Source organism: Actinomyces sp. B33 (assembly GCF_028437565.1).
In the GTDB taxonomy this organism is placed as follows: domain Bacteria; phylum Actinomycetota; class Actinomycetes; order Actinomycetales; family Actinomycetaceae; genus Pauljensenia.
The window spans coordinates 346029-403699 of sequence record NZ_JAMRYR010000003.1; the positions used below are offsets into that span (position 1 = coordinate 346029).

The 57671-nt window shown below is 71.3% G+C and carries 53 protein-coding genes, 1 tRNA gene and 1 riboswitch (1 of these 55 only partly in view); of the genes, 17 read left to right on the plus strand and 37 right to left on the minus strand.

What is annotated here, in order from left to right; all coding sequences use genetic code 11:
• Together zwf and tkt are read right to left on the minus strand one after the other, a co-directional pair.
• Nucleotides 1-831 carry the 5' portion of a glucose-6-phosphate dehydrogenase gene (gene zwf, locus M3T53_RS06095; protein WP_272433583.1) on the minus strand. Its footprint begins 696 nt before the window's first position, so the window shows 831 of its 1527 coding nt (coding positions 1-831); the start codon lies at nt 829-831; its stop codon lies off the left edge, out of view.
• Between the two features lie 74 nt (nt 832-905).
• Nucleotides 906-2990, minus strand: a complete 2085-nt coding sequence (gene tkt / locus M3T53_RS06100) for a transketolase (RefSeq protein WP_272433584.1) — start codon at nt 2988-2990, stop codon at nt 906-908.
• A gap of 178 nt (nt 2991-3168) precedes the next feature.
• Between tkt and M3T53_RS06105 the strand changes: the two genes are divergently transcribed.
• From M3T53_RS06105 to cmk, 7 genes are all read left to right on the plus strand, one after another.
• Complete coding sequence (locus tag M3T53_RS06105; RefSeq protein WP_272433585.1) at nt 3169-4137, plus strand: tyrosine recombinase; 969 nt, start codon at nt 3169-3171, stop codon at nt 4135-4137.
• The gene (locus tag M3T53_RS06110) at nt 4134-4997 is read left to right on the plus strand and encodes a ParA family protein (protein WP_272433586.1); all 864 of its coding nucleotides are present in this window, start codon (nt 4134-4136) and stop codon (nt 4995-4997) included. Before M3T53_RS06105 ends, M3T53_RS06110 begins: the two co-directional genes overlap by 4 nt.
• Complete coding sequence (locus M3T53_RS06115) at nt 4981-5829, plus strand: segregation and condensation protein A (protein ID WP_272433587.1); 849 nt, start codon at nt 4981-4983, stop codon at nt 5827-5829. Before M3T53_RS06110 ends, M3T53_RS06115 begins: the two co-directional genes overlap by 17 nt.
• Nucleotides 5810-6397 carry an SMC-Scp complex subunit ScpB gene (gene scpB / locus M3T53_RS06120; RefSeq protein WP_272433588.1) on the plus strand — a complete coding sequence of 196 codons (588 nt, stop codon included), beginning with the start codon at nt 5810-5812 and terminating at the stop codon, nt 6395-6397. The genes M3T53_RS06115 and scpB overlap by 20 nt, the downstream gene beginning before the upstream one ends.
• Nucleotides 6394-7143 (plus strand): pseudouridine synthase, encoded by a 750-nt coding sequence (locus tag M3T53_RS06125; RefSeq protein ID WP_272433589.1) that lies wholly within the window; start codon nt 6394-6396, stop codon nt 7141-7143. The genes scpB and M3T53_RS06125 overlap by 4 nt, the downstream gene beginning before the upstream one ends.
• Before the next feature lie 4 nt (nt 7144-7147).
• On the plus strand, nt 7148-8296 hold the full coding sequence (locus tag M3T53_RS06130; protein WP_272433590.1) for a prephenate dehydrogenase: 1149 nt from the start codon (nt 7148-7150) through the stop codon (nt 8294-8296).
• 66 nt (nt 8297-8362) lie between these two features.
• A complete protein-coding gene (cmk, locus tag M3T53_RS06135; RefSeq protein ID WP_272433591.1) occupies nt 8363-9088 on the plus strand; it encodes a (d)CMP kinase in 726 nt (241 codons plus the stop codon).
• Between the two features lie 10 nt (nt 9089-9098).
• Here cmk and M3T53_RS06140 read toward each other — a convergent pair whose 3' ends face one another.
• Nucleotides 9099-10943 (minus strand): glycoside hydrolase family 2 protein, encoded by a 1845-nt coding sequence (locus tag M3T53_RS06140; protein WP_272433592.1) that lies wholly within the window; start codon nt 10941-10943, stop codon nt 9099-9101.
• A 122-nt stretch (nt 10944-11065) separates the two neighbouring features.
• On the opposite strand from M3T53_RS06140, the gene M3T53_RS06145 reads away from it, so the two are divergent.
• Nucleotides 11066-11139 (plus strand) — tRNA-Pro (locus M3T53_RS06145).
• 206 nt (nt 11140-11345) lie between these two features.
• A complete protein-coding gene (locus M3T53_RS06150; protein WP_272433593.1) occupies nt 11346-11843 on the plus strand; it encodes a GNAT family N-acetyltransferase in 498 nt (165 codons plus the stop codon).
• A gap of 386 nt (nt 11844-12229) precedes the next feature.
• Here the strand turns inward: M3T53_RS06150 and der are convergent, their stop codons facing one another.
• Together der and M3T53_RS06160 are read right to left on the minus strand one after the other, a co-directional pair.
• Nucleotides 12230-13699 (minus strand): ribosome biogenesis GTPase Der, encoded by a 1470-nt coding sequence (gene der, locus M3T53_RS06155; RefSeq protein ID WP_272433715.1) that lies wholly within the window; start codon nt 13697-13699, stop codon nt 12230-12232.
• An 81-nt stretch (nt 13700-13780) separates the two neighbouring features.
• On the minus strand, nt 13781-15361 hold the full coding sequence (locus tag M3T53_RS06160) for a UDP-N-acetylmuramoyl-L-alanyl-D-glutamate--2,6-diaminopimelate ligase (protein WP_272433594.1): 1581 nt from the start codon (nt 15359-15361) through the stop codon (nt 13781-13783).
• A gap of 84 nt (nt 15362-15445) precedes the next feature.
• On the opposite strand from M3T53_RS06160, the gene pepN reads away from it, so the two are divergent.
• The 7 genes from pepN to M3T53_RS06195 all read left to right on the plus strand — a co-directional run bounded on the left by pepN (nt 15446) and on the right by M3T53_RS06195 (nt 21920).
• Complete coding sequence (gene pepN / locus M3T53_RS06165) at nt 15446-18010, plus strand: aminopeptidase N (protein WP_272433595.1); 2565 nt, start codon at nt 15446-15448, stop codon at nt 18008-18010.
• Nucleotides 18007-18864 carry a DUF881 domain-containing protein gene (locus tag M3T53_RS06170; RefSeq protein ID WP_272433596.1) on the plus strand — a complete coding sequence of 286 codons (858 nt, stop codon included), beginning with the start codon at nt 18007-18009 and terminating at the stop codon, nt 18862-18864. The genes pepN and M3T53_RS06170 overlap by 4 nt, the downstream gene beginning before the upstream one ends.
• A gap of 1 nt (nt 18865) precedes the next feature.
• Entirely contained in the window at nt 18866-19198 is a 333-nt protein-coding gene (locus M3T53_RS06175; protein WP_272433597.1) for a small basic family protein, read from the plus strand.
• A 3-nt stretch (nt 19199-19201) separates the two neighbouring features.
• The gene (locus M3T53_RS06180) at nt 19202-19957 is read left to right on the plus strand and encodes a DUF881 domain-containing protein (protein WP_442866930.1); all 756 of its coding nucleotides are present in this window, start codon (nt 19202-19204) and stop codon (nt 19955-19957) included.
• Between the two features lie 112 nt (nt 19958-20069).
• Nucleotides 20070-20498, plus strand: coding sequence for an FHA domain-containing protein (locus M3T53_RS06185; RefSeq protein ID WP_272433598.1), 429 nt, complete (start codon nt 20070-20072; stop codon nt 20496-20498).
• Nucleotides 20495-21256 carry a transcriptional regulator FtsR gene (gene ftsR / locus M3T53_RS06190; protein ID WP_272433599.1) on the plus strand — a complete coding sequence of 254 codons (762 nt, stop codon included), beginning with the start codon at nt 20495-20497 and terminating at the stop codon, nt 21254-21256. Before M3T53_RS06185 ends, ftsR begins: the two co-directional genes overlap by 4 nt.
• Before the next feature lie 106 nt (nt 21257-21362).
• Nucleotides 21363-21920 (plus strand): MerR family transcriptional regulator, encoded by a 558-nt coding sequence (locus tag M3T53_RS06195; RefSeq protein ID WP_442866931.1) that lies wholly within the window; start codon nt 21363-21365, stop codon nt 21918-21920.
• Between the two features lie 118 nt (nt 21921-22038).
• Here the strand turns inward: M3T53_RS06195 and M3T53_RS06200 are convergent, their stop codons facing one another.
• Nucleotides 22039-22860, minus strand: coding sequence for a phosphatase PAP2 family protein (locus tag M3T53_RS06200; protein WP_272433600.1), 822 nt, complete (start codon nt 22858-22860; stop codon nt 22039-22041).
• A gap of 209 nt (nt 22861-23069) precedes the next feature.
• Here M3T53_RS06200 and M3T53_RS06205 point away from each other — a divergent pair, with 209 nt between their 5' ends.
• Complete coding sequence (locus tag M3T53_RS06205; protein WP_272433601.1) at nt 23070-23435, plus strand: RNA polymerase-binding protein RbpA; 366 nt, start codon at nt 23070-23072, stop codon at nt 23433-23435.
• 57 nt (nt 23436-23492) lie between these two features.
• On the opposite strand, the gene lnt is transcribed toward M3T53_RS06205, so the two are convergent.
• The 31 genes from lnt to M3T53_RS06360 all read right to left on the minus strand — a co-directional run bounded on the left by lnt (nt 23493) and on the right by M3T53_RS06360 (nt 57406).
• Entirely contained in the window at nt 23493-25088 is a 1596-nt protein-coding gene (lnt, locus tag M3T53_RS06210; RefSeq protein WP_272433602.1) for an apolipoprotein N-acyltransferase, read from the minus strand.
• Nucleotides 25073-27850 (minus strand): DEAD/DEAH box helicase, encoded by a 2778-nt coding sequence (locus tag M3T53_RS06215; protein WP_272433603.1) that lies wholly within the window; start codon nt 27848-27850, stop codon nt 25073-25075. The genes lnt and M3T53_RS06215 overlap by 16 nt, the downstream gene beginning before the upstream one ends.
• The gene (locus tag M3T53_RS06220; protein WP_272433604.1) at nt 27847-28788 is read right to left on the minus strand and encodes a helix-turn-helix transcriptional regulator; all 942 of its coding nucleotides are present in this window, start codon (nt 28786-28788) and stop codon (nt 27847-27849) included. The genes M3T53_RS06215 and M3T53_RS06220 overlap by 4 nt, the downstream gene beginning before the upstream one ends.
• Nucleotides 28781-29731, minus strand: a complete 951-nt coding sequence (locus M3T53_RS06225) for a helix-turn-helix transcriptional regulator (RefSeq protein ID WP_272433605.1) — start codon at nt 29729-29731, stop codon at nt 28781-28783. The genes M3T53_RS06220 and M3T53_RS06225 overlap by 8 nt, the downstream gene beginning before the upstream one ends.
• A 37-nt stretch (nt 29732-29768) precedes the next feature.
• A complete protein-coding gene (gene hisG, locus M3T53_RS06230) occupies nt 29769-30614 on the minus strand; it encodes an ATP phosphoribosyltransferase (RefSeq protein ID WP_272433606.1) in 846 nt (281 codons plus the stop codon).
• A gap of 8 nt (nt 30615-30622) precedes the next feature.
• Nucleotides 30623-30886 carry a phosphoribosyl-ATP diphosphatase gene (locus M3T53_RS06235; protein ID WP_272433607.1) on the minus strand — a complete coding sequence of 88 codons (264 nt, stop codon included), beginning with the start codon at nt 30884-30886 and terminating at the stop codon, nt 30623-30625.
• Between the two features lie 78 nt (nt 30887-30964).
• Nucleotides 30965-32023: an ABC transporter substrate-binding protein gene (locus M3T53_RS06240; RefSeq protein WP_272433608.1), complete on the minus strand. Its 1059-nt coding sequence runs from the start codon at nt 32021-32023 to the stop codon at nt 30965-30967.
• A 16-nt stretch (nt 32024-32039) separates the two neighbouring features.
• On the minus strand, nt 32040-32810 hold the full coding sequence (locus M3T53_RS06245; protein ID WP_272433609.1) for an ABC transporter permease: 771 nt from the start codon (nt 32808-32810) through the stop codon (nt 32040-32042).
• A gap of 58 nt (nt 32811-32868) precedes the next feature.
• Nucleotides 32869-32993, minus strand: a riboswitch (FMN riboswitch).
• 73 nt (nt 32994-33066) lie between these two features.
• Nucleotides 33067-33729, minus strand: coding sequence for a ribulose-phosphate 3-epimerase (rpe, locus tag M3T53_RS06250; RefSeq protein WP_272433610.1), 663 nt, complete (start codon nt 33727-33729; stop codon nt 33067-33069).
• Nucleotides 33730-33773: 44 nt separating this feature from the next.
• Entirely contained in the window at nt 33774-35246 is a 1473-nt protein-coding gene (locus M3T53_RS06255; protein WP_272433611.1) for a transcription antitermination factor NusB, read from the minus strand.
• A gap of 1 nt (nt 35247) precedes the next feature.
• Nucleotides 35248-36192, minus strand: coding sequence for a methionyl-tRNA formyltransferase (locus M3T53_RS06260; protein ID WP_272433612.1), 945 nt, complete (start codon nt 36190-36192; stop codon nt 35248-35250).
• Between the two features lie 28 nt (nt 36193-36220).
• Entirely contained in the window at nt 36221-38179 is a 1959-nt protein-coding gene (locus tag M3T53_RS06265; RefSeq protein WP_272433613.1) for a primosomal protein N', read from the minus strand.
• Nucleotides 38180-38218: 39 nt separating this feature from the next.
• Entirely contained in the window at nt 38219-38827 is a 609-nt protein-coding gene (locus M3T53_RS06270) for a vitamin K epoxide reductase family protein (RefSeq protein ID WP_272433614.1), read from the minus strand.
• Nucleotides 38824-40011 carry a methionine adenosyltransferase gene (gene metK, locus M3T53_RS06275; protein ID WP_272433615.1) on the minus strand — a complete coding sequence of 396 codons (1188 nt, stop codon included), beginning with the start codon at nt 40009-40011 and terminating at the stop codon, nt 38824-38826. Before metK ends, M3T53_RS06270 begins: the two co-directional genes overlap by 4 nt.
• On the minus strand, nt 40008-41234 hold the full coding sequence (gene coaBC / locus M3T53_RS06280; protein WP_272433616.1) for a bifunctional phosphopantothenoylcysteine decarboxylase/phosphopantothenate--cysteine ligase CoaBC: 1227 nt from the start codon (nt 41232-41234) through the stop codon (nt 40008-40010). The genes metK and coaBC overlap by 4 nt, the downstream gene beginning before the upstream one ends.
• A 5-nt stretch (nt 41235-41239) precedes the next feature.
• Nucleotides 41240-41503 (minus strand): DNA-directed RNA polymerase subunit omega, encoded by a 264-nt coding sequence (rpoZ, locus tag M3T53_RS06285; RefSeq protein WP_272433617.1) that lies wholly within the window; start codon nt 41501-41503, stop codon nt 41240-41242.
• 45 nt (nt 41504-41548) lie between these two features.
• Complete coding sequence (gmk, locus tag M3T53_RS06290; protein WP_272433618.1) at nt 41549-42106, minus strand: guanylate kinase; 558 nt, start codon at nt 42104-42106, stop codon at nt 41549-41551.
• A 27-nt stretch (nt 42107-42133) separates the two neighbouring features.
• Nucleotides 42134-42445, minus strand: a complete 312-nt coding sequence (mihF, locus tag M3T53_RS06295) for an integration host factor, actinobacterial type (protein WP_272433619.1) — start codon at nt 42443-42445, stop codon at nt 42134-42136.
• 95 nt (nt 42446-42540) lie between these two features.
• Complete coding sequence (gene pyrF / locus M3T53_RS06300; RefSeq protein ID WP_272433620.1) at nt 42541-43383, minus strand: orotidine-5'-phosphate decarboxylase; 843 nt, start codon at nt 43381-43383, stop codon at nt 42541-42543.
• Nucleotides 43380-46679 (minus strand): carbamoyl-phosphate synthase large subunit, encoded by a 3300-nt coding sequence (carB, locus tag M3T53_RS06305; RefSeq protein WP_272433621.1) that lies wholly within the window; start codon nt 46677-46679, stop codon nt 43380-43382. The genes pyrF and carB overlap by 4 nt, the downstream gene beginning before the upstream one ends.
• Nucleotides 46679-47875, minus strand: coding sequence for a glutamine-hydrolyzing carbamoyl-phosphate synthase small subunit (carA, locus tag M3T53_RS06310; RefSeq protein ID WP_272433622.1), 1197 nt, complete (start codon nt 47873-47875; stop codon nt 46679-46681). The genes carB and carA overlap by 1 nt, the downstream gene beginning before the upstream one ends.
• Nucleotides 47875-49191, minus strand: a complete 1317-nt coding sequence (locus tag M3T53_RS06315; protein ID WP_272433623.1) for a dihydroorotase — start codon at nt 49189-49191, stop codon at nt 47875-47877. The genes carA and M3T53_RS06315 overlap by 1 nt, the downstream gene beginning before the upstream one ends.
• The gene (locus M3T53_RS06320) at nt 49184-50176 is read right to left on the minus strand and encodes an aspartate carbamoyltransferase catalytic subunit (RefSeq protein WP_272433624.1); all 993 of its coding nucleotides are present in this window, start codon (nt 50174-50176) and stop codon (nt 49184-49186) included. The genes M3T53_RS06315 and M3T53_RS06320 overlap by 8 nt, the downstream gene beginning before the upstream one ends.
• Before the next feature lies 1 nt (nt 50177).
• Nucleotides 50178-50747, minus strand: a complete 570-nt coding sequence (gene pyrR / locus M3T53_RS06325; RefSeq protein ID WP_272433625.1) for a bifunctional pyr operon transcriptional regulator/uracil phosphoribosyltransferase PyrR — start codon at nt 50745-50747, stop codon at nt 50178-50180.
• Nucleotides 50748-50946: 199 nt separating this feature from the next.
• On the minus strand, nt 50947-51894 hold the full coding sequence (locus M3T53_RS06330) for a transketolase family protein (protein WP_272433626.1): 948 nt from the start codon (nt 51892-51894) through the stop codon (nt 50947-50949).
• Complete coding sequence (locus M3T53_RS06335; protein WP_272433627.1) at nt 51891-52730, minus strand: transketolase; 840 nt, start codon at nt 52728-52730, stop codon at nt 51891-51893. Before M3T53_RS06335 ends, M3T53_RS06330 begins: the two co-directional genes overlap by 4 nt.
• 80 nt (nt 52731-52810) lie before the next feature.
• On the minus strand, nt 52811-54088 hold the full coding sequence (locus tag M3T53_RS06340) for a TRAP transporter large permease (protein WP_272433628.1): 1278 nt from the start codon (nt 54086-54088) through the stop codon (nt 52811-52813).
• Nucleotides 54081-54707 (minus strand): TRAP transporter small permease, encoded by a 627-nt coding sequence (locus tag M3T53_RS06345; protein WP_272433629.1) that lies wholly within the window; start codon nt 54705-54707, stop codon nt 54081-54083. Before M3T53_RS06345 ends, M3T53_RS06340 begins: the two co-directional genes overlap by 8 nt.
• A gap of 3 nt (nt 54708-54710) precedes the next feature.
• A complete protein-coding gene (locus M3T53_RS06350; protein ID WP_272433630.1) occupies nt 54711-55745 on the minus strand; it encodes a TRAP transporter substrate-binding protein in 1035 nt (344 codons plus the stop codon).
• Nucleotides 55746-55792: 47 nt separating this feature from the next.
• Nucleotides 55793-56569, minus strand: a complete 777-nt coding sequence (locus tag M3T53_RS06355; protein ID WP_272433631.1) for an SDR family NAD(P)-dependent oxidoreductase — start codon at nt 56567-56569, stop codon at nt 55793-55795.
• Between the two features lie 177 nt (nt 56570-56746).
• On the minus strand, nt 56747-57406 hold the full coding sequence (locus tag M3T53_RS06360; protein ID WP_272433632.1) for a GntR family transcriptional regulator: 660 nt from the start codon (nt 57404-57406) through the stop codon (nt 56747-56749).
• Nucleotides 57407-57671 lie beyond the last annotated feature (265 nt).

Genomic DNA, 57671 nt, shown 5'->3' on the forward strand with positions numbered 1-57671 from the left:
ACGCACGGGCTCCTCCATGGCCGTCAGGGCGAGGAGCTGGAGGAGGTGGTTCTGGATGACGTCCCGGGCCGCCCCGATGCCGTCGTAGTACCCGGCGCGCGTGCCTATCCCGATGTCCTCGGCCATGGTGATCTGGACGTGGTCGACGTAGTTGGCCTTCCACAGGGGCTCGAACATCGTGTTGGCGAAGCGCATCGCCATGATGTTCTGCACCGTCTCCTTGCCGAGGTAGTGGTCGATGCGGAACACGTCGGACTCGTCGAAAACCCGGGAGACGACGTCGGACAGCTCGCGGGCCGACGCCAGGTCGTGGCCGAAGGGCTTCTCGATGATGACGCGGCGCCATTCGCGCCCTCGGCGGCGGTTGAGCCCGGTGTCGGCCAGGCGCTGGCAGACGACCGGGAACCACGACGGCGGGATCGACAGGTAGAACGCGTGGTTGCCGCCGGTGCCGCGGGACCGGTCGAGGTCGGCGACCGTCCGGGCGAGCGCCTCGTAGGCGTCGGGGTCGTCGAAGGTTCCCGATACGAAGCGCAGCCCCGCGCGCAGCTGCTCCCAGGTCCGTTCGTCGAACCCGGTGCGCGTGCCCTTCTCGATGGCGTCGCGCACGTAGGACTCGAAGTCCTCGGGCCCCCAGTCGCGGCGGGCGAACCCGGTCAGGGCGAACGCGGGGTTGAGCAGCCCCCGGTTCGCCAGGTCGTAGACGGCCGGGAGGAGCTTCGTGCGGGCGAGGTCGCCGGTGACGCCGAAGATCACGAGGCCGCAGGGCGGGGCGATTCGCGGGAGCCGGCGATCGAGGGGGTCGCGCACGTCGACGGGCAGTCGTGCCACGGGGTGTCCTTCAGGGTCGATGTGAGGGGGCCGCAGGGACGGGCAGTCCCTGCGGCCCCGGGGCGGGAGGGCGCTCAGGCCCGGACGGCGGCCAGGGACTCCTTGGCCGCCTCGACGACGGCGGCCGCGTGGATGCCGTACTCCTCAAAGAGGAGCTCGCCGGCGGCGGACGCGCCGAAGTGCTCGATGGACACGGCGCGGCCGGCCTCGCCGATCCAGCGGTACCAGGGGGCGGCCAGGCCGGCCTCCACGGAGACGCGGGCCCTGACGGACGAGGGGAGGACCTCCTCGCGGTAGTCCTCGTCCTGCTGCTCGAACCAGTCGAGGCAGGGCACGGACACGACGCGAGCCGCGATGCCGTCGGAGGCGAGGGCCTCGCGGGCCTGAAGAGCGACGCTCACCTCGGAGCCGGACGCCATGAGGATGACGTCGGGCGCGCCCTCGGTGTCGGCCAGGACGTAGGCGCCGCGCACGAGGCCGTCGGCGCAGGCCAGGCCCGTGCCCTCCCCGCGCGCCGGGTTGGGCAGGTTCTGGCGCGACAGGACGAGGGCGGCCGGGTGGGACTGCTCGAGGACGGCCTTCCACGCGGCGACGGTCTCGGTGGCGTCGGCCGGACGGATCAGCGCGAGGTTCGGGATCGCCCGGTAGGCGGTCAGGTGCTCGATGGGCTGGTGGGTGGGGCCGTCCTCGCCGACGCCGATGGAGTCGTGGGTCCACACGTAGGTGACCGGCAGGTCCATGAGGGCGGCCAGGCGCACGGCGCCGCGCATGAAGTCGGAGAACACGAAGAACGTCCCGCCGTAGGGGCGGGTCGGGCCGTCGGCGGCGATGCCGTTGAGGATCGCGCCCATGGCGAACTCGCGGACGCCGAAGTGGAGGTTGCGGCCGAACTCGTTGCCCTGGAAGGCGGTGGAGGAGGCCCCCTCGGGCAGGAACGACGGATGGTTCTTCATGTACGTGTTGTTCGACCCGGCCAGGTCGGCGCTGCCGCCCCAGAGCTCGGGGAGGACGTCGGCGATGGCGTTGAGGACCATACCGGAGGCGGCGCGGGTGGCGACGGGTGTGCCGTCCTCGAAGACCGGCAGCGACTCCTCCCAGCCATCGGGCAGGGCGCCGGACTCGAGGCGGGCCAGGAGGGCGGCGCGCTCGGGGTTGGCGGTCTTCCACGCCTCGAAGCGGGCGTCCCAGTCGGCGCGGTAGGCGGCGCAGCGCTCGGCGACGTTGCGGCGGGCGGCCTCGACGGCCTCCAGGTCGGCGTCGAACATCGCGTCCTCGTTGAGGCCCAGTTCCCGCTTGAGGCCCTTGAGGGCCTCGTCTCCGAGCTTGGCGCCGTGGATGCCGCCCGTGTTCTGCTTGACGGGGGTGGGCCAGCCGATGATCGTGCGCACGGCGATGAGCGAGGGGCGGGCGGTCTCGGCCTTGGCGGCCTCCAGGGCGGCGTCGAGGGCGGCGACGTCCTCGCAGTAGGACCCGTCCTCGCTCAGCCAGTCGACGCGCTGGACGTGCCAGCCGTAGGCCTCGTAGCGGGCGAGGACGTCCTCGGTGAAGGCGATCTTCGTGTCGTCCTCGATGGAGATGTGGTTGTCGTCCCAGATCACCGTCAGGTTGCCGAGGCGCTGGGTGCCCGCCAGGGACGAGGCCTCGGAGGAGACGCCCTCCTGGAAGCAGCCGTCGCCGGCGATGACGTAGACGTTGTGGTCGAAGACCGACTGGCCGACGGGGGTGTCGGGGTCGAGGAGGCCGTGGAGGCGCCGGGCGTTCATCGCGAAGCCGACGGCGGAGGCGATACCGGTGCCCAGCGGGCCGGTCGTGATCTCCACGCCCTTGGTGTGCCCGTACTCGGGGTGGCCGGGGGTCAGGGACCCCGCGGTGCGCAGGCCCTTGATGTCGTCGAGTTCGAGGCCCATCCCGGCCAGGTAGAGCTGGATGTACTGGGTGAGGGAGGAGTGGCCGGCGGACAGGATGAAGCGGTCGCGGCCGATCCACCGGTCATCGGACGGATCGATGTTCATGTGCCGCTGGTAGAGGAGGTAGGCGGCGGGGGCGATGGAAATCGCCGTGCCCGGGTGGCCGCTGCCGGTCTGCTCGACGGCGTCGGCGGCGAGGATCTTCGCGGTGGCGACGGCACGGTCGTCGATCGGGTCCCATGTCAATGTCACGTCTAGGCCTCCAGCCTGTCAGGGCCCCGTCGTCGGGGCCGGTGTGGGTATCCGCGACCAGTTTAGCCGGGTCCGCCCCCGACATCGGGACCGGGGCCGCGAACTCATGTCCACCGCGCTGGAACGATTCTTCGAGGCATGGGGGAGCGGGGCGCGGGAGCGGCGATAGGGTGGGCGCGTGAACGAGATCGAGGAGGCCGCCGCCGACTGGCTCGACCAGTTGCGCGTCGAACGCGGGGCCTCGCCCCACACCGTCTCCAACTACCGGCGCGACATCGACCGCTACATCGCCGACCTGGAATCCCATGGGATCACCGCGCTCGCCGGGGTGTCCCCCGTCGACGTCGAGCGCCACCTCGCCGACCTGTCCGCCGGCCGGCTGACGGGCCGCCCGGCCGCGGCCTCGTCCGTGGCCCGGGCCAGCGCCTCGATCCGCGGCCTCCACCGTTTCGCCGTCGTCGAGGGCCTGACCGCCGACGACCCCGCCGCGAGCGTCCGCCCGCCCCGCCAGGGCGATCACCTGCCCAAGGCCCTGGGGGTGGACGAGGTCGCCCGCCTCCTCGACGCGGCCCGCGCCGGCGAGGGGCCTGCGGGCCTGCGCGACTGGGCGCTCCTCGAAGTGCTGTACGCGACCGGGGCCCGCGTGAGCGAGGCGGTCGCCCTGTGCGTCGACGACGTCGACCTCGACGACGAGCTGCCCGTCGTCCGGCTGCTCGGCAAGGGGCGCAAGGAGCGCCTCGTGCCCCTCGGGCACGTCGCCAAGGAGGCCCTCGGCGCCTACCTCGTGCGCGCCCGCCCGGGGCTCGCCGCCCGGGGCAGGGGAGGGGCGAGGATCTTCCTCAACGCCCGCGGGGCGCCCCTGTCGCGCCAGAGCGCCTGGGAGGCCATTCAACGGTGCGCCGAGCGGGCCGGCCTCGACCGCCGGGTATCGCCGCACACGCTGCGCCACTCCTTCGCCACGCACCTCCTCGAGGGCGGGGCGTCGGTGCGCGACGTCCAGGAGCTCCTCGGCCACGCCTCCGTCCAGACCACGCAGATCTACACGCGGGTGACGGCCACGACGCTGCGCGAGATCTACCGGTCGAGCCACCCGCGCGCCCGCGCAGGGGCCGCGACGGGGGCCGATGGCCTAGAATCGGGGACGTGACGACCCCAGCGCAGCCCACCCTGACCGGCGAGATCCCCACCGATCCCGAGGACTTCCCCGTTCCCGCGCCGTTGAGCGGGCACGGACCGGCCCGCGTCATCGCCATGTGCAATCAGAAGGGCGGCGTCGGGAAGACGACGACGACGATCAACCTGGGGGCCTCCCTCGCCGAGTACGGCAGGCGCGTCCTCATCGTCGACTTCGACCCGCAGGGCGCCGCCTCCGTGGGCCTGGGCGTCAACACCCTCGACATGGACCAGACGGTCTACACACTCTTGACGAACCCGAAGGCCGACGTGCGGGCCACCGTGTGCCCCACATCCGTCGAGGGGCTGGACATCATCCCCGCGAATATCGACCTGTCGGCCGCCGAGGTCCAGCTCGTCAACGAGGTGGCCCGCGAGTCGGCGCTCGCCCGCGTCCTGCGCCACGTCGAGGACGACTACGACGTGATCCTCATCGATTGCCAGCCCTCCCTCGGTCTCCTGGCCATCAACGCGCTGACCGCCGCCCACGGCGTCATCGTCCCCGTCGAGGCCGAGTTCTTCGCCCTGCGCGGCGTCGCCCTCCTCGTCGAGACCATCGAGACGGTCCGCGACCGCATCAACCCCCGCCTGAAGATCGACGGGATCGTCGCAACGATGGTCGACCAGCGGACCCTCCACTCGCGCGAGGTCCTCGACCGGCTCGGGGACGCCTTCGGCGACCTGGTGTTCACGACGAGGATCGGCAGGACCATCAAGTTCCCCGACGCATCGGTCGCCACCGAGCCGATCACCACCTATGCGCCCAACCACCCCGGGGCGCGCGCCTACCGGAGACTGGCGCGCGAACTCATCGCCCGTGGCGACGCCGCCTGACGCCGGGGTCGCCGCCCAGGTCCCGATCGACGAGTTCCAGGTCGCCCTCGACGTCTTCGAAGGGCCCTTCGACCTGCTCCTCCAGCTCATCGCCCGCAAGAAGCTCGATATCACCGAGGTCGCCCTGTCCGAGGTGACCGACGAGTTCATCGCCCACATGAGGCTCTTCCCGGACCTGTCGCGCACGACGGAGTTCCTCGTCGTCGCCGCGACCCTCCTCGATATGAAGGCCGCGCAGCTCCTGCCCTCGCCCGAGGGGGCCGACGACCTGAGAGCCGAGGACCTCGAGGCCCGCGACCTCCTGTTCTCCCGGCTCCTGCAGTACCGGGCCTTCAAGATGGCGGCCGCCCGCATCGAGCAGGCCCTCGACTCGACCTCTCGCGCCCACCCGCGCCACGTCCCCCTCGAACCCCACTTCGCCCAGCTCCTGCCCGAACTCGTGTGGGTCGCCTCGCCCGAGGACCTGGCGCGGGTCGCGGCCGAGGCGCTGAGCTCCCAGCCGCCGACCGTGGCGGTCGCCCACCTGCACGACCCGGTCGTCCCCGTGCGCGAGCAGGCGCTCATCGTCTCGCGCAGGCTGAGGGCGGCCGGCCGGGCGACCTTCCACGATCTCGTCGCCGACGCGGCTTCGACCGCCGTCGTCGTCTCCCGTTTCCTCGCCCTCCTCGAGCTCTTCAGGCGCGGCGCCGTCGAGTTCATCCAGGAGGAGGCGCTGGGGAAGCTGACGATCTCATGGACCGGCGGCGACGAGGACGTGGACGTAGACGTGGATGACGACTACGGCGCGCACGCGCCCGGGAAGGAGACGCGCGATGGACGCGCAGACGACTGACGACCGCGACGCCCTCGCCTCGCTGGCGGTGCCGATCGAGGCGATCCTCATGATCGCGGCCGAACCCGTGGACGCCGGTCAGATCGCCGAGGCCCTCGACGTCGAGGCCGGCCTCGTCGAGGAGGCCCTCGAGGCCCTCGCCGACGAGTACCGGGGCGCCCGCGGCGGCCGGCCCCGGGGCTTCGAGCTGCGGCGGGCCGCCGGCGGATGGAGGATCTACTCGAGCCCCCGGTGGGCCGACGTCGTCGGGCGGTTCGTCGTGGGCTCCGGTCAGTCGCGCCTGTCCCAGGCAGCGTTGGAGACGCTGGCGGTCGTCGCCTACCGCCAGCCGGTGTCGAGGTCGCGCATCTCGCACATCCGCGGCGTGAATGTCGACGCCGTGGTGCGTACCCTGGTCACCAGAGGCCTGATCGAAGAGGTCGGGGAGTCCGAATCCGGCGCGCGCCTGTACGCGACGACGCGCGTCTTCCTCGAGAGGATGGGATTCGATTCCCTCGACGACCTGGCGCCGCTGGCGCCGTTCTTACCCGCCAGCGACGAGCTGGACGAACTGGAGGAGCAGCTGTGAGGAACGACCCCTACGTCGAGGGCGGCGTGCGCCTGCAGAAGGTGCTGTCGCAGGCCGGCGTCGCCTCGCGGCGCGCGGCCGAGCAGATGATCGCCGACGGGCGGGTGACGGTCGACGGCCGGGTCGTGCGCTCCCAGGGGGTGCGCGTCGACCCCCAGTCGCAGGCGATCCACGTCGACGGGGACCGGCTGATCCTCGACGAGGCCAAGCACGTCGTCCTCGCGGTCAACAAACCCGTCGGCGTCGTCTCCACCATGAGCGACCCCGAGGGGCGACCCACCCTGGCGGACATGATCGTCGACTACCCCGAGCGCCTCTACCACGTGGGTCGCCTGGACATCGACACCTCCGGTCTCCTGCTCCTGACGAACGACGGGGAGCTGGCCAACCGCCTGACCCACCCGTCCTACGAGGTCCGCAAGACCTACGTCGCCCGCCTGCACGGCGAGGTCAAGCCCGGCGTCAAGCGCCGGCTGCTGGAGGGCATCGAACTGGAGGACGGGCCGATCGCCGTCGACTCCTTCCGCGTCGTCGACACCTACGGGGACATCACGACCGTGGAGATCGTCGTCCACGAGGGCCGCAACCGCCTGGTCCGGCGGATGATGGACGCGGTCGGGTTCCCCGTGCGCGAGCTCGTGCGCACCGGGTTCGGCCCCATCGGCCTGGATCGGCTTCAGCCGGGCACGACCCGGCGCGTCAAGGGCAACGCCCTCGTCGCCCTGTACTCGTCGGTCGGACTGTGAGCCGATGACGCCGACGCCCGCCCGCCCGATCGCCACAGCCGGCCCCGTCCTCATCATCGGATCGGGGCTGCTCGGCGCCTCCCTCGGACTGTGCCTGCGCGCCAGCGGCGTCGACGTCTACCTCGAGGACGCCTCCCCGACGGCCCTGCGCCTCGCCCAGGACATCGGCGCCGGAACCCCCCTCGTCGACGCGCCCGACGCGCGCCCCCGCCTCGTCGTCGTCGCCACGCCCCCCGACGTCGTCGACGCGTGCGTCGTCCGCGCCCTGGCCGCCCATCCTCAAGCGGTCGTCACCGACGTCGCCTCCGTCAAGGACGCGGTCGTCGAGGGAGTCCTCGACGAAGCCGCGCGCACGGGGGACGCGTCGCTGGCGCGGCGCTACGTCGGGAGTCACCCCATGGCCGGGCGCGAGCGCTCCGGCGCCGGGGCGGCCGACGCCGACCTGTTCTACGGGCGGCCCTGGGTCATCGTCTCCCACGCGCAGTCCTCCCCCGAGGCCGTCCTCGCCGTGCGCGCCCTCGCCGGGGACGTCGGCGGCGTCGCCCTCGAGATGGACGCGCGCACGCACGACCGGTGCGTCGCCCTCGTCTCCCACGCCCCCCAGCTCGTCTCGTCGATGCTCGCCGCGCGCCTCGTCGACGCGCCCGCCGAGGCCCTGGGGCTGGCGGGTCAGGGGCTGCGCGACACCGCCCGCATCGCCGCCTCCGACCCCCGCCTGTGGACGGCGATCCTCGCGGGGAACGCCGGGCCCGTCGCCGAGATCCTCGCTGCCGTGCGCGCCGACCTCGACGACCTCATCGTCCATCTCGAGGCCGCCGCCGAGCGCGGGCCGCTGCGCGGCGGCAGCGTCGGAGCCGTCAACCGGGTGATGGAGGCCGGCAACAGGGGAGTGGCGCGCATCCCCGGCAAGCACGGCGGGGCGCCGAGCCGCTACGCCGAGCTGGAGGTCCTCATCCCCGACGCGCCGGGCGAGCTCGGGCGGCTCTTCACCGAGCTGGGCGAGATCGACGTCAACATCGAGGACCTCGTCCTGGAGCACTCAGCCGGCCAGAGCGTCGGCCTGGCGCGCGTCATGCTCGACCCGGCGCGCCTGGGGGACGCGTCCGCCGAGCTGGAACGGCGCGGGTGGAGGATCATCCCCCATGCCGGCTGACCGCCCGGGCCACGAGCGGCGTCCGGCCGCGCGCACGGCGCCCGGGGAATCTTCGAGGAGGATCATGTGAACGACCAGGAGCGCCGCGAGCGCATCGCCCGCATCGGCATCACCATCGCCATCGACGGCCCCGCCGGATCGGGCAAGTCGACGGTGTCGAAGCTGCTCGCCGAGCGCCTGGGCATCGGCTACCTCGACACGGGGGCGATGTACCGCTCGCTCACCTGGTACGCGCTGGAGTCGGGGATCGACCTGGCCGACGAGGCCGCGGTGGCCGGAGCCGCCGACGAGATGCCCCTGCGCATGGACTCCCACCCGCGCAACCCCCACTACTGGGTCGGGGACGCAGAGGTCACCTCCGACATCCGCGATCCGCGGATCGCCCTGGCGATCCGCCACGTGTCGACGAATCTGCGGGTCCGAGCGTGGATGGCCCGCGAGCAGCGGGCCCGGATGATGGCGGCCCGCGAGCAGGGATCGGGGATGGTCGCCGAGGGCCGCGACATCACGACGGTCGTGTGCCCCGACGCCGACGTGCGGATCCTGCTCCTGGCCGATCAGGAGGCGAGGCTGCGGCGACGGACCCTGGAGCTGTACGGGGACGCCTCCGAGGAGCACATGGCTGCCGTCCGCGAACAGGTCGAGGGTCGCGATCGCGCGGATTCGGCGGTCTCGGAGTTCATGGAGCCCGCGCCGGGGGTCGCGGTGGTCGACTCGACCGGGCTGGATGTCGGGGGCGTCGTCGAGGCGGTCCTCGCCCTCGTCGACGAAGACCTGCTGGCGCGGGGCTGAGGAGCCGAGCTCAGAGCGCCGGGTGGGCCCGGGCGAAGGCCGCGTAGACCTCCTCGTTGAGCCCGCGCATGAACGCCGGATCGACCTTGGTCACCCTCCGGTCGTAGGTCATCAGCCCGTTGGTCTCCTGCTCGACGTCGCTGACCTGCGTGTAGGTCGAGGCGGTCAGCCCCTTGCGGACGAGTCGCAGAAGCTGGGTGCGGTACAGATCGGCGAGGGCCTCGGCCAGCGCGTTCGCATCGGGAAGGAACCTGTAGCCGAACGCCGTTCCGGGGCTCCACAGGTGCCCGTCGACGGCGAGGTTGAAGCCGCCGAACTCGGAGAGGTAGTAGGGGCGGGGGTCGCGCTGCGTCGGCGGTTTGAGCGCGAGGACGTAGCGGTGGCGCGAGCGGAAGTCCCCGCAGTCATGCCCCTGGTCGAACCATCCGGAGGCGGCGTCGACGAGGCGGGTCGGATCGGTCCTGCGGGTCAAGTCGGCGACGCGGCGGGCGTCGAACTGCCCCCACCCCTCGTTGAACGGCACCCACACGAGGATCGACGGGTGCGCCTCGAGGTGGTGGATGGTCGCGATCCAGTCGTGGAGGAACTCGGCGCGATCGGAGGCTTTGGAACGCCCGGTCCTCCACGCGAAGAACCGGGAGCGGTCGGGGCTGGTGATGTCCAGGCCCTGGATGACGCCCGACAGCTTGATGCCCAAGGGGGCCTTCGCCCCCGAGACGGCGTCCTGGACGAGGACCATGCCCATCCGGTCGGCCAGGTGGTAGAAACGGCGGGACTCGACCTTAATGTGGACCCGGACCCCGTTGAACCCCATCTCCTTCATCGTCCTCATGTCGTGGACGAGGGCGTCCTCGTGGGGCGCGGTCATCCCCGATTCGGGCCAGTAGCCCTGTTGGAGGGGCGCGTTGACGAGGAGGGGGCGCCCGTTGAGGAGGATGTGGCGGCCCTGGCCGGACTTGCGCCGACGGATGCCGGGGCGGCGAGGGTCGGGGTCGGAGATCGCGACGGTGCGCACGGCGATGTAGGAAGAGGTCTCGTCGTCGGCGGTGGTGACGGTGACGGGGTAGAGGTGGGGATCGTCGGGGCTCCACGTCCTCGCGCCGGGGATGACGACATCAGCGGGGCGGCCGGTGCGCACGACGGCGACGACGTCGTCGTGGGATCTGCGGTGGATGCGCACGGTCGCGTCGGCGGGCGGCCCGTCGGAGGAGACGAGGAGGGTGAGGGTCTCGAGGTCGTCGTGGGCGCGCGCGGCGACGCGGGTGAGGGCGGCGGCGGGCAGGGGCTCCATCCATACGCTCTGCCAGATGCCCGAGGTGGGCGTGTACCAGATGGTCTCGGAGGACAGCGCCTGCTTGCCGCGCTGCTGCATCCCCGTGTCCGTGGGGTCGGTGACCTCGACGCGCAGGCGCACCCGGTCGCGGCGGGTGTCGGGGATCTCCGCGGTGAAGGGGAGGTAGCCGCCGGTGTGGGCGACGACGAGGCTTCCATCGATCCAGACGCGCGCGTGATAGTCGACGGCCTCGAAGGTGATGGCGATGCGGCGTCCGCGCCAGTGCCGGGGGAGGGCGACGGTGCGCTCGTAGACGAGGACGTCGGCGGGCGTCAGCGGGCGCTGGACTCCGGAGGCCGCGGTCTCGACGGCGAAGGGGACGAGGATCGTGCCGTCCCACTGGTCGATGGGCAGCGGGTCGGGGGAGGCGGCGTCGGCGGCGCCCGGGACGATGGCGTAGTCCCATTGCCCGTTGAGGCTCTCCCACTGGTCGCGTCGGAGCATCGGGCGCGGGTATTCGGCCAGGGGGGTGTCGGTGGGGGAGGGCGCCCATGGGGAGGCCAGTGTCGTCGCCTGGGTCATGGGTCTGATCGTAGCCGGGACGGGCGGCGAGGCATTCGGGGCGTGCTGGTGCCGATTGGTCTTCGAGGGCCCTCGTGGGCTATCATTTCCGAGTCGCCGCGCGATGCGGTGAGAAGTGAATACGGGCTGTGGCGCAGTTTGGTAGCGCACTTGACTGGGGGTCAAGGGGTCGTGGGTTCAAATCCCGCCAGCCCGACAAGCGAAACCCTTGTAAATCAGCGAATACGGGCTTTGGAGTGCTTGCTCTGAGGCCCGTTTCTTCATCGTGGCGCGATGGTGGCGCGGGATAGGACCAGATCATCGACCGGCCCTCACCGGACGCGCCCCGTCACGACGTGAGCGCGCCGCGACGGCTCGGACATTGGTGCCCTGGGCAGTCACCCAGATCCTAGGATGATCTCCATGGTCGACGTCGTGGTCGTGGAACTCGGGCCAGAGCGCTCGGAGCTGCTCCGTCGCGCAACCCTCGGGAACATGAACTGGTGCGCGGAGCGGTTCACCATGCAGGACGTGTTGAGTAACCCGGAGCTCGTGCACTACACCGAGTTTCGGCCCTCCCGTGGCGACTTCGGCGTCGTTGCCAGGACCGGGACCGAGGAGGTGGGCGTCTGCTGGGCGTCGTTCCTTCCGGGAACAGATCCTGGTTATGGCTTCATCGACGGCAACACCCCGGAGGTCAGCCTGTGGGTGGCGGCAGCGTTGCGAGGGCAGGGCGTGGGCCGACGTCTGCTCGTTGCGCTTATCGAGGGGGCGCGTCAGCGAGGCATTGAACAGATCAGCCTGAGCGTCGAGAGCGACAACTACGCGAGGCGTCTCTACTCGTCCTGCGGCTTCGAGGAAGTCGTCGGCCGGGAGGCTGATGGAGTCATGCTGCTCCGCCTTGATCCGACCACCCCCTAGGTATATTTCCCTGTGACGTGGTGAACGTGTTGTGAGGGGTGGCCGTTGAGACTGGTGTGGGATCGATGGTGGTGATTGTCATATAGCGTAGGTGGCAGTGCGTTCGGTTTCGCTAGTGTGAGGCTGAACGCAAGCCCACTAATACCAATAAATCCAAAAATATGCACCAAGATTTCACAAAGTTGGGCTGGTGGGATTTGACCCCACGACCGTGACTCGAAGGCTTCAACCGGATCCGGTGGTCTCTCCATTCGACTTGCGGCTACTCGACTGCCGCTTGACGGACACCGAAATCGCGACGCAGCAGCACGATGCGGCGGTGATGATCGCGGTGGCGCAGCAGAGGGCGAGGGCGGTTGACGAAGTCGAACCCGACCCGGGTCCGCCTACTTGCGGCGGCGCTCGCGCACGCGCACCGAGATCTGGATCGGGGACCCCTCGAAACCGAAATCCTCGCGCAGGCGCCGTTCGATGAAGCGGCGGTACCCCGGGTCGAGGAACCCCGTCGTGAACAGGACGAAGCGCGGGGGACGGCTCGACACCTGGGTGCCGAAGAGAATTCGGGGCTGCTTGCCGCCGCGCAGCGGATGCGGGTGGGCGGCGACCAACTGGCCGAGGAACGCGTTGAAGCGCCCCGTGGGGATGCGCGTGTCCCACCCCGCCAACGCCGTGTCGAGCGCCCGGGCGATCCGGTTCGTGTGCCACGTCGTCTTCGCCGACAGGTTGATCCTCGGCGCCCACTGGACCTGGACGAGTTCGCGCTCCAGCTCCGCTGAGAGCTCCTTCTGGCGCTCCTCGTCGACGAGATCCCACTTGTTGTTGACGATGACGAGGGCGCGCCCGGCGTCCACCGCCTGCTGGACGACGCGCACGTCCTGCTCGGTCAACGGCTCCGACCCGTCGAAGAGGACGAGGGCGACCTCGGCCTTCTCCAGGGCGGCCTGCGTGCGGATCGACGCGTAGTAGTCGGCACCGGTCGTCCGGTGCATCTTGCGCCGCACGCCCGCGGTGTCGACGAACCACCATTGGCGCCCGTCCAGCTCGATGAGCTCGTCGACGGGGTCGCGGGTCGTCCCCGCCAGCTCGTTGACCACGACCCGCTCGGACCCCGCCACGGCGTTGAGCAGCGACGACTTTCCGACGTTGGGCCGACCGATGAGGGCCACGCGGCGCGGGCCCCCCTCGGGCAGGGCGGAGGCGATCGCGGACTCGTCGGGGAGGACCTCCATCACCGCGTCCAGCAGGTCCCCGGTCCCGCGCCCGTGGAGGGCCGACACCGGGTGGGGCTCGCCCATGCCGAGGGCCCACAGGTAGGAGGCGTCGGCCTCCTGCTGAGCCGAATCGACTTTGTTCGCGGCGAGCACGACCGGCTTGCCCTTGGCCCGCAGCATCGTGACGATCCTCTCATCGGAGGCCGTCACCCCTACGGTCGCGTCGAGGACGAGGACGACCGCGTCGGCCAGGTCGACGGCGATCTCCGCCTGGTCGGCCACCGACCGGTCCAGCCCTTTGACGTCGATCTCCCACCCGCCGGTGTCGACGAGCGTGAAGTCGCGCCCGGCCCACTCGGCCCGGTACGACACTCGGTCGCGCGTCACCCCCGGGGTGTCCTGGACGACGGCCTCGCGCCGACCGAGGATTCGGTTGACGAGCGTCGACTTGCCGACATTGGGTCGGCCCAGGACGGCCAGGACCGGCAGGCCCGCCGCGGCCTCGTCCTCGGACGGGTCCTCCATCCGGCCCGACAGGATGGCCAGGTCCTCCTCGTCGAGGTCGAACTGGTCGAGGCTGGCGCGCATCGCGCGGGCCCGCGCCTGGGCGTCCTCGACCGGCTCCTCGACGGGGGCATCGGTCACGCGGGCGTCAAGATCGGCTTCGAAGTCGTTCACCCCGCCATCCTACGGGGTGGCGGGGTCGACGGCCGTCCGGCTCGTCAGTCACATACGCGCCAGCGGCGCGCAGGCGAGGACCTCGCGGGCGACGTCGACGTCGTTGTACGCGTGCTTGACGCCCTCGACCTCCTGATACCACTCGGCGCCCTTGCCGGTGACGATCACCGTGTCCCCGGCCCCGGCGGCCAGGATCGCCTTGCGGACGGCGTCGCGCCTGGACGTGACGATCTCGACGACCCCCTCGAGGCCGGGCCGCTGGCTCGCGACGCCGCGCATGAGCGCGTCCCGGATCCGCTGGGGGTCCTCGGTCCGCGGGTTCTCATCGGTCACCCACAGGACGTCGGCTCCCCGGGCGGCGACCTGCGCCAGGTGCTCGCGCTTGGAGGCGTCCCGGTCCCCGTCGGTGCCGAAGACGATGACGAGGCGCCCGCGGGTCAGCTCCCGGGTCGAGCGCAGCGTCCACTCGAGGGCCTCGGGCGTGTGCGCGTAGTCGACGATGACGAGAGGCTCGTCACCGGGGGAGGGGTTGACCTTCTCCATGCGCCCGGGGATCTGGTCGGCGGCCTCGACGGCGCGGATCGCCTCGTCGACGTCCAATCCGATCTGGACGGCCGAGACGATCGCGAGCGCCGTGTTCTGGACGTTGACGTCGCCGAGGATCGGCATGGCCACCGGTCGGCCCTGCCCCCGCGGGTCGACGAGGGTGAACACGGTCCGGCCGATCGCCGGGTCCGGATGCGTGTCGCGGACCATCCAGTCGGCCGGTTCATCGGTCAGCGCCGAAACGGTCGCCACCGGGATCCGGGACTCGACGGCCAGGCGGCGCCCCCACTCGTCGTCGACGCAGACGACGCCCCTGAGGGCGCGCTCGGGCGTGAACAGGCCCTTCTTCGCCTCGAAGTAGGTCTCCATATCCCCGTAGTAGTCGAGGTGATCGTGCTGGAGGTTGGTGAAGCCGACGACGTCGAGCACCGCCCCATCGATCCGGTGGAGGGACACCGCGTGCGAGGATGCCTCGACGACGGCCGCCCCCAGGCCCTTCTCGTCGGCCAACGCGAGGAAGCGCTGGACGACGGGGGCCTCGGCGGTGGTGCGGGACGAGAGGAAGGACAGGTCGCCGATGCGGGTCTCGATCGTCCCGCACAGCGCGGGGTCGGCGAAGCGGGCCCGCAGGGCCGCGCGCATGAGGTACGAGGTCGTCGTCTTGCCGTTCGTCCCCGTGACGCCCATCGTCGTCAGGCGCGACGCCGGATGCCGGTAGACGTTCGCGGAGATGACGGCCGCCGCCGCGCGCGGGTCGTCGACGACGACGACGGGCAGGCCCCCGGAGGCCGTGTGAGCCTCGCCGGCCCCGGCCTCGTCGGTGACGACGACGTTCGCCCCGGCCCGGCGGGCGGCCCCCGAGAAGCGGGCCCCGTGCCGGACGAGGCCGCCGATGGCGACGAACGCCCACTCGTCGTCGCAGTCCTCGCTGGACACGGTCACGCCGCGGACGCTGACGGCCCCGGGGACCAGGGACTCGTCGGACCCGCTCGCGCCGATGAAACGTCGGACGCCGACGCCGTCGAGCGCGTCGACGAGGTCGATCAGGGGGACGGCTGGGCGGATGTCGACAACGGAAGCCATGGGCCCCACTGTAATGCGCCCGAGTCCGGGACCCGCTGGGGCGGACGGCGGGTGTCGACCACACCCGCTCGTAGACTCGTCGGCATGCAGATCCTCACCCGCGCCGAGGCCCGCGAGCGCCGCGCCGACGTCGACGTCCACTCCGTCGACGTCCACGTCGACCTGAGCGGCGCCGCCGATGTCGACCGGCGCGCCTACCCCGTGACCTCCTCCTTCTCGATGACGTGCCGCTCGGGGAGGACCTTCGTCGACGTCGTCGGGGAGGTCGACTCCGTCCTCCTCGACGGATCCCCCCACGCCTTCGATCGGCAGGAGGACCGGGTCGAGATCGCCGGCCTACCCGGGGACCGCCCGTTCCGCCTCGACGTCGTCGCGAGCTGCCGCTATTCGCGCACCGGCGAGGGGCTCCACCGCTACGTCGACCCCGAGGACGGGCGTGTCTACCTCTACACCCAGTTCGAGCCGAACGACGCCCACCGCGCCTGGCCCTGCTTCGACCAGCCCGACATCAAGCCCCGGTGGGCCGTCGACGTCATCGCCCCGGCCGATTGGACGGTCGCCTCCAACGGGGCGGAGCGCTCGCGAGAGGAGCGCCCCGACGGGACGGCGCTGACGTCCTTCACCCGGACGGGGCCCCTGTCGAGCTACATCACGGCGCTCGTCGCCGGCCCGTGGGAGGTCGTCGACGGCGGCCGGTGGAACGGCGGGGCCGGGGACGGCAGGACCGCCGACGTGCGCCTGCGCCTCCTATGCCGCCGGGCCCTGGCCCCCTACATGGACGCCGACGACATCCTCGCGGTGACCCGGGCGGGCCTCGACTTCTTCCACGCGCGCTACGGCACCACCTACCCGTGGGGGGACTACGACCAGGTGTTCGTCCCCGAGTACAACCTCGGGGCGATGGAGAACCCCGGGTGCGTGACCTTCAACGAGACCTACCTGTCCCGCGAGCGTCCGACCTTCGCCGAGCGCCAGCGGCGCGCGAACACGATCCTTCACGAGATGTGCCACATGTGGTTCGGCGACCTCGCGACCCCCGCGTGGTGGGACGACCTGTGGCTCAAGGAGTCCTTCGCCGAGAACCAGGGGACCGAGGCGGCCTCGACGGCCACCGAGTACGCGGGGGAGTGGGCGTCCTTCGCCATCGGCCGCAAGGCCTGGGCCTACGAGCAGGACCAGTTGCCGACGACCCATCCGATCGCCGCCGACATCCCCGATGTCGCCGCCGCCAAGACGAACTTCGACGGCATCACCTACGCCAAGGGCGCCGCCGTCCTGCGCCAGCTCGTCGCCTGGGTCGGCGAGGACGCGTTCTACGCGGCCGCGCGCCGCTACTTCGCCGAGCACGCGTGGGGGGCCACAGGGCTCGACGACCTCATCGGCGCCCTCGAGGCCGAGACGGGGCTGCCCCTGGACGGGTGGCGCCGCGCCTGGCTCGACACCACCGGGCCCTCCGTCCTCACCGCCTCCTGGACGCCCGGACCGGACGGCCAGGTCCGCGACTTCCGCATCCGCCAGGAGCCCACCGACCCCGACCGGACCCTGCGCCCCCACCGCGTCGTCGTCTCCACGTGGGCGATGAGCGACGGGCGCCTGGAACGGACCGGGCGCTTCGACGTGCGCCTCGACGGCCCCGACGCACCCGTCGACCCCGACGGCCTCCTCGACCGGCCGGGCGCGACCGGGTCCCTCGATCTCGTCGTCGTCAACGACGAGGACCGGACCTACGCCGTCGCCCGGCTCGACGAGCGCTCCGCCGACACGGCCCTCGCCTCGATCAGCGCCTGCGACGACCCCCTGACCCGCGCCGTCGTCTGGGCCTCCCTGTGGAACGGCGTGCGCGACGGGCTCCTCGACCCCGAGCGCTTCGCGGACGCCGCCATCGCCCACGCGCCGTACGAGACCGAGGGCGCGGTGCGCGACCGTCTCCTCGCCCTCGCCCACGAGGCCGTCTCCTCCTACCTGCCCGGCCCGAGGCGCGCGGCCCCGCGCGCCCGGATCCTGTCCGCCGCCCGCGACGCGGCCCAGTCCACGAGCGGCGACGAGCGGCGCGCGTGGACTCGCGCCCTCGTCCTCGAGTACCTGGCGACCGGCGACGCCCCGACGACCCCGCTCATCGAGTCCCTCGCCGACTCCGACGACCTCGACCTGGCCTGGCGCGCCCGGATCGCCCTGGCCGCCCACGGCCGGGCCGACGGGGCTCGCCTCGACGCCTGGCTCGCCGCCGATCCGACGGGGGAGGCGAAGCGCCACCGCGCGCGGGCCCTCGCCGCCATCCCGACCGCTCCGGCGCGCGCCGCCGCATGGGAGGAGGTCCGCGCCGGCACCCTGTCCAACGATCTGATGACGGCCGTCCTCGCCGGGCTGGCCGACTCCTCGTGGGACGGCCCCGACGACCGGGGCCCCGCCCTCGACGAGATGAGGCGGTTCTGGGAGGAGCACTCGATCGGTTTGGGCATCCGCTACGTGCGCGGCGTCCTCGACCGGGGGCTCGACGTCGCCGACCCGGCGAGCGTCGAGGCGACCGCCGGCGCCCTGCGGCGCTGGCTCGACGGCAACGCCGACGCACCCGATCAGTTGACCCGCCTCGTCGTCGAGGCCCTCGACGGCTTCGAGCGGCGCATCCGCGTCCAGGATGCCGCCCGATGACCGGGCCGGAGGACCCCCTCCACGGGCGGGGCGGGGGAGAAGGGGACGCGCCGCCCGCGTCCGATCCGGCGGCGTCCATGTCGCTGCTCACCCGGCTCCTGGCCAATCCTCTCGACACCGGATACACCAGCTACGAGGGGCCCGAGGCCGCCGACGGCCGAGAGCCGACGCGCCTCCTCGTCCTCCTGCTCGCCGCCCTCCTCGGCTTCACGTCGATCGTGGCCGTCCGCTCCCTGCGCGTGGCCGACCGGGCCGATGTGGTCGGCGAGCTCCTCGACCACGCGCAGTCCCAGCAGGCGCTCATCTCCTCCCTCGACGGCGACGTGCAGTCCCTGTCGACGAGGATCCGCGGCTACGACGCCGCGTCCGCCGCCTCCGTCTCCGACGACCCGGCGCTGGCCGTCGCCACGTCGACCGCCGAGGTCGCCGGCCCCGGACTCGTCGTCACCCTGAGCGACGGCAGCGACGCCGCGGTCCTCGCCCGCGGCCTGTCGGGCGCCGTGCGCGACCAGGACCTCAACGTCGTCGTCAACGCCCTGTGGTCCGCCGGCGCCGAGGCCATCGCCGTCAACGGCGTGAGGATCGGGCCGGGGACCTTCATCCGCACCGCGGGCTCGGTGATGCTCATCGACATCGAGCCCATCCGCTCGCCCTACGAGGTCCAGGCGATCGGCGACGCCAACGCCCTGTCCGTCGCCCTCGTCAGGGGGGCGACCGGCGACTACCTGTCGAGCGCCCAATCGCTCACCGGAATGACCATGACCACCGCGGGCTCGCGCGAGCTCGTCCTGGGGGCGAGGGACCCCCGGGCGACCCGCTACGCCGTCCCCGCCGACGCCCCATCAGGAGGCTGACGTGCTCGCCATCATCGGACTCGCCGTGGGCATCGCCCTCGGGTTCTTCTTCGACCCGACGGTCCCCGCCTGGCTCCAGCCCTTCCTGCCGGTCGGCGTCGTCGCCGGGCTCGACGCCCTCTTCGGCGCCGCCCGCGCCTGGCTCGAGGGGGCCTTCCACGACCGGGTGTTCGTCATGTCGTTCTTCTGGAACGTCGTCGTCGCCTGCCTCCTCGTCTTCCTCGGCCAGCAGCTCGGCGTCGGCTCGGCGATGACGACCGCCGTCGTCGTCGTCCTGGGCATCCGCATCTTCTCCAATACCGCGTCGATCCGGCGCCTGATCTTCAAGGCCTGACCCGTGGACGAATCTCCCCGCACGAGACGGTCCGACGACGCGCACGCCCGCCACTCCTTGCGCCGCCGGCTCAGGCGCGCGTTCTTCGCGGTCCCCCGCGGCTTCCACCTCCTCCTCGTCGTCATCACCCTGCTCCTGGGATTCGCCCTGGCGACCCAGGTCCGCGCCCAGCGCGCGGACCCCCTCGAGTCGCTGACCCAGGACGACCTCGTCGTCCTCCTCAACGAGCTCAACTCCCAGGAGGACGCGCTGCGCGCCGAGCGCGCCGAGCTCCAGTCCCAGCTCGCGGACTTGGAGGCCGCCGCCTCCGAGCAGGAGGCCGCGGCGGCGGCCGCAGACAAGGCGCGCACGCAGGCGCTCATCAATTCCGGACGGGTCGGCGTCCACGGCGAGGGGGTCGTCATGACGGTCGTCGACCCCCAGGGGGCGTTGACCTCCACTCCGTTCGTCATGACCCTCGGAGAGCTGCGCAACGCCGGCGCGGAGGCCATCGAGCTCAACGGCGTGCGCCTGTCGGCCAGGTCCTCGTTCCTGTCCGACGATTCGGGGATCAGCGTCGACGGCACCCCGGTGTCGTCCCCCTACCAGTGGCGGGTCATCGGCGCCTCCCACACGATCGCCACCGCCTTGGAGATCCAGGCGGGGTCGGCCGCTCAGATGCGCGCCAAGGGAGCGCAGGTGACGATCGACGAGGAGTCGGACGTCGTGATCTCCTCGCTCGCCGAGCCGTTGACCCCACGGTACGCGACGGTCCGGTAGGCCCGTGGGCGTCGCCAGCGCCGACGATCGGCCGAGGTTGGGTCGGACGGGGCGTCAGCGCCTACACTGATCCTCGTACGCACCCGTCAGTCGAACGCCCGGGAGGAGCAGGATGGACGCCCAGCAGGATTTCGATCCGACGGCCACATCGATCTTCGGCATGAGTGGCGCCGATGAGGCCGATGCCCCTGTCGCCCTGTCGGCGCGCGACCGCGAGGCCGTGGAGGCGCTGCCCGCTGGGTCGGCTCTCCTCATCGTCCAGCGGGGCCCGAACACCGGCGCGCGCTTCCTCCTCGACCCGGAGGTGACGAACGCGGGGCGCTCGCCGAGGTCCGACATCTTCCTCGACGACGTCACGGTGTCGCGCAAGCACTGCCAGTTCCTCGCCGAGGACGGCGGCCACGTCGTCCGCGATTCCGGATCGCTCAACGGCACCTACGTCAACCGGGAGCGGGTCGAGCAGGCGCGGCTCCAGGCCGGCGACGAGGTGCAGATCGGCAAGTACCGGCTGACCTATCAACCCTCCCCGCGTCGGGCATGAGTCTCGCCGTCGAGCTGGCCGACGAGGGGCGCGAGGCGGATGCGGGGCCGTGGCCCCGGGGCGTCTCGCGCGACCCGGTGCTGTCCATCGGGCAGGTCGTCGACGATCTGAGGGCGGAGTTCCCGGCGATCACCTTGTCGAAGGTCCGTTTCCTGGAAGACAAGGGGCTCGTGTCGCCGGCGCGCACGGGCGCGGGGTATCGCAAGTACTCGCGGGCCGACGTCGAGCGCCTGCGCTACGTCCTCGTTCAGCAGCGGGACTCCTTCACCCCGTTGAGGGTCATCGGGGACCAGTTGCGGGCATTGGACGCCGGGCACGAGGTCGCCGCCGCCCGCGCGGCCCGGATCGTCGCCTCCGAGGGGAGGGTCGTGTCGGCCTCGCGCGAGTCGATCCCGGTGCGGGACCTGTGCGATCTGACGGGCGTCGACGTCGAGAAGATCGAGGAGTACGTGCGCCTGGGGATCATCGCCGCCGATATCGGCGGTTACTTCCCGGCGCGGACGGTCCAGGTGGTCGGGCTCGTGGTCCAGCTCGAGGCGATGGGCTTCGACGCCCGTCAGCTGCGCTCGGTGCGCAACGGCGTCGAGCGCGTGGCGGACATCATCGATCAGACGGTGTCGTCTCAGGTCTCGCGCACGAGGTCGGGGGATCGGGAGAGGGCGTCCGCCCTGGCGGGCGAATCCGGGGAGGTCATGGCCCAGTTGCATCGGGAGATGCTGCGGGTGTCGCTGGCGCGTCTGGTCGGACACGCCGGATAGGTCTCACCTTCTACTTGAAGGTCAGGCGCGCCGGTAGAATCGTTGACCGGGGCCTCCGCCCCGCCTAGCGTGGGTCCATCGACATCGCACATCCGAGGAGCATCAGTTGAGCGCCGAACCTCTCGAAGCCGCCCCCCAGCGGCAGGCCATGCTGTTCGGCGATCCTCTGGAGGGGATCGACACCGACGAGGTCGGCTACCGCGGTCCGGTGGCGTGCGCCGCCGCGGGCATCACCTACCGCCAGCTCGACTACTGGGCCCGAACGGGCCTGCTCCAACCGTCGATCCGCGCCGCCCGGGGGTCGGGGTCGCAGCGGCTCTATTCCTTCCGCGACATCCTCGTCCTCAAGGTCGTCAAGAAGCTCCTCGACGCGGGGGTGTCCCTCCAGCAGGTGCGCATCGCGGTCGCCCAGCTCCAGAACAGGGGAGTGGACGACCTCTCGGCGATCACCCTGATGAGCGACGGCGCTTCCGTCTACGAGTGCACGTCGACCGATGAGGTGATCGATCTGCTCCAGGGCGGCCAGGGCGTTTTCGGCATCGCGGTGGGGCGGGTATGGCGCGAGGTCGAGGGGTCGTTGGCGGATCTTCCGGTCGAGCATTCGGAGGACCGCTTCGTCGATGAGCTCGCCGAGCGGCGCCGCAAGAGGCTGTCGGCCTCCTGATTTTTCTTCCCCGGCCGTTCCCGTTTTCCTCAGGGGAGGCCCAGGCGCGTCGTGATCCGTTCCTCCTGTGTTCCCATGGCGCGATCCTTTCGCGCGCCGAAGCGGGGGAGGGGCGGGGTCAGCCCGGGGTTCCGGGGCCGATGAGGGCAGGCTCGCGGTTGTCCACGCCGGGGGAGTCGTGCCGGGGCCGATCGGCGGCCCCGGGGTCGCCGAGGCTCCAGGCGATGACCGCTGCGGCGCCGAGCGCGAAGAAGACGATGCCGCCGACGGCGTCGAGGACGTAGTGGTTGCCGGTGGCGAGGATCACCCAGATGGTTGTCAGGGGGTGGAGGGCGAGGAGGAGTCGCTGGTACCAGCGCTTCCAGACGAAGGCCCCGAGGGCGACGGCGACCCACACCGACCATCCCGTGTGCATCGACGGCATCGCCGCATAGGGGTTGGCGAGCTCGCCGAACATCTTCGAGTAGCCCGATCCGACGGTGGATCCGGTGGCGACGAGGTCGGCGTAGGGCCCGCCGGGCAGGAGGCGCGGCGGCGCGAGGGGATACGCCCAGTAGACGATCATCGCGCCGCCGGTCATGAGGAACAGGGCGTTGCGCGCCATCCGGTAGCGATCGGGACGGTGGATCCACAGCACGATCAGGGCGCCGAAGGTCATGAGGAAGAACGAGGAGGAGTAGAAGAGGCCGGCTGCGGCGCTCAGGTGGGGGCGGCCGGCGAGCCAGGTGTTGAGGCCGAGCTCGACGTCGATGCCGAGGGACTGTTCGAGGCGCAGGATCTGGCGCGCGTGGGAGAAGGCCCGCGAGGCGCTGGCGGGGGCGAGGTCGCAGAGCACGGAGTACATCAGGCAGCACACGGCCACGAGAGCAGCCTCGGCTGCGGCTCCGCGCGAGAGGGCCTGTCGGCCGCTCCTGGGCGGTACCGCGGTCGCTGAGGTCATGGGGGCTTCTCGTTCCTGTCGGGGATGCTCGATGATTCTATGCGCCCGGGAAACGGTCGAGGAGGAGTGGGGCTGTGGTTCAGGGCTCAGTCAGGGATCTCCCCACCCTCATAAATGACATAATGTACATTATCGGATAGTTCGGTAGGGGTCGGCGGGTCCGGTAGAATGGCGCCGTTCGTTCGTTGGCCTCAGGAGGGCACTTACTCATGGCAGATCGCGCGCTTCGCGGAATGCAGATCGGCGCCAAGTCGATGGAGTCCGAGGATGGCGTCGTCTTCGCCGACCGCGTGTCGGTGCGCTACCTGTGCCCGAACGGCCACGAGTTCGAGGTCACTCTCTCCGTCGAGGCCGTGCCGCCCGCGTCCTGGGAGTGCCGCTGCGGAACGACGGCCGAGCTCATCGGCGAGACCCAGGAGGACGAGGAGACCAAGCCCGTCAAACCCGTGCGCACGCACTGGGACATGCTCCGCGAGCGGAGATCCCTCGAGGAGCTCGATGTCGTCCTCAACGAGCAGCTCGCCCTCTATCGCGAGGGGCGCCTGCGCCCCGAGGGCCACTACCGCAAGGGCTGAGGCCCTCCTTCCCCGATCCGACGAGGGGAAGAGCTTCGCGAATATCTGACATAATGTTTATTCGCCGGTGTAACCCGTCGAATCGCGATCGGAGTCTCCCCCTCGCCTGAGCGCCAGTCCCGCTCCCGCCGACATCAGGACGAACACCCCCGTCGCCCACACGACGACCCGACTCGGCCACGGATCGAGGACCGCCGCCCATGTCACCGAGGTCCGCAGCGGAACCGTCGCCACCAGCGCATCCGCCGCCTGCGCCTCGGTGACCGCCTGGACCGACCCGTCGGGCCGGATGACGTACGACCTGCCCGTCGTCGACGCCTGGATCGCCGAGCGCGAGTACTCCATCGCCCTCATCCGCAGGAGCTGGCCCTGCTGAGCCGACTCCGACGACCTGCGGAAGTGATAGTTGTTCGACGGAGTGACGATCACCTGGCCGCCCAAACGCACCCCCTCGGCGATGAGATCGGCGTAGGCCGACTCGAAGCAGATGCCGACCGCCATCGGGACCGTCCGGGATCCCGACACCCGCGCCTCCATATAGCCCGGCGCGGACCCCGCGGCCATATCCATCCCGACCTGCGCGGCCTCGGTGGCCAACGCCGACACCACCGACCGGAAGGGGATGAACTCGCCGAAGGGCACCGGCCTCTGCTTGGCGTACAGGGAGGACTCGTCCAGGCCCGACCCCGGGTACCACACGCCCAACCAGTTCCACCGCTGCGCGCCCCGCTCGTTCGCGAACCCGATGAGCATCGGGGCGCCGACGCGATCGGCCGACACCGAGACGATCCCCTCCACCAGGGCCGACTCGCGCGGATCACGATCCGCGCCCGTCTCCCCCCAGATCACGAGGTCCACCCCCTCCCCCGCTCGAGCGATCTCGTCGGTCATCGCCGCATTGAGAGAGGCCACCTCGCCCTCGCGCGCGAACGCCGCCGGACCCGGCAGGGGGACGTCCCCCTGGACGACGCCCACTCTCAGAGCGCCCGCCTCCTGGCCATTGGGCAGCACGAGGGCCGCCGGGGCCACGAACAGGACCACCGCCCCCGCCAGCAGGAGCGGACGCCCCCACCAGCGGACGACGTCCTGGAACCGCGACAACGAGAACGCCCTACGGACGAGGACCGCGATCGCCACCGTCATCATCGCGACGCCCACATGTCCGCCGTAGGGGGCAACGTGACCCAGAGGGGAATCCACCTGCGGCAGGGCGACGCTCCCCCACGGGAACCCCGTCCACGGCGTCGAGGAGCGCAACTCCTCCACCCCCGTCCACGTCACCGCGTAGACGAGGGCCTGCCCGACCGGCCCCCTCGTCCACCGCCACACGCGCACGAGCCTCGCCACGAGCGCCCACCCCAAGAGGAAGACGATCTGCGAGCCGGCCAGCGCCGCCCACGGAAGCCATCCCCCGCCGGTCGCCAAAGGAGCCCACGAGATCAACGGCAGCCAGAAAGCCGCGCCGAACGCCCCCGCGTTGACGAGAGCGCGCGGCGCCGACGCCGTGTCGACCCGCGAGAAGAACACGGCCAGCGCCGGGATCGACGCCCACCACCACGACAGCTCCGGGAACGACGCCCACAGTGCCGCCCCCGCGACGGCGCTGACCGCGACGTCGACGAACCCCCGCACCCGGCTCACAGGTTCGACCACGACACCACCCCCCGCACCAGCGATCGGCGAGCCGACTGCGCCACCGTCGCCAACGGCTCGCGGTCGATGCGGCGGAGCTGATCGAGGGCGTCCATCACCTGGCGGACCCACCGGACGAAATCCCCGCCCTGGAGGTCGCAGGCGGCCAGGGCCCGCGTCAACGGCTCCCCCCTGGCCCACGCCAGGCATGCGAGCATCATCCCCGCGTCGATCTGAGGAGTCAGGGCCGCGCCCGCGCGCCGCTCGGCCCGATGGACCCTGCCCATCGCCGCCGCCGTCGCCTCCCATGCCTCGTCGAGCGCGGCCCCCAGCCCCGCCGGAGGGGCCGCGGGCCCCGGCTCGTCCGACCGCGACTCGAAGACGCACGCCGACACTATCGCCGCCAGCTCCGCCGGGCCCAACCGGTCCCAGGCTCCCGAGGACACCGCCTCCATCGTCACCAGGCTCCGCTCGCCGAAGACGCGACGCAGCGCCCGCCCCGAGGCCGTCACCGCCTCGCCGTCGAGGAACCCGAGCTCGTCGAGGACCGCGCACACCCGGTCGAACTCCTTCGCCACCGAATTGGTCCGAGCATCGATCGACGCCGCCACCTGGTCGGCCTCGCGCCTGGCCCTCGCCCACTGCGAGCCCGCCCGCGCGTGCTCCTCGCGATGCGGGCAGCGGTGGACCGGGTGGGCGCGCAGACGGCGCTCCGCGTCGGCCGTCCCCTCCCCCGCGCCCGATCCGGTGCGCGGCATCGGCGCCAGGGATCCCGAGCGGACGAGTCGCCGCAGGTCGTCGCCGATCCGCGTACGGGCCTTGTTCCGGTTGAGAGCCGACCCGCCCGGGATCCGCATCGATCCGACGACCCCCATCCCGCCGGACACGTCCTCGGCGAGCAGGGGGTGGAGCTTCCCATCGGTCCCGACGACCTGCGGGACCCGGGTCCCCGACGCCGTGCGCGCGACGACCGCGACGACCCCGTGGAGCTGACGGCGCCCCGACCGGTAGGCGACGACGTCCCCGGGGCGCACGCGGCTCAGCCGGTCGAGCGCCTCCTCCCGGGTCCTCCGGGCCCTCTCGCGGGCCCCCTCCTTCTGGGCCCGCGAGATGCGGTCCCGCAAGTCGAAGTACTCGCGGGCGTCCCCCGCGTCGCACGACATCTCCTCGGCCAGCCGGGCCATGCGTTCGTCGAGACGGCGGGCCCGGGTCGCCAACTGGACGACGGCCCCGTCGGCCTGGAACTGGGCGAAGGACGTCTCCAGGACGTCGCGGGTCGCCGCCCGAGACGAGTGCTCCAGGAGGTTGACAACCATGTTGTACGTCGGATGGAAGGCGCTGATCAGCGGATACGTGCGCTTCGAGGCGAGGGCCGCGACCTCCTCGGGGGCCACCGACCCCCGGTGCAGGACGACCGCGTGCCCCTCGACGTCGATCCCGCGCCGTCCGGCCCGGCCCGACAGCTGCGTGTACTCCCCCGGGGTCACCTGGACGTGCTCGGCGCCGTTCCACTTGCGCAGCGCCTCGATGACGACCGTGCGGGCCGGCATGTTGATCCCCAGCGCCAGGGTCTCCGTCGCGAACACCTGCTTGACGAGGCCCTCGGCGAAGAGGTGCTCGACGACCTCCTTCATCATCGGCAGCATCCCCGCGTGATGGGCCGCCACTCCCCGCTCCAGGCCCCGGGCCCACCGGTCCAGGCCCAGGACCGCGACGTCGGCCGGGTCGACGACGGCCATCGCCGCGTCGACGTACTCGCGGATCCGAGCGGCCTCCTGCCGGCTCGTCAGGACGATCCCCGAGGCGAGGACCTGGGCGACCGCGTCCTCGCACCCGGCGCGCGAGAAGATGAAGGTGATCGCCGGCAGGAGCCCCGCCCGGTCCAGGGCGATGAGGGTGGACGGGCGCGATTCGCGGCGCGCGGGCCGACGACGGCCCCCGTCCTGCCTGCCGCGCCCTCCCCCGCCCCGGCCCCCGAGCGCCCCGGGCGAGACGGCGGCGAGGAGCTCGGGATTGAGCCTGTCGGCCGGCGCCGCCCCCCGGCGCGTCGGCGCGTACAGGTCGAAGAGCTCGTCGCCGACGATCATGTGCTGGTACAGGGGGACGGGGCGGGTCTCCGAGACGACGATCCGGCACGAGCCGCGCACCTCGTGGATCCACGCGCCAAACTCCTCCGCGTTCGACACCGTCGCCGACAGCGCGACGATCTGGATGCGCTGGGGCAGGTGGATGATGACCTCCTCCCACACCGGGCCTCGGAAGCGGTCGGCGAGGTAGTGGACCTCGTCGAGGACCACGGAGTCGAGGTCGGCCAGATCAGCGCCCGCGTAGATCATGTTGCGCAGGACCTCGGTCGTCATGACGACGACGGGGGCCTGCGGATTGATCGACGTGTCCCCCGTCAGCAGCCCGACCCGGTCCTCGCCGAAGCGGGCGCGCAAGTCGAGGAACTTCTGATTCGACAGGGCCTTGATCGGCGTCGTGTAGAAGGAGCGTCGCCCGCGCACGAGCGCCAGGTGGGTGGCGAACTCGCCGACGACGGTCTTGCCGGCTCCCGTCGGAGCGGCGACGAGCACGCAGTCGCCCTCCTCGACCGCGCGCATCGCGTCGACCTGGAAAGGATCGGGCGAGAACCCCAGGGACTCCGACCAGGATCGGCGCTCCGAGGCCTCCTCCGCCTGCTCGGCCCGGAACGCGGCGAAGCGCTCCGACGGGCTGGGGGCGGTGCGCTCCGGCTCGCCGGCCGGCATCGAGGCGCGGCGGCGCCGGCGCGACGGGGTCATCGTTCCCGCTCCTTCGTCCACTCGGGGTCCGTCCACACGGCCAGGGCGGCCCGTGCGCGGGCGCCGGCGCGGCGCAGCGCCGACTCGGGGGCGTCGAGGAGGATCGGCGCCAGATCGATGAGGAGGGAGTCGAACCAGTGCTCGTCCCACACCGCGATCTCCAGATCGAGGCCGCCGTCGGGCGACTCGGACAGGACGCGGGCGCCGAACTCGTCGACGAGCCACCTCCCGCCGCTCGACACGCGGATCCTGCGGACATCCGCCGGCTCCTCGGCCACCACCGGCCTGATCGGCGCGATCTCCCCGGTCCGCGTCAGGCCGCTGATCCTGTCGATGCGGAACCTGCGGGGCGCCTCCGCCGCGCGGCACCAGCCGTCGAGCAGCCACCCGGAGGCCCCCCGACGGACCTCGTGCGGCTCGACGACCCGATGCGTCGTCCCCCGCGGCGAGGCGTAGTCGAACTCGACGACCGCTCGCGTCGCGACCGCGTCGAGGAGGGGATCGACGGCTGCGGTCCGGGAGCGCGGCCGGCTCGGCAGCAGAGCCCCCGGCGCGGAGGACGGCGCAAGGGCCGCGACCGTCAGGGCGATCCTCGGGATCCGCTCGCGCAGGGCGTCGTCGAGCCCGTCGGCGATGGCCTGGAGGCCGACGAGGATCGCCGTCGCCTCGGCCTCGGTGAGCCTGGGGGGCAGATCGGCACCCAGCGTCGTGCGCACCGACAGGCGCTGCTCGCGCTCGTACAGGTCCCAGTCCACTTCGAACGAGCGGCCCGGCAGGGAATCCCCCACCTCGCCGAGGTACTCGACGTCGCGGCGCAGCTGGCGCGTCGAACGGCCGAAATGACGGGCGGCCTCGTTGACGCCGGCCCCCGGGTTCTCGCCGATCCACGACAGGAGGGACAGGAGGCGGGCGATCGAGATCGGAGTCGATTCAGGCATCGCAGTCCTCCCACCCGGCCGCCGCCGTCAGCCGCGAGAGGACCTCCTCGCGCAGCGACGCCGGCTCGACGACGACCACCCGGTCGGGGGCGGAAAGGACCAGCGAGATCCAGGCGCCGACCTCGTCCTCCTCGGCGAGGACGGCCTCCCATCCCCCGGGCGACGACCCGGCCGCGTCGGAGGGGGCGCGACCGACCATCCGGGAGGCGACGGCCCCCGGGGCGTCGGGGGCGAGGGCGAGGACGGGGGCGACGAACAGGTCGGCGAAGGGGTCGGCGGCATCGCCGGGAGGGCCCCCGGCGTCCCCCGGCTCGCCGAGGACCTCGACGGGAGCGGTGATCCGCGAGAGGCGGAAGACCCTCGGGGCCGTCCGATCCAGGTCCATGCCCCACAGGTACAGGGCCCGGCCCCGGACGATCAGCCGCCACGGCTCGACGGCCCGCTCGGCGACCCCCGACCGTGAGGCGTAGGTGAAGGACACGGGGCGGGCATCGCGGATCGCCCCGACGAGGCGCGCCACGAGATCGGCTCCCGCCAGATCCAGACGGGGGGACGCCGCGGCCGCGGGGGCGGGGGCGTCCGCCAGGGCGAGGATCTTGGGGGCCACGGCCCCCGGGGCGACGTCGCCGCCCGACCACGCCCGGACCGCCATGTGGATCAGCGCGAGATCCGTCTCGTCGAGGGGGGCGTCCGCGGCCGGCGCGAAGGACTCGATCGACACCCGGTAGTGCTCGCCGAGGGGGCCGTGCTCGACCTCGACGACGATCCCGGACTCGCGCAGCGCGTCCTTATCGCGCTGGAACTGGGATTCGAAGGCGCTGTCGGACAGCCCCGCGTACCCGGGCAACTCCCGGACGCGCGCCTTCGTCCGTCCCCTCGCCGAGGCGAGGAGGTCGAAGAAGAGCCCGAGCACCCGGGCGTTGGTCGACGGCTCGCTGATCACCGGCCCAGCCTAAGCCCTGCCGGTCCGTCGGACCGGATCACAGGCGCGAGGCGGTGAGCTCGGTGACGATGATGCCGCGGGCTCCCGCGCCGTGAAGGCGATCCATGACGAGGTTGACCCCGTGGGAGGGGACCATCGCCCGCACGGCCCGCCAGCGGGGGTCAACGAGGGGGCTGATCGTCGGCGAGTCGAAGCCCGGCGTGATGGCGATCGTCCGATCCAGGTCGTCCTCGTGGACGTTGTAGTCGATGAGCACGTAGGAGCGCGCCACCTGGACGCCCTCGAGACGCCGATCGAGGGTCGCCAACGCCGGATCGTCGCGCAATTCGGGCCGGGTGATGAGGATCGCCTCGGATTCGAGGATCGGCTCGCCGAAGACCTCGAGGCCGGCGGCCCTGAGCGTCGACCCCGTCTCGACGACGTCGGCGATGAGATCGGCGACGCCCAGGCGCACGGAGGACTCGACGGCCCCGTCGAGGTGGACGACCTCCGCCTCGATGCCCTGACCGGCGAGGTAATCGCGGACGAGCAGGTCGTAGGAGGCGGCGACCCGCTTCCCGCCGACCTGCTCGAGGCAGGTGACGGCCCCCGCGGGCGCGGCGAAGCGGAAGGTCGATCGGGCGAAGCCCAGGGCCCGGTGCTCGACCGCTCCTGTCCCCGAGTCGAGGAGGAGGTCACGGCCGGTGATCCCCGCGTGGATCGAGCCGCGGCCGACGTAGACGGCGATGTCGCGGGGGCGCAGGAAGAACAGCTCGACGTCGTTCTCGTGGTCGGTGAGGACCAGTTCCCTGCCGCGGCGACGCGCCTGGTAGCCGGCCTCGGACAGGAGGGAGACGGCGGGGTCCGACAGGGAGCCCTTGTTGGGGACGGCGATGCGCAGCATATCGGGCCTCACAGGTGCGTGTAGACGTCGTCGAGGGTCAGCCCCTTGGCGATCATCATCACCTGCGCGTGGTAGAGAAGCTGGGAGATCTCCAACGCGCAGTCGTCGAGGCTCTCGTACTCGGCCGCCATCCAGACCTCGCCGGCCTCCTCGAGGATCTTCTTGCCGATGAAGTGGACGCCCCGGTCCAGTTCGGCGACGGTCCCCGACCCCTCGGGCCGGGTCTGGGCTTTCTCGGACAGCTCGCTGAAGAGGTTCTCAAAGGTAGTCACGCGGACAAGCCTAATGCCTGGGGGCCTGCGCCCGGGGACGCCGCCCGGCCTCCAAGACCGGACGGCGTCCCCGGGGCGTCAGCGCGACGGGACGAGGTTGACGGCCGCGGCCTCCGCGTCGGGCCTCGTCTGGACGAGCCCGGGAATCGAGGCGAGGAAGTCCGCCATCGCCTCCCACGCGGCGAGGTCCTGCTCCCCGAGGGCCTGGCCCTCGGGCGCGCGCATCAGGCGGATCGTCTCGTCGAGGACCGCGCGCGCCGTGTCGAGGCGCTCCTCATCGGTCAGGGTCTCGTCGCGCGTGCGCGTCGCGTCGATCGCGGACTGCGGGTCGGCGATGGTCGCGTCGATGCCGGCGGCCGTGGCGCGCACGACGGCGGCCGCCTCATCCGGATGGGCGTCGAGCCACTGGCGGGTCGTGATGATCGACGCGCCGACGAGGGGCACGTCCCCGGGGGCCAGGTCGATGGCGCGCACGTCGAGTCCGGCGCGGCGCATCTGGACGAGGTCGTTGTTCGTGAATCCGAGGACGGCGTCGACCTGGCCCTGGGCGATCGCGGCCTGCTGCGTGTAGCCGATGGAGACGATGTCGACGTCCTCGGCGGTCAGGCCGCCGGCCTGGATGGCCGCGAGGGTCGCGTACCAGTTGGACCCGTACTCCCCGGGGATGCCGATGGAGCGGCCTTCGAGGTCGGCCAGGGAGCGGATCGGCGAGTCCGCGGGGACGATGACGGCTCCCGGGTAGGTCCGGTAGTAGGCGCCGATCGACACGAGGTCCATCCCCTGGTCGCGGGCGGTCATCGCCTCGTCCCCGGAGGCGATGACGACGTCCTCCTGACCGGAGACCAGGGCGGTGAACAGCCCCTCGTCGGAGCCGTGGTGGCGGATCGTGGCGTCGAGGCCCTCGGCGGCGTACAGGCCGTGGTCCTCGGCGACGTAGACGGGAGAGAACTGGACGTTGGGGATGTAGGTCAGCCCGATCGTCACGGCATCGGCGTCGGCTCCCGCGGCCGCCGTTCCCGGGGACTGCGCCGCCCCGGACTGGTCGGGGGCACCGGGATCTGCGGGCTGGGGAGCGCACCCGACGAGTACGGCCCAGCCGAGGGCGAGGAGGGCGACGAGGGGACGGAGACGGGTCATGCGGATGTGCCTTTCACTAGTCGATGTCGTAGCGCCGCGAGCGTTCGATCCGGTAGATCGCCAGGTAGACGATCGTCGCCATGAGGCACAGGACGATGATCGTCACGAACATGCCGGCGGTGTCGACGTTGGTTCGGGACTGCGTGAGCACTTGACCGAGGCCGTCTCCCCCCATGACCATCTCCCCGACGACGGCGCCGGTCACCGACAGGGTGACGCCGTTGCGCAGCCCTCCGAGGATCGCGGGCGCCGCCAGGGGCAGTTCGATGGACATCGCCATCGTCGCCCCCGTCGCCCCGTCGAGCTCGGCGGCCTCGAGGACCTCCCGGTCGAGATGGCGCAGGCCGACGACCGTGGAGACGAGGATCGGGAAGAAGACGAGGAGGGTGCACAGGGCCGCGATCGACCGCATCCCGTACCCGATCCACAGGACGAGGAGCGGGGCGAGGGCGATCGCGGGCAGCGCCTGAGTGGCGCCGAGGAAGGGCTCCACCGCGGCCTGGACCAGGCGGGAGCGGTAGATGACGTACGCCAGGGGCAGCGCGATGACGGCGCCCATGGCCGAGCCGGCGACCGCTTCGACGGCGGTCGTGGCGATCCTCCTCCACATGGAGGCCTGCGCGAGCATGACGACCGCGCGGTCCCAGGTGGCCCCCGGCGAGGGGAGCCGCCAGGACTCGATGCCGGTGAACGCCGTCGTGGCCCACCATCCGCCCAGGCAGATGAGGAGGAAAACGATCGGCGCGACGACGGTCATCAGACCGGTCGGCCTGGATCGACGAGCCACGGGGCACCCTTCCGGCATCCGGGTACGCGCGGCGAAGCGCGCACGGCAACGCGTGCACGCTGCGCTCCTCCCATCCGGACTCTCACCGTCGGTGCCGGAATCCCACCGGCTCAGCCGCCCGATAGCGGGCGGGTCGCGGACTATCACCGCCGGTTCGGACTTTCACCGACCCCGGAGCACTCGCCGGCCATTGTGCCACGGCCTGAGCCCCGCGCGCGAGACGGCGCTGCGGGTGTCCCCCACCGGCGGCCGGCAGTCAGTGGCAGTGACGGGCGGCGAGCTCGCGCAGCGTCGCGATCTCGGCGCACGCGTCATCGGCCGTGAAGACCGCCGACCCGGCGACGAAGTTGTCGGCGCCGGCCTCGGCGGCCCTCTCGATGGTCCGGCGCGAGACCCCGCCGTCGACCTGGACGGACACCTCCAGTCCGGCGGCGTTGATCGCCTCGCGGGTCCGGCGCACCTTGGGCAGCATCGAGTCGATGAAGGACTGCCCGCCGAAGCCCGGCTCGACGGTCATGACGAGGATCATGTCGAATTCGGAGAGGATGTCGACGAAGGGGGCGATGTCGGTGGCCGGGCGCAGTGCCAGCCCGACCCTCGACCCGATCCTGTGGAGCTCGCGGGCCAGCCGCAGGGGCGCGGCGGCGGCCTCGGCGTGGAAGGTCACGGACTGGCAGCCGATCTCCGCGTAGGACGGGGCCCAGCGGTCGGGGTCCTCGATCATCAGGTGGGCGTCGACCGGCAGGATCTTCGAGGCGACGACGGCCTCGGCGACGGGCAGCCCCCACGACAGGTTGGGGACGAAGTGGTTGTCCATGACGTCGACGTGGGCGACGTCGGCGCTGGAGATCTTCGTCAGCTCGCCGCGCAGGTCGGCGATGTCGCAGTTGAGAATCGAGGGGGAGATGGTCGGTTTCATGGGGCCATCGTATCGGCGCGGCGCGCTCCCGTTCCGGCTCTTCGTCAGATGCGGCGCATCACGGCGATGAACATGAGGTCCGTGCCGTGCCGGTGATCCCACAGCTGGAGGGTACGGCCCCCTCCCCCGCCGGCGACGCGACCGGCCCCGGCCGGCAGTTCGAGCGGCTCGGGGGTCAGGGCCCCTGCGATCGCCGGGGCGTCGAGGAGCTCGACGGTTCCGGAGGCGAGGAGGCGCTCGACCTGGGCGCGCGTTTCGCGGGCGTGGGGCGAGCAGGTGACGTAGACGAGGACGCCGCCCGGGCGGACGAGGTCGACGGCGCGATCGAGGAGCGCCTCCTGGAGGGCCGTGAGGTCGTCGAGATCGGACTCGGTCCGTCGCCACCGGGATTCGGGGCGCCGGCGCATCGACCCCATGCCCGAGCACGGCGCGTCGACGATCACCCGGTCGAAGGACCCGAGGGGCCAGGCCGACCGCGGTCCGCCGAAGGACCTGCCGTCCCCCGAAACGACCTCGACGTTGTCCAGGCCTCGCACGGTCCGCTCGATGAGACGCGCCCGGTGGGGGTGGACCTCGTTGGCGACGAGGCGAGCCCCCCGCCCGGCGCCCAGCGCGGCCAGGAGCGCGGCCTTGCCGCCGGGACCGGCGCACAGGTCGAGCCACTGACGGTCCTGCCCGTCGACGGGCGCGGACGCGGCGACGAGCGCGGCGAGCTGGGAGCCCTCGTCCTGGGCCCCCGCGAGCCCTTCGCGCACCGACGGCAGGAGGGCGGGGTCCCCGGACTCGATGAGGACCGCCAGATCGGAGACGAAGCCGCGGGCAACCCGGGTCCCGAGGACCTCCAGGGCCTCGTCGGCCAGGTCCTCGGGATCGATGAGGCCGGGGCGGGCGACGAGGGTGACGACGGGGGCGACGTTGTCGGCGTCGAGGAGGTCGTCGAGCTCGTCGGCGCCGTACCCGTGGGCGACGAGGGCCTCCTCGAAGGCGCGGACCATCCACTGCGGGTGGGAGGTGCGGACGGCGAGCCGCCCGACGCGGTCCTCGATGCCGTCGATCATCTCGTCGACGGCGCCGGGCTCGAGACGGGTCAGGGCGCGCAGGACGGCGTTGACCATCCGGGCCGGGCCGTCGGTCAGGTGGCGCCGGGCGAGGTCGACCGTGGTGGAGACGGCCGCGTGGTCGGGGACGCGCATATCGACGATCTGGTGCGCCCCCAGGCGCAGAAGGTCGACGACCGCGGGGTCGGTCTGGGCCAGCGGCCTGGTCAGGTGCCGTTCGATGAGCCAGTCGAGGCGCCCCTGGGCGCGCAGGGTCCCGTGGACGAGCTCGGAGGCGAAGGCGGCGTCACGGGCGTCGAAGCGCTTCTCGCGACGGATGCGCCGCAGGGCCTTGGGCAGGGCGATGTTCGCGAAGGCCCCGTCGGCGCTGACCTGACGGAGGACCTCGTAGGCGAGCGCGCGGGGGGCGTCGACGTCGCGCAGGGAGCGGTAGCCGTCGGAGTAGCGGCGGGTCGCCATGTCAGCGCCCTCCCGTCGTGGAGCCGAGGACGGCGCCGGCGTCCAGCCGGGCGCCGCGCCCCCAGGCCGGGGCGTCCATCCACCCCTTGCCGGCGGGGGCGACGAGTCCGAGCCTGACCTCGCCCGAGGCGCAGCCGACCCTCACCTCGTTCTTCGTCACGGTGAGGACCCCGACCCCCGGGGAGTCGGAGTCGACGGCGTCGACGGCGCCGAGCTTGAGGCGGCGCCCGTCCGGCAGGAGCGTGTGGGCCCCGGGATTGGGGCTGACCGCCCGGATCCGCCGGTCGACGGCGTCGGCGGGGGCGGCGAAGTCGATGAAGCCGTCGTCGGCGTCGAGGCGCCGGGCGTGCGCGAGGCCCTCGGCGTCCTCCTGGGGGACGGCCCGGGCGGTCCCATCGGCGATGGCGTCGACGACGTCGAGGACCTGGTCGGCGCCCAGGCGGGCCATCCGTTCGAGGAGCTCGCCGGCGGTCTCGTGCCCGATGTCGACGCGCAGGCGGGAGAAGACGGGGCCGGTGTCCAAACCGGCCTCTAGTTGGAAGACGCAGGAGGCGGTCGCCTGATCGCCGGCGAGGATCGACCATTGGACGGGGGCGGCGCCGCGCCATCGGGGCAGGTCCGAGAAGTGGAGGTTGATCCAGCCGTGGCGGGGCATGTCGAGGACGCTCTGCGGGACGAGGGCGCCGTAGGCGACGACGACCGCCAGGTCGGCGTCCAGGGCCTCGATCCGGCCGGCGATCTCGGGGCTCTTGAGGGACGAGGCCTCGATGACGTCGAGTCCGGCGGACCTGGCCCGTTCGGCGACGGGCGAGGGGGTCAGCCCCCTCCCCCGGCCGGACCGCGCGGGCGGGCGGGTGAGGACGGCGACGACCTCGTGATCGGAGGAGATCAGGGCATCGAGGGTGGGGACGGCGGCGCCCGGCGTCCCGGCGAAGATCAAGCGCACCCGGACAGCCTAGTCGAGGGGCGCGCGGTCAGAACAGCTCGGGCGGGTTGACGGTGGCCTTGACGACGCCGAGGCGGCGCGAGGCCCGGGCGCTCTGGGCGTCGGCGAGCGCGGCGAGCACCCGGTCGGCCTCGTCGCGCCCGGCCCTCAGGAGGGCGCGCACCAGGGGCGTCCCGTCCGGGGCGGTCCCCGTGTCGACGGTACCGAGGATCTCGGCGCCGACGAGTCCACAGACCTGGGAGACATCGTCGGCGGCGCCGTCCAGGGCGATGATCGAGGCCGCGGGGAAGAAGCCGAGGGCCTCGCGCTCGTCGAGGAGGCGGTCGGCCGCGTCGACCGGGTCCCACCTGACGAGCGCCTGTCCCATCGCCGGCTCGACCGCGCCGACGAGGAGCCCGTGGGCGCCGGGGGCCAGCAGCGAGAAGGCGTTGAACCAGCGGCGCATCGCCTCCTGGGGGGCCCACAGCTCCGAGCGCCCCGCGATGGCGTGGGCATCGAGGACGACGACCCCCGCGTATCCGCCGTCCGCCTCGGGCTCGGCGCCGGCGGTCGCGACGACGACGACGGGCTCGGCGCCGATCCGGCGGGTGATCTCGTGGGTGGAGGAGGATTCGAGGACGTCGTGGCCGGCGAGGGTGCGGGCGATCTCCTCGGCGGTTCGCGCCGATCCGACGCGGGCGGCGCGCATCCGTGTGCCGGAGCAGGCGGGGCATCGCCATTCCAGGGGCTCCCTGCCGCACCATCGGCACGAGTAGGACCCGTCGCCTCCCCCGCCCAGAGGACCGGAGCATTGGGGGCACCGGGCGAGCGCCCGGCATCTGTCGCACGAGACGATCGGCGCGTACCCGGAGGAGGCGACCTGGATCAGCACGGGGCCGCGCTCGAGGGAGGAGCGGATCAGGCGCAGCGCCCCCGAGGGGATCCGCATCCTCCCCCCGGCGCCCTCGCGCTCCGCCTCCGTCTGCCCGTGCAGGTGGATCTTCGGGGCCAGGGCCCTGCGGGCCCCGGGCGCCGGCTCGAGGGAGGCCGCCCATCCGGAGCGCACGAGGGCCTGGGCCTTGACCGAGCGCGCGTACGCCCCGCACACGAGGGACGCCCCCTCCAGGTGGGCGCGCTGGACGGCGACGTCGAGGGCGTCGCACCGGGGGCTGCGCTGTTCGAGAAGGCGGTCGTCGCCGTCGTCCCACACGAGGATCAGGCCGAGGCCGCGCACCGGCGTCCACACGGCCGACCGGGTACCGACGACGAGTCGCGCCCGCCCGAGCTGGGCGTCGAGGTGGAGCCGGTACCGGTCGGCGGCGGACTGGTCGGATCCGGCCAGGCGCGCATCCGGGTAGGCGGCGACGAGGCGGGCGTGGAGGTCCTCGGCCTGGCGGACGGTCGGGACGACGACGATCATCGAGCGCGACGAGGCGAGGCAGGCGGCGACGAGCTCGTCGATCTGCTCGAGGCGGTTCGGCGCCAGGGCCGACCAGACCGCTCTGGGCGACTCGCCGCTGGCGATCCTGCGGATCAGCGCGGGCCCGGCCCCGTGGGAGGCCCATGCGGCGCCCGCGGGCGGGTCGGGGGCCTCGGCGGGCGGCGGCGGGGCCTGGGCGAGAACGGCCCTCTCCGTGGCCGCGTGGCGGGCGGGGACCGCTAGGGACAGCACCTGGGGCATCGTCGACGCGTGACGGTCCGCGATGCGCCTGGCGAGGGCGGCGGTCGACGGGGCGAGGACCGGCAGCGAGGAGACGACGGCCTCCACCGGCTCGAGGCGACCGGCCGGGACGATCCGATCCCGCGACAGGATCCACCCGGTCCTGCGGCGCCCGGCCAGGCGGATCCTGACGAGGCGGCCCGGTTGAGCGGAATCGTCGAGCTCGTCGGGGACGCGGTAGTCGAGGGGCCGATCGAGGTGAGGCAGATCCGTGTCGACGAGGACGCGGGCGACGTCGACGGGCCGAGCATCTGGGCTCAGTCCGTCGAGGGTCTCCTGCACGTCCATGCCCCCATTGGACCACGAGGCGCGGGCATCTGCGTCGCCTCAGCTCAGGAGATCGACCCCGTAGCCGGCGACGAGCATCGCGGCGATGACGAACAGGACGAGGCCGGTGATCGCCCAGTCCAGGCCCTGCCCGACGAAGCGACGGACGGCCGGAGCCGCCGGGATCACGCCCTCGCGGACGTTGATCCGGGTCAGGCCGGCGAACACGAGGGTCGTCGTCGCGGTGATGAGGAGGCACCACGGGCACAGCGCGTGGATGACGAAGTACGACTGGCTGAAGAGCCAGTAGGCGAAGACCAGGGCGACCGTGTACAGGAGATTCGCCCCGAGCATGTACCACCGGGGGAATCGCACTCCCGCGAAGAGCGCCACCGAGATCGCCAGGACCACCGACTCGAAGAGGATCCCGAGGAAGGCGTTGGGGAACCCGAAGACCTGCGCCTGGGGGGTCAGGGCGACCGTCGAGCACGACAGCACCGACGAGACGTCGCAGGCGAAGGTCGCCGACGAGTCCTGGGCCAGGCGCCACGCCTCGATCGACAGGACGAGGGACGCGATCAGCCCGAGAACCCCGGAGACGGCCATCTCCACGGCGGTGCGCCGGCGCCAGCGCAGCTCTCGGTCATCCCACCCGCCGGGCGCGCTCATCGCATCGCCCCGATCAGGGCGTCGACGCGCGAGACGTCCTCCCACGGCAGGCCCTCGCGCCCGAAGTGCCCGTAGGCGGCGGTGCGCCGGTAGATCGGCCGCTTGAGGTCGAGGTCCTCGATCATACCGAGGGGCCGCCAGTCGAAGACCTCCTCGACTGCCCGGGAGATCGCCGCGTCGTCGGCGGCTCCGGTGCCGAACGTGTCGATGTACAGGCCGACAGGTCGGGCCCGTCCGATGGCGTAGGCGAGTTGGATCTCGCAGCGCGAGGCGAGTCCGGCGGCGACGACGGTCTTGGCCGCCCAGCGGGCCGCGTAGGCGGCGGAGCGATCGACTTTCGACGGGTCTTTGCCGGAGAAGGCGCCGCCCCCGTGGCGGGCCATGCCGCCGTAGGTGTCGACGATGATCTTGCGCCCGGTCAGGCCCGCATCGCCCGTGGGCCCCCCGACGACGAAGCGCCCCGAGGGGTTGACGAGGACGTCCATGCCCGACGTCGCCAGATCGAGGCCGCACCCGTCGACGACGGGGCGGACCACGTGGTCGCGGATCGCCGCGTCGAGCGCGGCCCGGGAGAGGTCCTCGTCGTGCTGGGTCGACACGACGACGGTGTCGATCCCAATCGGTCGGCCGTCGGCGTAGGCGAGGGTCACCTGCGTCTTCCCGTCGGGGCGCAGGCCCTCGACCTCACCGGATTTGCGCACGGCGGCGAGGCGCTCGGCGAGACGGTGGGCGAGCCAGATCGGCGCGGGCATGAGGTCGGGGGTGTCGTCGCAGGCGTAGCCGAACATCAGCCCCTGGTCGCCGGCCCCCTGGGCGTCGCGCGGGTCGTGGGAGGTCCCGTCGCGGACCTCGAGGGAGCGCGACACCCCCCCGTCGATGTCGGGGCTCTGCTGGCCGATGGAGATGGACACGCCGCAGGAGGCGCCGTCGAAACCGACGCGCGAGGACGTGTACCCGATGTCGAGGATCTCCCGCCGGACGATCTCGGGGATCTCGACGTACTCCGAGCAGGTGACCTCGCCGGCCACATGGACGAGGCCCGTCGTGACCATCGTCTCGACGGCGACCCTCGACTCGGGGTCCGCGGCGAGGAGGGCGTCGAGGATCGCATCCGAGATGCGATCGCACACCTTATCCGGGTGCCCCTCGGTGACTGACTCTGACGTGAAAAGCTGGCGACTCACCGTGCCATCGTAGCGAGTCGATCGGCGATGAGCGCCATCAACCCCTCGGCGACCTCGTCCTTGCTCCCCGTCAGGCGGGCGGCCCGTCGCCCGTCCGCGTCGACGACGACGACCTCCGTGGGCACGTCCCCGAACCCCACCCCCGGGCCGACCCGGTTGATCGCGAGGAGGTCGGCGCCCTTGCGCCGCGCCTTGGCGATCCCGCGGTCGAGGACCTGCTCGTCGGTGCCGGTCTCCGCGGCGAAGCCCATGACGACTGCGGGCCGGTCCTCGCCGTTCGTGATCGCGGCGAGGACGTCGACGGTCCGTTCGAGGACGATCGTCGGCGCGTCGGTCGAGGACGGGTCCTTCTTGATCTTCTCGGGGGCAACGCTCGCCGGCCGGAAGTCGGCGACGGCCGCCGCCATGACGACGGCGTCGCACGAGGCCAGGCGGCTGAGGACCTCCCTCTCGACGTCCGCGGCGCGGGGCGCCGCCACGACCTCCACGCCCGGCGGGAGGGCGGACAGGACGTCGGCGCCGACATTCGACTCGATGAGGACCACGTGGGCGCCCCGAGAGCTCGCGGCCGCGGCGAGGGCGACGCCCTGGCGGCCCGACGAGGAGTTGCCGATGAAGCGAACCGGATCGATCGGCTCGTGAGTGCCGCCGGCGCTGATGAGGACCGTGCGTCCGGCGAGGTCGGCGGCCGGGGCGTCGTCGAGGAGGCGGATCGCCCGATCCGCGATCCGCTCGGGATCGGGCAGGCGCCCGACTCCGGAGTCCCCCGAGCCGAGGGGCCCCGAATCGGGATCGAGGACGGTCATCCCGCGGGCCCGCAGGACGGCGACGTTGTCCCGGGTCGCGGGGCTCAGCCACATCTGCGTGTGCATCGCGGGGGCCAGGAGCACCGGGCAGCGGCTCGCGAGGATCGTCGTCGTCAGGAGATCGTCGGCCATTCCGGCGCGCAGACGGGCCATGAAGTCGGCGGTCGCCGGGGCGACGACGACGAGGTCGGCGATCCGGGCGAGTTCGACGTGGTCGGCTCCCGTCGCGTCGAAGACCCCGGTGGGCGCCGGCCGACCGGTCAGCCCCTCCCAGGTGGCCGAGCCGACGAACTGGAGGGACGCCGGGGTCGGGACGACCCTGACGTCGTAGCCGGCGCGCTGGAAGCGCCGAACGAGGAAGGCGCCCTTGTAGGCCGCGATGCCGGCGGTGATGCCGACGACGACCGTGGGCGCCACGGGGATCAGGCCTCGGACGCCTCGAGGGTGAGCATCCCCTCGTTGATCTCGCGCAGGGCGACGGCCAGGGGCTTCTCGTCCGGCTCGACGTCGACGACGGGGCCGACGAACTGGATCATGTTCTGCTCGAGTTGGAGGTTGTAGGAGTTGATCTGCCGGGCGCGGCGGGCCGCGAAGATCACGAGCGCGTACTTCGAGTCGACGTGCTCGAGCAGGTCGTCGATCGGCGGCGACGTGATGCCTTCGGGCTGGGCAACGATTCCGGACATGCGGCTCCTCCTCACACGGTGGCCACTCGGCCACGAGCTGGAAGTCTACTCCAGGCCCATGAGGCGGGCCAGTTCCGCCACGGCCTCGTCCACGTCGTCGTTGATCACAATCGCGTCGAACTCCCCGCTCGCGTCCATCTCGATCCGGGCGGTCTCCAGGCGACGGGCCCGCTCCTCCTCGTCCTCGGTCCCCCGCCCGACGAGGCGCTCGACGAGGGCCTCCCACGAAGGAGGCGCGAGGAAGACGAACTGGGAGTGCGGCCGGGAGGCCCGGACCTGGCGGGCCCCGTCCAGATCGATCTCGAGGAGCACGGGACTGCCCGCCTCCAGGGCCTCCTCGACGGGGCGCCGGGGCGTCCCGTACCGGTGGGCACCGTGGACGAGCGCCCACTCGAGCATCCCCCCGGAGGCGACGAGGGCGTCGAACTCGTCGTCGTCGACGAACCTGTAGTGGACCCCGTCGACCTCGCCGGGCCGGGGCCTGCGGGTGGTCGCCGACACCGACACGACAACCTCGGGGTGGCGGCGGCGCAACTGCGCGACCACTGTCCCCTTGCCCACGGCGGTCGGGCCCACGAGCACGGTCAGCTGAGGATTCTCCATGGGCCGATTGTGCCACCGGCTCGGATGTCAGCCGAATCGCGAGACGAGCCCCCGCCGCTGGATGTGCCCGAGCCCGCGGATCCTGCGTGAGGGGGCGATCCGGTACTCCTCCATCAGCGCCGCTGCGGTCGTCACGCCGACGCGGGGCAGGGACTCGAGGAGGTCGACGACGCGCATCTTGGCGATCGCCTCGTCCTCGTCCGCCAGGTCGAGGACCTCCGAGAGCGCGAGTTCGCGCCCCTTGAGGCGGCTCTTGATCTCGGCGCGGCGGCGACGGGCGCGTGTCGCCTTCTCATTGGCCAGGGCACGTTGTTCTGCGGTCAGATCGGGAAGCGCCATCGTCTTCTCCTCTCACGTGTGAGTCGTGTCCACACCTAATTATGGCATAATTCACAGTTCGTGGAGAGGGGAACGAAACGCCGGCTCCGCTCGTCTCACAGCCCGGATCGAGCCGCCTCGTAAGCCGCCCGCAGCCCCTCGACCGACGGCCCCGCCCGCAGGACCGCCCGCGACGACGACGCGAGGACCGCGTGCCCCGCGCCGGCGAAGACCCGCCGCACCTCCTCGGGGCCCGCCCCCTGCGCGCCGACGCCGGGCGCCAGCAGAGCCCCGTGCAGGCCCGCGAGATCCACCCCCAGGTCCGCCACCGCAGACCCCACCGTCGCCCCGACGACGACCCCCGCCGGCCCCAGGGACTCGTAGCCGCATTCGGCGTTGAAGGACGCGAGCTCGTCGACGACCGCGGCCGCCACCGACCGGCCGTCCGCCCCCCGCGCGTGCTGGACGGACGCACCCTCCGGATTCGACGTCAAGGCGAGGACGAACACCCCCCTGCCCGTACCGGCAGCCGCCTCGAGCGCCGGGCGCAACGACCCCACCCCCAAGTACGGAGACAGCGTCACGGCGTCGCCCGCTAACGGCGACGAATCCGACAAGAACGCCTGCGCGTAGCCGTCCATCGTCGAACCGATGTCCCCCCGCTTCGCGTCGACGATGCACAGGGTCCCGGCCTCGCGGCACGCCGCGACGACCTCCTCGAGTACCGCGACGCCGCGCGAGCCGAACCGCTCGAAGAACGCCGCCTGCGGCTTGAACGCCGCGACCCGTCCGCCCAGGGCCTCGACGACCCGCAGGGAAAACTCCCGCGCGCCGCCGGCGTCGTCCGCCAGCCCCCACCCGCCCAGGAGGGAGGCGTGTGGGTCGATGCCGACGCACACCCGGCCGTGGGCGCGCATCGCCGCGGCGAGACGATCGCCGAACCCGAGCCCGCCGCTCATCGCTCCTCCTGCCGGCGCAGGGCGTCCCACTCCTGGAGGGACCGCACCCGGTAGTCGCCGCGCAGACGGACCTCGATCGCCTGGACCGCGGCGTTGAACGCCTGGAGCGTCGAGATCAGCGTCCGGTCGTTCGACGTCGCCGCCGCCCGGATCCGATAGCCGTCGCGACGATTCGACGCCCGCTGAGGCGTGTTGACCACCAGATCGACGAGGCCGTCGCGGATGAGGTCGACGACGGTGGGCTCCCCGTCGGGCCCGCGCCCGTCCGACGACTTGCGGACGACCTGCGCCTCGATCCCGTTGCGCCGCAGCACCGACGCCGTCCCCTGGGTCGCGAGGATGTGGAAGCCGAGCTCGGCCATCCGAGCCGCGGGGAACACGATCGCCCTCTTGTCCGTGTCCGCGATCGAGATGAACACCGTCCCCTCGGTCGGCAGCTCGCCGAACGCCGCCGACTGCGACTTCGCGAAAGCCGTCGGGAAATCGCGATCGATCCCCATGACCTCCCCCGTCGAGCGCATCTCCGGACCGAGGATCGTGTCGACCATCTCCCCGTCCGCCCGGCGGAACCTGCGGAACGGCAGGACCGCCTCCTTGACCGCGATCGACCCCGAATCCGGGATCAGCCGCGCGTCGACGCGCGGGAGCGCCCCCGACGCGCGCAAGGAGGCGATGGACTCCCCCACCTGGATCAGGGCCGCGGCCTTCGCGAGCTGGACGCCGGTCGCCTTCGACGCGAAGGGAACGGTGCGCGACGCCCGCGGGTTCGCCTCGATGACGTAGAGCGTGTCCGACAGGAGCGCGAACTGGATGTTGATGAGGCCCCGGACCCCGACGCCGCGGGCGATCGCCTCCGTCGACGCCGTGATCCGCTCGACCTCCCGCCCCGACAGCGTCATCGGCGGCAGGACGCACGACGAGTCTCCCGAATGGATCCCCGCCTCCTCGATGTGCTCCATGATCGCCCCCATGAACAGCTCCTCGCCGTCGTACAGGGCGTCGACGTCGATCTCGATGGCCGCGTCGAGGAAACGGTCGATGAGCAGCGGGCCGCGGGCGAACAACCGGTCGATATCGGGACGATCGAGGTAGTCGACGATCCCCGCCTCGTCGTTGACGATCTCCATCCCCCGCCCGCCCAGGACGAAGGAGGGCCGGACGAGGACCGGGTAACCGACGCGCTCGGCCACCTGAACGACCTGCGCCGGCGAATGGGCGACGTCGTGGGCCGGGGACGGGCAGCCGGCGGCCTCGAGGACCTTGCCGAACTCCTCGCGATCCTCCGCCAACTCGATCGACGACGGGGTCGTCCCCAGGATCGGGACCCCCGCCGCCTCCAGATCGGCCGCCAGGGAGAGCGGGGTCTGCCCGCCGAGCTGGACGATCATGCCCCGCACCGGTCCGGCCTGGCACTCGGCGCGGTAGACCTCCAAGACGTCCTCGAGCGTCAACGGCTCGAAGTACAGGCGGTCCGACACGTCGTAGTCGGTCGAGACCGTCTCGGGGTTGCAATTGACCATGACCGTCTCGAAGCGCTCGCGCAGGGCCATCGCCGCGTGGACGCACGAGTAGTCGAACTCGATGCCCTGACCGATGCGATTCGGCCCGGCGCCGAGGATCACCACGGCCTCGCGCTCGCGCGGGCGGACCTCGGACTCCTGGTCGTACGTCGAGTAGTGGTACGGGGTGAGGGCCTCGAACTCGGCCGAGCAGGTGTCGACCGTCTTGAAGACCGGGTGGATCCCAAACGCGCCTCGCACCTCCCGAACCGTCGTCTCCGACAGGCCCCTCATGGCCGCGATCTGGCGATCGGAGAACCCGTGGCGCTTGGCCTCCTCGACGACCTCGCGGCTCAGGGCCGGGGCGGCGAGGACGCGCCCGGCGACCTCGTCCAGGAGGAACATCTGGTCGAGGAACCACGGGTCGATCGCCGTCGCCTCGACGAGCTCCTCGAGCGACGCCCCGCCGCGGATCGCCTGCTGGACCTGGACGAGGCGCGCCTCGGTGGGGACCCGGGCCGCCTCGACGAGGGCCGCCGTCTCCTCGGCCGTGGGCTCGGGGCCCGTCCAATGGAGCTGGACCCCTCCCTTGTCGATCGACCGCAGGGCCTTCTGGAGGGCCTCGGTGTACGAGCGGCCGATCGCCATCGCCTCACCGACTGCCTTCATCGAGGTCGTCAGGGTCGGATCCGCCGAGGGGAACTTCTCGAAGGTGAAGCGCGGGACCTTGACGACCACGTAGTCCAGGGTCGGCTCGAAGGAGGCGGGCGTCGACCCGGTGATGTCGTTGGGGATCTCGTCGAGGGTGTAGCCGGTGGCCAGGCGGGCCGCGATCTTCGCGATCGGGAAGCCCGTCGCCTTCGAGGCCAGCGCGGAGGAGCGGGACACGCGCGGATTCATCTCGATGACGATGACCCGGCCCGTCCCCGGGTGCACCGCGAACTGGATGTTGCAGCCGCCGGTATCGACGCCGACCTCGCGGATCACCGCGATCCCGATGTCGCGCAGGCGCTGGAGCTCGCGATCGGTCAGGGTCAGCGCGGGGGCGACGGTGATCGAATCGCCCGTGTGGACGCCCACAGGATCGACGTTCTCGATCGAGCACACGACGACGACGTTGTCCGCCTTATCGCGCATGAGCTCGAGCTCGTACTCCTTCCACCCGAGGATCGACTCCTCGAGGAGGACCTCGCTGGTGATCGACGCGGCGAGCCCCTGGCCGGCGATCCGGTCGAGGTCCTCGGGGGTGCGGGCCACTCCCGAGCCCAGGCCGCCCATCGTGAAGGAGGGGCGCACGACGAGGGGGTAGCCGAGCTCCGCCGCGGCCTCGTGGCACTCCTGGAGGGTGTGGGCGATGAAGGACCGGGCCACCTCCGCCCCGCACCTCTCGACGATCTTCTTGAACTCCTCGCGGTCCTCGCCGGCGCGGATCGCGTCGATGGAGGCCCCGATGAGCTCGACGCCGTAGCGCTCGAGGACCCCGGACTCGGCCAGGGCGACCGCCATGTTGAGCGCCGTCTGGCCGCCGAGGGTCGGCAGGAGCGCGTCGGGCCGCTCCTTGGCGATGATCGAGGCGACGACCTCGGGCGTGATCGGCTCGACGTAGGTGGCGTCGGCCATCTGCGGATCGGTCATGATCGTCGCCGGGTTGGAGTTGACGAGGACGACCCGCAGGCCCTCCTCCTTGAGGACCCGGCAGGCCTGGGTCCCGGAGTAGTCGAACTCGCAGGCCTGACCGATGACGATCGGGCCGGAGCCGATGACGAGGACGGATGTCAGGTCGGTGCGGCGGGGCATCAGCGGGTCTCCTCGGCGGTGCGGGTGCGCGCGTGCTCGCGCATGAGGTCGACGAAGCGGTCGAAGAGGCGCTCCCCGTCGTGGGGCCCTGCTGCGGCCTCGGGATGGTATTGGACGGAGAACGCGGGGATGTCGAGGGCGCGCAGCCCCTCGACGACGCCGTCGTTGAGGCCGACGTGGCTGACCTCGACGCGGCCGTAGCGGCCCGAGTCGAAGGGAGCGATCGACGCCCGCCCGATGGGGGCGTCGACGGCGAACCCGTGGTTGTGCGCGGTGATCTCCACCCGGCCAGTCTCAACGTCCTTGACGGGCTGGTTGATCCCGCGGTGGCCGAAGTCGAGCTTGTACGTGCCGTACCCCAGGGCCCGCCCGAACAGCTGGTGCCCGAAGCAGATCCCGAAGTACGGGATGCCGGAGTCCAGGACCGCCCGCAGCAGGTCGATCTCGTGCTCGGCGGAAGCCGGGTCCCCGGGTCCGTTGGAGAAGAACACCCCGTCCGGGTCGATCGCCTGGATGTCGGCGAAGCTCGCCGTGTGGGGGACGACGTGGACCTCGACGCCGCGGGCGGCCAACTGCTTGGGCGTACGGGATTTGATGCCCAGGTCGACGGCGACGACGCGGGCGACGGGCGCGCCGGCGAAGGGCCCGGTCGGCTCGATGACGTAGGCGCTGGGGGTCGAGACCTCCGAGGCCAGGGCCGCCCCGCTCATCCGGGGCTGGTCGACGACGATGCGCACGAGGGCGTCGCGCACCTGATCGCCGAGGTGCTCCGCCCCCGCGGGAAGGGCGTCGCCGGAGAAGATCCCGGCCCGCATGGCGCCGTGCGAGCGGATATGGCGGGTGACGGCCCGGGTGTCGACGCCGCTGATGCCGACGATCCCCTGGTCGACGAGCTCGTCGACGAGCTCGCGGCGAGCACGCCAATTCGACGCGCGGCGGGCGGGCTCGCGCACGACGAACCCGGCGACCCAGATGCGCCCCGACTCGGGGTCTTCGTCGTTGACGCCCGTGTTGCCGATGTGGGGGGCGGTCATGACGACGATCTGGCGGTGGTAGGAGGGGTCTGTGAGGGTCTCCTGGTACCCGGTCATGCCGGTGGAGAAGACGATCTCCCCGAGGGTCCTGCCCGTGGCCCCCCACGCGCGTCCGGGGAACACGGTCCCATCTTCGAGGACGAGGAGCGCGATGCCGGTCATCAGCGGTCCTCCTTCGCGATGGGCGTGGCGTCGACGACGGTCAGCTCTCCGCGGTGCATCGTGTGCACGACGACTCCGGGGAGCTCCATGCCCCGGTACGGGGAGTTCGACGAGCGCGTCCACTGGGAGCCGGGGTCGACGACGCGGCGGGCCCGCGGGTCGACGAGCGCGATGTTCGCGGGAGCCCCGATACCCAGCCCCCGGCCCTGCCCGGCGACGCGACCGATGCGAGCCGGTCCCGTCGACATCACGCGTGCGATGTCCTCCCACGTCATCCGGCCGGTCTCGACCATGGTCTTGATGAGGATCGGCAGGGCGGTCTCCAGGCCGGTCATGCCGAAGGCGCCGGCCTGCCACTCGCAGTCCTTCGCCTCGAGGGGGTGGGGCGCGTGGTCGGTGCCGATGACGTCGATCGTCCCGTCGGCCAATCCCTCGCGGACCGCCTCGACGTCCTCGGAGGTGCGCAGCGGTGGGTTGACCTTGTACAGCGGGTCGTAGGTCGCCGCGAGGTCCTCGGTGAGGAGCAGGTGGTGCGGGGTGGCCTCGGCGGTGACGTCGACACCCATGCGCTTGCCCCACCGGATGAGGTCGACCGACCCCGCGGTGGACAGGTGGCACACGTGCAGGCGCGAGCCGACGTGCTTGGCCAGGAGGATGTCGCGGGCGATGATCGCCTCCTCGGCGACCGCCGGCCACCCGGCCAGGCCGAGCTCGCCCGACAGCGGGGATTCGTTCATCTGCGCCCCCTCGGTCAGAGCGGGGTCCTGGGAGTGCTGGGCGACGACGCCGTCGAAGGCCTTGACGTATTCGAGGGCGCGCCGCATGAGCACGGGGTCGGCGACGCATGTGCCGTCGTCGGAGAACACCCTGACGCGCGAGCGCGAGTTCGCCATCGCCCCCATGGAGGACAGGTGGGCGCCGTCGAGCCCCTGAGTGACGGCTCCGACGGGGCGGACCTCGACCCATCCGGCCTCCTCCCCCAGTCTGAGGACCTGGTCGACGACGGAGGCGGTGTCGGCGACGGGCGTCGTGTTGGCCATCGCGTGGACGGCGGTGTAGCCGCCGACGGCGGCGGCGCGGGTGCCGGTGTAGACGGTCTCGGCGTCCTCCTGGCCGGGTTCGCGCAGGTGGGTGTGCATGTCGACGAGGCCGGGCAGGGCGATGAGCCCCTCGGCGTCGATGATGCGCGGGTCGACGGCCTGGGCGTCGGCGTCGGCGCCGCGGGCGATGATGCGCCCGTCGCGCACGAGGATCGATTCGACGCCGGTGCCGACGAGGTCGGCGCCGAGGATGAGGATGTCGCGGGTGTCAGTCACGGGTAGAGCCTTCCGGTGCGAGGAGGAGGTAGAGGGCGGCCATGCGCACGGAGACGCCGTTGGCGACCTGTTCGACGATGACGGACTTGCCGGAGTCGGCGGCGTCGGCGCTGATCTCCAGGCCGCGGTTCATCGGTCCGGGGTGCATGACGATCGCGTCGTCGCGCAGGCGCGAGAACCGCTGGGAGTCGAGGCCGTAGGCCGTGTGGTACTCGCCCGGCGAGGGGAAGAACCCTCCGCCGGCGGCGCTCATGCGCTCGCGCTGGACGCGCAGCATCATCACGGCGTCCGGCTCCTCGCCCAGGGCCCGGTCGAGGTCGTAGTCGACGTCGCAGTGCCACCCGTCGACGCCCACGGGCAGGAGCGTGGGCGGGGCGACGAGGGTGACGTGGGCGCCGAGGAGGGTGAGGAGGTCGACATTGGACCGGGCGACCCGGGAGTGGAGGACGTCCCCGACGATGACGACGCGCGCCCCCGCCAGGTCGGTTCCGGGAGCGAGGGGCTCGGCGTCGGGGGCCGACGGATCGCGTCTGAAGTGGCGGCGCAGGGTCATCGCGTCGAGGAGCGCCTGGGTGGGGTGCTGGTGGGTACCGTCGCCGGCGTTGAGGACGGGCAGGTCCATCCATCCGGCGTGGGCGAGGCGGTGGGCGGCCCCGGAGGAGGAGTGGCGGACGATCACCGCGTCGGCGCCCATCGCTTCGAGGGTCAGCGCGGTGTCCTTGAGGGATTCCCCCTTCGACAGGGAGGACCCCTTCGCGGAGAAGTTGATGACGTCGGCGCTCAGGCGCTTGGCGGCGGCCTCGAAGGAGAGGCGGGTGCGCGTGGAGTCCTCGAAGAAGAGGTTGACGACGGTGCGGCCGTGGAGCGTCGGGAGCTTCTTGACGCGGCGGGACTGGGTGGCCGCCATCTGCTCGGCGGTATCGAGGAGCAGGACGGCCTCGCGGTAGTCGAGGTCGCGGATGGAGATCAGGTGGTCGAGGCTCATCTCAGGCGCCCCTCCCCAGGAGGACGGCGTCGCGCCCGTCGGTCTCGGTCAGGAGGATCGTCACCGTCTCCTGGCGGGAGGTCGGCAGGTTCTTGCCGACGTAGTCGGGGCGGATCGGCAGTTCGCGGTGCCCCCGGTCGACGAGGACCGCCAGCTGCACCGAGGCGGGCCGCCCGATGCGGGTGAGCGCGTCGAGGGCGGCCTTGATGGTCCGCCCGGTGTAGAGGACGTCGTCGACGAGGACGACCGTGCGCCCCTCGATTCCCCGGTCGGGGACGATCGTCTCCCGCGGAGCCCTCAGGGGGCGCGAGGCGAGGTCGTCGCGGTCCATCGTCGTGTCGATGATCGCCAGGTCGGGGGTGGGGCCGCCGACCTCGGTGATCCTCGTGACGAGGCGGCGGGCGAGGACCGCGCCTCCGGTCGGGATGCCGGCGATGACGAGATCGTCGCCCCCGCCGTTGCGCTCGATGATCTCGAAAGAAATGCGGGTCAGGGAGCGGGCGACGTCGTCGGCCCCCAGGACTTCCTTGCCGCGGTTCGCTCGTTCGTCGGATGGGTGCACGGATCTCATGCGGATCTCCTTCCCCGCCTCACGGGACGGTGGTTAAAGGACTGCTTCCGCTGCTCAGCCTACACAGACGGCGGTCGCGGGTCCGAGGGGCGGACAGTGGAACACGCCACCGCCTCGGGGATCGTCGGGGAAAGCACCGGAGCCCACGCTCGTCGGGCTGGAGGTCGACGGGCGCGGGCCCCGGGGGCTCAACTAGCGATCAGGCGAGCAGCTCCTTGGCGGCTGCGACGATGCCGTCGACGGTGATGCCGTTCATCTCGAGGAGCTCCTCGTAGGTGGCCGACTGGCCGAACTGGTCCTGGATGCCGATCTGGCGGACTCGGGCGCCGCCGACCTCGGCGACGACCTGCGACACGGCCGCTCCCAGTCCGTGCATGATCGTGTGGTCCTCGGTCGTGACGATCCTGCCGGTCTCGATGCAGCGGAGCACCTCCTCGCGGTCGAGGGGCTTGATCGTGTGCATGTCGACGAGGCGCACGGACACGCCCTCGGCCTCGAGCCGCTCGGCGGCCTCGATCGCCAGGCGGACGGTGTCACCATTGGCGATGATCGCCACGTCGTCGCCCTCCCCCAGCACCTTCGCCTTGCCGATCTCGAAGACCTCGTCCTCGCCGTAGATCGCGGGGACGGCGTCGCGGGTGAAGCGCAGGAACATCGGCCCCTCCCAGTCGGCGGCCTCGCGCACGAGCTTGCGGGTCGAGTGGTAGTCGGCGGGCATGACGACGGTCATCCCCGGCAAGCCGCGCATCGTCCCCATGTCCTCGATGGCCTGGTGCGAGCCGCCGTCGTTGCCGGGGGTCAGCCCGCCGTGGGAGCAGGCGATCTTGACGTTGAGGTTCGGGTAGCAGATCGACTGGCGGATCTGCTCGGCCATGCGCAGGGAGCCGAAGACCGCGTAGGTGACGACGAAGGGGATCTTCCCCGTCGTCGCCAGGCCCGCGGCGACGCCCGCCCCGTTCTGCTCGGCGATGCCGACGTTGACGTGCTGGTCGGGCAGCGCCTTGGAGAACGCGGTCGTCTGGCAGGACTTCGCGATGTCGCAGTCGACGACGTAGACCTCGGGCCGCTCTTTACCCAGTTCGACGATCTCGTCGCCGAAGGCGTTGCGGGTGGGGAGCTTGTCGTCGTAGTTCACCTGGTACTTCACCGGTCGAGTCCCTTCTCGAGTTCTTCCATGGCCTGCTCCCACTGCTCCTGGTTCGGGGCGGCGCCGTGCCACGCGGCTTGGTCTTCCATGTAGGACACGCCCTTGCCCTTGATCGTCTTGAGGATCACGCCCTTGGGCTTGCCGTTCTTCAGCTCGCGGAGGCGGTCGAAGGCGTCGGAGATCGCCTGCATGTCGTGCCCGTCGATCTCGACGGCGTCGTAGCCGAAGGCCTCGAGCTTCTTGACGAAGTCGAGGTTGGGGCTGATCTCGTCGCAGTAGCCGTCAATCTGGAGGTTGTTGTCGTCGATGATGACGGTGAAGTTGTCGAGCTCGTAGGAGTTCGCGCACTGGATGGCCTCCCAGACCTGCCCCTCCTGCGTCTCCCCGTCGCCCAGGAGCGTGTAGACGCGGGAGTCGCGCCCGTCGCGCTTGAGGCCGAGGGCCATGCCGACGGCCGCGGAGATCCCCTGGCCGAGGGACCCGGTGGAGATCTCGATGCCGGGGCATTTCTTCGAGTCCGGGTGGCCCTGGAATGGCGAGCCCTTCTTGCGCAGCGTGTGGATCGTGTCCATGGGGACGAACCCCGTCAGGGCGAGGGCCGAGTAGACGATCGGCGCGACGTGCCCCTTCGACAGGACGAAGCGGTCGCGGTCCTCCCACGCGGGGTTCTTCGGGTCGAATCGCATCTCCCGGTAGTAGAGGTTCGCGATGACGTCCGCGGCGGACAGGGAACCTCCGGGGTGGCCGGACTTGGCCTCGTACACCATGGTCACTGCGGTTTTGCGCAGTTCCTTGGCACGCTCCTTCAGTTCGTCGGTCGAAATATTGTGCACCATGTGCGTGCTCTCATTTCTTCGGTGTCGGGGATTGGGCGGAGGTGGAGGCCCCCGGGGCGAGCGCCCCGGGGGCGCCTGGATCACTGGGTCGGGATCAGCATGATGCCGGGCAGGTAGGCCACGGCCAGGACGAAGACCGCGATGAGGAGGTAGAAGAGGGTGAGCTCTTTGGTGACCCTGTTGATCCCGACCCGGCCGATGCCGGCCGAGATGTACAGGGTCGTGCCCACCGGCGGCGTGTACAGGCCCATGGCGAGGGTGCACACCATGAGGATGCCCAGGTGGATGGTCCCCATGCCGATCTCCTTGGCCAGCGGCATGAGCACGGGGGTCAGGAGGAGGATCGCGGGGGCCATGTCGAGGAACATGCCGGTGACGACGAGGATGATGATGATGAAGAGGACGAGGACGAAGTAGTTCTCGGTCGTCGACAGCATCCACGTCGCGAGCTTCTGCGGGGCCTCCTGGATGGTCAGCAGCCAGGACAGCGCGGCGGAGAACATGATGAGGATCATGACGACCGCAGTAGAGGCCGCCGACTCGGCCATCGAGCGCATGAAGGACTTCCACGTCAGGTCCCGGTACATGGTCACGCGGATGAGGATCGCGTAGACCGCGGCCAGGACGGAGACCTCGGTGACCGTCGCCGTCCCGGTGAATAGGAAGACCCGGATGAGGACGACGGGGATGAGGATCGCGGGGGTGGCGATGAGCAGGTCCATGAGGAGCTTCTTCATCGTCAGCTTGGCGCGCACGCGCGGGTAGTTGTGCTTCCACGCGATGAACCAGCAGGCGAACATCAGGACGACGGCCATGACGAGCCCGGGGATCAGGCCGGCGTTGAAGATCGCCGCGACGGAGGCGCCGGATGCCGCCGAGAAGAGGATCATCGGAATGGACGGCGGGATGATGACGCCGAGGACGGAACTGGAGGCGTTGACGGCGGCCGCGTACTGGGCCGGATAGCCGATCCTCTTGGTCCACGGGATCATCACCTTGCCCAGGCCGGTCGCGTCGGCGACGGCCGAGCCCGAGACGCCGGCGAAGACGGCGTTGGTCAGGACCGAGGTCATCCCGACACCCCCGCGGAAGCGTCCGACGAGGCGGGTGGCCAGACCGATGACCTGGGCGCCGAGCCGCCCGGAGAAGAGCAGGTCGGCGGTGAGGATGAAGAAGGGAATGGCGAGCATCGAGTAATCGGTGGCGCCTCCGAAGGACTGTTGGGCGAGGGCCTCCATCGGCAGGGAGCCGATCGCGAAGAGGCCGACGATGGTTCCCGCGATGACCGAGAAGGCGACGGGGACGCCGATGAGCAGCAGGGCGATGAAGACGAAGATCGCGAGTCCGACCTCAAGCATCGTGGGCCTCCTTGATGTTCTCCGCTGCCGCCTGGTCGTAGGTGACCTCGATCGAGCGGATCGCGCCGTCCTTGTGGAAGTACCAGGCGCGGACGATGGACTGAATGCACAGGCACGTCGTCATGACGATGAAGGCCGCGAAGGATCCGAGCTGGGGCCATCCCATGATGGGGGTCTCCTGCTGCGACATCGGGCCGGCCATGTAGATGCCGAGGTAGGTCATGTACGCCATGAGGACGGCGACGAAGACCCAGATCCCGGTGGCGATCCTCTGATACGCCTTGCCCTGGAACTTCTCGAGGAAGAAGTTGACGCCGACGTGGGCCATCTGGGCCTGGGCGACGACGGCTCCCGCGGCGATGAGCCACGGCAGGAGGTACGAGGGGGCCTCGGAGGCCAGATCGATCGACGAGTTGAAGATGTAGCGCATGGCGACCGCGACCGTGACCAGGAGGATCATGACGATGGTCAGCGCGCAGGCGAACCAGGATCCGACCCGCAGGAACCACTGGTTGATCGGGTCGGTGGCCTCGAGCGGCTCGTCGAGGACGGACTGCGTGTCGAGTGCGGCAATGTCGTCTTCGGTGATGACGGCGCCATGGGGTGTCGTATCGCTCATCGGTCACTCCTTCCCTGCGAAATCGGCGCGGTTGGCCTGCGCGGCCTCGGTGATCTTCTGGAAGAACTCGGGGTACTTGGCCTGCCACTGGTCGTAGACGGGTTTTGTCGCCTCGCGGAACGCGTCCTTGTCGGGATGGGTCACGGTCAGCGACTGCTCGAATTCGTCGTAGATCGCCTCGGTCTGCTCGGCCATGAGATCGCGCTGATAGTCGCGGGCCTCATCGGCGGCCTCCTGGATGATCTTCTGCTGGTCGGGGGTCAGCCGGGCCCACCGCATCGTCGAGATGACGAAGGGGTTGGTCTCGTACTTGTGCCCGGTGGAGGCCAGGTGGGGCTGGACCTCGTTGAGCTTGGAGCTCTTGATGTTGACGACGGGGTTCTCCTGCCCGTCGACGGCGCCGGTGCGCAGGGCGAGGTAGAGCTCGCCGAAGGCCATGGGCGTCGGGTTGGCCCCGAGCTGGTTGAAGATCGAGATCGTCATCGTGTCGTCGGGGGTGCGGATCTTCAGGCCCTTGAGGTCGTCGGGCGTGTTGATCTCGCGCTTGGAGTTGGTGATGTCGCGCAGGCCGTTGTCCCAGAACCCGAGGACGTGGAAGCCCGCGGGCTCGGCCTCCTCGGCGAGGTAGTTGTGGATCTCGTCGTCGTCAACGATCGAGTAGGCGTGCTCGGAGTTCTCGAAGAGGAAGGGAAGGCCGATGAGGGCGGCCTCGGGGACGTAGGTGGCGAACGGTCCCTGCGAGTTGATCGACATGTCGAGAGTGCCGGAGGACACCGAGACCATCATCTCCGAGTCGGATCCGACGGCCTCCTGACCGAGGATCTGGACGTCGATCGTGTGGTTGGATTTGGCCTCCACGAGCTCCTCGAACTTCAGGGCGGCTTCCGATCGGGGGTTCCCGGGGGCGGCGCCGTGGCCGAGGATGATGCGGATGGAGTCCGTGGCGCGGGGGCCCGCCCCGCCGGCGCAGCCGGCGAGGAGGGTCGTGGCGGCGATGACAGCGGCAAGGCCGCTGACGACGGATGTGCGTCGCAGCATGGCATCGTCTCCTTTGACGGTGGTGATGGGAAGGGGGCGCTCGAGGCTCAGGAGATGTAGGTGCCGCCGTTGATGGAGTGGGTGCAGCCGGTGATGTAGGCGGCGTCCTCGGAGGACAGCCAGCAGATCAGGGCGGCGATCTCCCACGGCTCGGCCTGGCGCCCGAGCGGAACGGCCTCGGCGAGCTTCTTCTCGGTCTCGTCGTCGCTGCCGACGCGGATCTCGGTGTTGACGACGCCGGGGGCGACCGCATTGACGGTGATCCCGTATTCGGCGAGTTCACGGGCCATTCCGCGGGTCAGGCCCAGGACGCCGGCCTTGGCTGCCGCGTAGGAGGTCTTGGAGAAGACGCCGCCACCGTGCTGGGCGGTGACCGAGGAGGTGTTGACGACGCGACCGTACCCGTTCTCGATCATCAGGGGCACGAGGGCCTGGGCGAGGAGGAAGGAGCCGGTGAGGTTGACGGCGAGGACCTTGTTCCAGGTGGCCAGATCGAGCTCGAGGAAGCCCATCGGCGAGGGGATGCCGGCGATGTTCGCCAGGGCTCCGACCGGGGGGAGGTCGGAGGCCGTAATGGCCTCGACGACGGCGGTCACGGACTCGGGGTCGGCGACGTTGACGGCGAAGGCCTGGACCGGGGCCTCGGGGACTTCGGCGCGAACGGCCTCGGCGGCGGCTGTGGCGCCTTCCTCGTTGATGTCCAGCATCGCGACGCCCCAGCCTTCGCGGGCGAAGCGCAGAGCGGTCTGGTATCCGATGCCCTTCAAGGACGATGTTCCGGTGACGACAGCGGTGCGCTGTCCGACTCCTGTGCCGTAGCTCATTGATTCTCTCCACATCAGTGTGACGGCGAGCACCATCGCCCACCGCTGTTAACAGTAAACAATATGAGGAAACATTGTCAACAATAGATGTGGAGGATAGTGCAGAAGCCCTTCTTCACCCGGAAGGCGAGCGGATCTCCTGCGCTCCACACCCCGGCCAGGGGCGTCAGAACCGACTCATTCGATGCCGACGATGTCCCGGGGATCCTGTGCGCGCTTCTGCCATACGCCGCCGGAGTTGCGCATATGCTCGACGATCGCATGACGGGCCCGCTCCGAATCCCCAGAGCGCAGCGCCGCGATGATCGGACGATGATAATCGGTGTCCATCAGCCGCGGCCGCTCGTCGGACTCGTCGGCGAGGACGGCGACGCGCATCCGATCCTGGAGTTGGCGCCACATGTCGAGCAGCACCGTGTTCCCCGAAGCCGCGCACAGCGCCTCATGGAAGCCCAGATCGATGTCGAGCCTCTCGTTAAGGGTCATCCCCGGTTCGAAGGCCGGCAGCTTCGCCTCGATCTCGTCGACCAGCTCGTCGCACCGAGGCGACTGGACGATGTGGACGGCGGCCAACGCCTCGAGCGCGCCGCGGACTTCGTACAGCTCGACGACCTCCTCGGCGCTCTGCTGCGTCACCCGCAGGCCCATCCTGTCCTCTCCAACGACGAGGCCGGACTGCTGAAGGCGGCGCAATGCCTCGCGGACCGTTCCCCTGCTGACCCCCAGCTGCTCGGCGAGATCGACTTCACCGAGTCGTTGCCCAGCACTCAACCGCCCCTCGAGAATCGCAGACCTCAAGGACTCCCAGACCTGCTCGCGCAGCGTCTGACCGCTCACACTTGGAATGCTCAACTCAACCGCCTTCTTCATTACGCCCTGCCCTGCGCATGTGCTGGACCGCTAGACGTAGTTAAACACTCGCGGAGTTCATCCTGACGCAACACGATCACGCAGGCGAGTGCGCCGCGGCATGCAGCCCTCTTTATCTGCGGGAGGAAGCATAGCCGCAAAACAGTTAAAACTGACCAATAAGTCAGTTTTTTGACCATGAGGTCAGTCCTCTGATGACGCGGAACACCTTTGACATTGTGTTACAGCGCAC

Bases quoted from the DNA above. Each gene is read 5' to 3' on its own strand.
- carB (WP_272433621.1), bottom strand. From the start codon at position 46,679: ATGCCCCGCCGCACCGACCTGACATCCGTCCTCGTCATCGGCTCCGGC.
- rpoZ (WP_272433617.1), bottom strand. From the start codon at position 41,503: ATGTCCGGAATCGTTGCCCAGCCCGAAGGCATCACGTCGCCGCCGATC.
- M3T53_RS06130 (WP_272433590.1), top strand. From the start codon at position 7,148: ATGACGCCGACGCCCGCCCGCCCGATCGCCACAGCCGGCCCCGTCCTC.
- M3T53_RS06265 (WP_272433613.1), bottom strand. From the start codon at position 38,179: ATGGACGTGCAGGAGACCCTCGACGGACTGAGCCCAGATGCTCGGCCC.
- M3T53_RS06160 (WP_272433594.1), bottom strand. From the start codon at position 15,361: ATGGCTTCCGTTGTCGACATCCGCCCAGCCGTCCCCCTGATCGACCTC.
- M3T53_RS06140 (WP_272433592.1), bottom strand. From the start codon at position 10,943: ATGACCCAGGCGACGACACTGGCCTCCCCATGGGCGCCCTCCCCCACC.
- M3T53_RS06185 (WP_272433598.1), top strand. From the start codon at position 20,070: ATGGACGCCCAGCAGGATTTCGATCCGACGGCCACATCGATCTTCGGC.
- M3T53_RS06170 (WP_272433596.1), top strand. From the start codon at position 18,007: ATGACCGGGCCGGAGGACCCCCTCCACGGGCGGGGCGGGGGAGAAGGG.
- pyrR (WP_272433625.1), bottom strand. From the start codon at position 50,747: ATGAGATCCGTGCACCCATCCGACGAACGAGCGAACCGCGGCAAGGAA.
- M3T53_RS06345 (WP_272433629.1), bottom strand. From the start codon at position 54,707: ATGAGCGATACGACACCCCATGGCGCCGTCATCACCGAAGACGACATT.
- M3T53_RS06320 (WP_272433624.1), bottom strand. From the start codon at position 50,176: ATGAGCCTCGACCACCTGATCTCCATCCGCGACCTCGACTACCGCGAG.
- M3T53_RS06200 (WP_272433600.1), bottom strand. From the start codon at position 22,860: ATGACCTCAGCGACCGCGGTACCGCCCAGGAGCGGCCGACAGGCCCTC.
- M3T53_RS06255 (WP_272433611.1), bottom strand. From the start codon at position 35,246: ATGGCGACCCGCCGCTACTCCGACGGCTACCGCTCCCTGCGCGACGTC.
- M3T53_RS06215 (WP_272433603.1), bottom strand. From the start codon at position 27,850: ATGACCCCGTCGCGCCGGCGCCGCCGCGCCTCGATGCCGGCCGGCGAG.
- M3T53_RS06150 (WP_272433593.1), top strand. From the start codon at position 11,346: ATGGTCGACGTCGTGGTCGTGGAACTCGGGCCAGAGCGCTCGGAGCTG.
- pepN (WP_272433595.1), top strand. From the start codon at position 15,446: ATGCAGATCCTCACCCGCGCCGAGGCCCGCGAGCGCCGCGCCGACGTC.
- gmk (WP_272433618.1), bottom strand. From the start codon at position 42,106: ATGGAGAATCCTCAGCTGACCGTGCTCGTGGGCCCGACCGCCGTGGGC.
- scpB (WP_272433588.1), top strand. From the start codon at position 5,810: ATGGACGCGCAGACGACTGACGACCGCGACGCCCTCGCCTCGCTGGCG.
- rpe (WP_272433610.1), bottom strand. From the start codon at position 33,729: ATGAAACCGACCATCTCCCCCTCGATTCTCAACTGCGACATCGCCGAC.
- M3T53_RS06220 (WP_272433604.1), bottom strand. From the start codon at position 28,788: ATGCCTGAATCGACTCCGATCTCGATCGCCCGCCTCCTGTCCCTCCTG.
- M3T53_RS06335 (WP_272433627.1), bottom strand. From the start codon at position 52,730: ATGGTGCACAATATTTCGACCGACGAACTGAAGGAGCGTGCCAAGGAA.
- carA (WP_272433622.1), bottom strand. From the start codon at position 47,875: ATGACCGGCATCGCGCTCCTCGTCCTCGAAGATGGGACCGTGTTCCCC.
- M3T53_RS06350 (WP_272433630.1), bottom strand. From the start codon at position 55,745: ATGCTGCGACGCACATCCGTCGTCAGCGGCCTTGCCGCTGTCATCGCC.
- hisG (WP_272433606.1), bottom strand. From the start codon at position 30,614: ATGCTGCGCATCGCCGTCCCCAACAAGGGCTCCCTGTCGGACCCCGCC.
- mihF (WP_272433619.1), bottom strand. From the start codon at position 42,445: ATGGCGCTTCCCGATCTGACCGCAGAACAACGTGCCCTGGCCAATGAG.
- M3T53_RS06270 (WP_272433614.1), bottom strand. From the start codon at position 38,827: ATGAGCGCGCCCGGCGGGTGGGATGACCGAGAGCTGCGCTGGCGCCGG.
- M3T53_RS06240 (WP_272433608.1), bottom strand. From the start codon at position 32,023: ATGACCCGTCTCCGTCCCCTCGTCGCCCTCCTCGCCCTCGGCTGGGCC.
- pyrF (WP_272433620.1), bottom strand. From the start codon at position 43,383: ATGAGCGGCGGGCTCGGGTTCGGCGATCGTCTCGCCGCGGCGATGCGC.
- M3T53_RS06205 (WP_272433601.1), top strand. From the start codon at position 23,070: ATGGCAGATCGCGCGCTTCGCGGAATGCAGATCGGCGCCAAGTCGATG.
- M3T53_RS06340 (WP_272433628.1), bottom strand. From the start codon at position 54,088: ATGCTTGAGGTCGGACTCGCGATCTTCGTCTTCATCGCCCTGCTGCTC.
- M3T53_RS06355 (WP_272433631.1), bottom strand. From the start codon at position 56,569: ATGAGCTACGGCACAGGAGTCGGACAGCGCACCGCTGTCGTCACCGGA.
- ftsR (WP_272433599.1), top strand. From the start codon at position 20,495: ATGAGTCTCGCCGTCGAGCTGGCCGACGAGGGGCGCGAGGCGGATGCG.